General features: G+C 68.5%; 52 protein-coding genes (1 of these 52 running past the window's edge). 27 read left to right on the plus strand and 25 right to left on the minus strand.

The features are described from left to right. Positions 1–110: 110 nt before the first annotated feature. Positions 111–947: an exodeoxyribonuclease III gene (locus E3T61_RS17265; protein ID WP_134642099.1), complete on the minus strand. Its 837-nt coding sequence runs from the start codon at positions 945–947 to the stop codon at positions 111–113. Between the two features lie 69 nt (positions 948–1,016). Between E3T61_RS17265 and E3T61_RS17270 the strand changes: the two genes are divergently transcribed. The 5 genes from E3T61_RS17270 to E3T61_RS17290 all read left to right on the plus strand — a co-directional run bounded on the left by E3T61_RS17270 (position 1,017) and on the right by E3T61_RS17290 (position 4,874). Beyond that, positions 1,017–2,018: a TIGR03557 family F420-dependent LLM class oxidoreductase gene (locus E3T61_RS17270; protein ID WP_134642100.1), complete on the plus strand. Its 1,002-nt coding sequence runs from the start codon at positions 1,017–1,019 to the stop codon at positions 2,016–2,018. Between the two features lie 2 nt (positions 2,019–2,020). Then, complete coding sequence (locus E3T61_RS17275; RefSeq protein ID WP_134642101.1) at positions 2,021–3,037, plus strand: coenzyme F420-0:L-glutamate ligase; 1,017 nt, start codon at positions 2,021–2,023, stop codon at positions 3,035–3,037. An 11-nt stretch (positions 3,038–3,048) separates the two neighbouring features. After that, positions 3,049–3,750 (plus strand): 2-phospho-L-lactate guanylyltransferase, encoded by a 702-nt coding sequence (gene cofC / locus E3T61_RS17280; RefSeq protein WP_241992650.1) that lies wholly within the window; start codon positions 3,049–3,051, stop codon positions 3,748–3,750. 251 nt (positions 3,751–4,001) lie between these two features. Beyond that, the gene (locus E3T61_RS17285) at positions 4,002–4,601 is read left to right on the plus strand and encodes a hypothetical protein (RefSeq protein ID WP_134642103.1); all 600 of its coding nucleotides are present in this window, start codon (positions 4,002–4,004) and stop codon (positions 4,599–4,601) included. Between the two features lie 21 nt (positions 4,602–4,622). Then, positions 4,623–4,874: a hypothetical protein gene (locus tag E3T61_RS17290; protein ID WP_134642104.1), complete on the plus strand. Its 252-nt coding sequence runs from the start codon at positions 4,623–4,625 to the stop codon at positions 4,872–4,874. On the opposite strand, the gene E3T61_RS17295 is transcribed toward E3T61_RS17290, so the two are convergent. The 5 genes from E3T61_RS17295 to E3T61_RS17315 all read right to left on the minus strand — a co-directional run bounded on the left by E3T61_RS17295 (position 4,871) and on the right by E3T61_RS17315 (position 12,018). Further along, the gene (locus E3T61_RS17295; RefSeq protein ID WP_134642105.1) at positions 4,871–5,539 is read right to left on the minus strand and encodes a chymotrypsin family serine protease; all 669 of its coding nucleotides are present in this window, start codon (positions 5,537–5,539) and stop codon (positions 4,871–4,873) included. The two genes, E3T61_RS17290 and E3T61_RS17295, sit on opposite strands and share 4 nt — an antisense overlap. A gap of 117 nt (positions 5,540–5,656) precedes the next feature. After that, positions 5,657–6,379, minus strand: a complete 723-nt coding sequence (locus tag E3T61_RS17300; RefSeq protein WP_134642106.1) for a PTS sugar transporter subunit IIA — start codon at positions 6,377–6,379, stop codon at positions 5,657–5,659. 175 nt (positions 6,380–6,554) lie between these two features. Beyond that, positions 6,555–8,909 (minus strand): arylsulfatase, encoded by a 2,355-nt coding sequence (locus tag E3T61_RS17305; protein WP_134642107.1) that lies wholly within the window; start codon positions 8,907–8,909, stop codon positions 6,555–6,557. Between the two features lie 133 nt (positions 8,910–9,042). After that, positions 9,043–10,116, minus strand: coding sequence for a formylglycine-generating enzyme family protein (locus tag E3T61_RS17310; protein ID WP_255455705.1), 1,074 nt, complete (start codon positions 10,114–10,116; stop codon positions 9,043–9,045). Between the two features lie 108 nt (positions 10,117–10,224). Continuing rightward, on the minus strand, positions 10,225–12,018 hold the full coding sequence (locus E3T61_RS17315) for an HNH endonuclease signature motif containing protein (RefSeq protein ID WP_134642108.1): 1,794 nt from the start codon (positions 12,016–12,018) through the stop codon (positions 10,225–10,227). Positions 12,019–12,329: 311 nt separating this feature from the next. On the opposite strand from E3T61_RS17315, the gene moaA reads away from it, so the two are divergent. Next, complete coding sequence (gene moaA, locus E3T61_RS17320; RefSeq protein ID WP_134642109.1) at positions 12,330–13,445, plus strand: GTP 3',8-cyclase MoaA; 1,116 nt, start codon at positions 12,330–12,332, stop codon at positions 13,443–13,445. Positions 13,446–13,489: 44 nt separating this feature from the next. Continuing rightward, a complete protein-coding gene (locus tag E3T61_RS17325) occupies positions 13,490–14,170 on the plus strand; it encodes a helix-turn-helix transcriptional regulator (RefSeq protein ID WP_166793291.1) in 681 nt (226 codons plus the stop codon). 54 nt (positions 14,171–14,224) lie between these two features. On the opposite strand, the gene E3T61_RS17330 is transcribed toward E3T61_RS17325, so the two are convergent. Then, on the minus strand, positions 14,225–14,596 hold the full coding sequence (locus E3T61_RS17330; RefSeq protein WP_134642111.1) for a non-heme iron oxygenase ferredoxin subunit: 372 nt from the start codon (positions 14,594–14,596) through the stop codon (positions 14,225–14,227). Between the two features lie 82 nt (positions 14,597–14,678). On the opposite strand from E3T61_RS17330, the gene E3T61_RS17335 reads away from it, so the two are divergent. Genes E3T61_RS17335 through E3T61_RS17345 form a run of 3 tightly spaced genes read left to right on the plus strand, consistent with a single transcriptional unit; the run spans position 14,679 to position 18,979 of the window. After that, the gene (locus tag E3T61_RS17335; protein WP_241992651.1) at positions 14,679–15,008 is read left to right on the plus strand and encodes a DUF2249 domain-containing protein; all 330 of its coding nucleotides are present in this window, start codon (positions 14,679–14,681) and stop codon (positions 15,006–15,008) included. 39 nt (positions 15,009–15,047) lie between these two features. After that, a complete protein-coding gene (locus E3T61_RS17340) occupies positions 15,048–16,301 on the plus strand; it encodes a hypothetical protein (protein ID WP_198418724.1) in 1,254 nt (417 codons plus the stop codon). After that, complete coding sequence (locus tag E3T61_RS17345) at positions 16,298–18,979, plus strand: multicopper oxidase domain-containing protein (RefSeq protein ID WP_134642112.1); 2,682 nt, start codon at positions 16,298–16,300, stop codon at positions 18,977–18,979. The genes E3T61_RS17340 and E3T61_RS17345 overlap by 4 nt, the downstream gene beginning before the upstream one ends. Here E3T61_RS17345 and E3T61_RS17350 read toward each other — a convergent pair. From E3T61_RS17350 to E3T61_RS17380, 7 genes are all read right to left on the minus strand, one after another. Continuing rightward, positions 18,976–19,683 (minus strand): lysoplasmalogenase, encoded by a 708-nt coding sequence (locus tag E3T61_RS17350; protein WP_134642113.1) that lies wholly within the window; start codon positions 19,681–19,683, stop codon positions 18,976–18,978. The genes E3T61_RS17345 and E3T61_RS17350 overlap by 4 nt on opposite strands. Before the next feature lie 26 nt (positions 19,684–19,709). After that, complete coding sequence (locus E3T61_RS17355) at positions 19,710–20,483, minus strand: DUF4386 family protein (RefSeq protein ID WP_166793292.1); 774 nt, start codon at positions 20,481–20,483, stop codon at positions 19,710–19,712. After that, positions 20,467–21,348, minus strand: a complete 882-nt coding sequence (locus tag E3T61_RS17360) for an alpha/beta fold hydrolase (protein ID WP_198418725.1) — start codon at positions 21,346–21,348, stop codon at positions 20,467–20,469. Before E3T61_RS17360 ends, E3T61_RS17355 begins: the two co-directional genes overlap by 17 nt. A 103-nt stretch (positions 21,349–21,451) precedes the next feature. Then, positions 21,452–22,966 (minus strand): 2-phospho-L-lactate transferase, encoded by a 1,515-nt coding sequence (cofD, locus tag E3T61_RS17365; RefSeq protein WP_134642115.1) that lies wholly within the window; start codon positions 22,964–22,966, stop codon positions 21,452–21,454. After that, positions 22,963–24,060, minus strand: a complete 1,098-nt coding sequence (locus tag E3T61_RS17370) for an ABC transporter ATP-binding protein (RefSeq protein WP_134642116.1) — start codon at positions 24,058–24,060, stop codon at positions 22,963–22,965. The genes cofD and E3T61_RS17370 overlap by 4 nt, the downstream gene beginning before the upstream one ends. Continuing rightward, complete coding sequence (locus tag E3T61_RS17375) at positions 24,057–25,166, minus strand: putative F420-0 ABC transporter permease subunit (protein WP_134642117.1); 1,110 nt, start codon at positions 25,164–25,166, stop codon at positions 24,057–24,059. The genes E3T61_RS17370 and E3T61_RS17375 overlap by 4 nt, the downstream gene beginning before the upstream one ends. A 45-nt stretch (positions 25,167–25,211) precedes the next feature. After that, positions 25,212–26,204, minus strand: coding sequence for a putative F420-0 ABC transporter substrate-binding protein (locus E3T61_RS17380; RefSeq protein WP_134642118.1), 993 nt, complete (start codon positions 26,202–26,204; stop codon positions 25,212–25,214). A 508-nt stretch (positions 26,205–26,712) separates the two neighbouring features. Between E3T61_RS17380 and E3T61_RS17385 the strand changes: the two genes are divergently transcribed. The 5 genes from E3T61_RS17385 to E3T61_RS17405 all read left to right on the plus strand — a co-directional run bounded on the left by E3T61_RS17385 (position 26,713) and on the right by E3T61_RS17405 (position 32,752). Then, positions 26,713–27,693 carry a LacI family DNA-binding transcriptional regulator gene (locus E3T61_RS17385; RefSeq protein WP_134642119.1) on the plus strand — a complete coding sequence of 327 codons (981 nt, stop codon included), beginning with the start codon at positions 26,713–26,715 and terminating at the stop codon, positions 27,691–27,693. 136 nt (positions 27,694–27,829) lie between these two features. Further along, positions 27,830–29,143, plus strand: coding sequence for an ABC transporter substrate-binding protein (locus tag E3T61_RS17390; RefSeq protein ID WP_134642120.1), 1,314 nt, complete (start codon positions 27,830–27,832; stop codon positions 29,141–29,143). 77 nt (positions 29,144–29,220) lie between these two features. Further along, complete coding sequence (locus tag E3T61_RS17395; protein ID WP_134642121.1) at positions 29,221–30,261, plus strand: carbohydrate ABC transporter permease; 1,041 nt, start codon at positions 29,221–29,223, stop codon at positions 30,259–30,261. After that, positions 30,258–31,166, plus strand: coding sequence for a carbohydrate ABC transporter permease (locus tag E3T61_RS17400; protein WP_134642122.1), 909 nt, complete (start codon positions 30,258–30,260; stop codon positions 31,164–31,166). Before E3T61_RS17395 ends, E3T61_RS17400 begins: the two co-directional genes overlap by 4 nt. Further along, positions 31,163–32,752, plus strand: a complete 1,590-nt coding sequence (locus E3T61_RS17405; RefSeq protein ID WP_134642123.1) for an alpha-amylase family glycosyl hydrolase — start codon at positions 31,163–31,165, stop codon at positions 32,750–32,752. The genes E3T61_RS17400 and E3T61_RS17405 overlap by 4 nt, the downstream gene beginning before the upstream one ends. Before the next feature lie 120 nt (positions 32,753–32,872). Here E3T61_RS17405 and E3T61_RS17410 read toward each other — a convergent pair whose 3' ends face one another. The 3 genes from E3T61_RS17410 to E3T61_RS17420 form a co-directional block, all read right to left on the minus strand. Next, a complete protein-coding gene (locus E3T61_RS17410) occupies positions 32,873–34,174 on the minus strand; it encodes an FAD-binding oxidoreductase (protein WP_166793293.1) in 1,302 nt (433 codons plus the stop codon). Positions 34,175–34,369: 195 nt separating this feature from the next. Next, positions 34,370–34,846 (minus strand): DUF2231 domain-containing protein, encoded by a 477-nt coding sequence (locus E3T61_RS17415; RefSeq protein ID WP_134642125.1) that lies wholly within the window; start codon positions 34,844–34,846, stop codon positions 34,370–34,372. Positions 34,847–35,075: 229 nt separating this feature from the next. Next, positions 35,076–36,413, minus strand: coding sequence for an aminotransferase-like domain-containing protein (locus E3T61_RS17420; protein ID WP_134642126.1), 1,338 nt, complete (start codon positions 36,411–36,413; stop codon positions 35,076–35,078). A gap of 241 nt (positions 36,414–36,654) precedes the next feature. Between E3T61_RS17420 and E3T61_RS17425 the strand changes: the two genes are divergently transcribed. From E3T61_RS17425 to E3T61_RS17465, 9 genes are all read left to right on the plus strand, one after another. Then, on the plus strand, positions 36,655–37,533 hold the full coding sequence (locus E3T61_RS17425) for a nitrilase-related carbon-nitrogen hydrolase (protein ID WP_134642127.1): 879 nt from the start codon (positions 36,655–36,657) through the stop codon (positions 37,531–37,533). 89 nt (positions 37,534–37,622) lie between these two features. Next, positions 37,623–39,056, plus strand: a complete 1,434-nt coding sequence (gene hydA / locus E3T61_RS17430) for a dihydropyrimidinase (protein WP_134642128.1) — start codon at positions 37,623–37,625, stop codon at positions 39,054–39,056. Positions 39,057–39,064: 8 nt separating this feature from the next. After that, a complete protein-coding gene (locus E3T61_RS17435; RefSeq protein ID WP_134642129.1) occupies positions 39,065–40,081 on the plus strand; it encodes a TIGR03842 family LLM class F420-dependent oxidoreductase in 1,017 nt (338 codons plus the stop codon). Continuing rightward, entirely contained in the window at positions 40,078–41,022 is a 945-nt protein-coding gene (locus tag E3T61_RS17440; RefSeq protein WP_198418726.1) for an ABC transporter permease subunit, read from the plus strand. The genes E3T61_RS17435 and E3T61_RS17440 overlap by 4 nt, the downstream gene beginning before the upstream one ends. Beyond that, the gene (locus E3T61_RS17445) at positions 41,019–41,846 is read left to right on the plus strand and encodes an ABC transporter ATP-binding protein (protein WP_134642130.1); all 828 of its coding nucleotides are present in this window, start codon (positions 41,019–41,021) and stop codon (positions 41,844–41,846) included. Before E3T61_RS17440 ends, E3T61_RS17445 begins: the two co-directional genes overlap by 4 nt. Then, a complete protein-coding gene (locus E3T61_RS17450) occupies positions 41,843–42,664 on the plus strand; it encodes an ABC transporter permease (protein ID WP_134642131.1) in 822 nt (273 codons plus the stop codon). Before E3T61_RS17445 ends, E3T61_RS17450 begins: the two co-directional genes overlap by 4 nt. Positions 42,665–42,723: 59 nt before the next feature. Next, positions 42,724–43,875 carry an ABC transporter substrate-binding protein gene (locus tag E3T61_RS17455; RefSeq protein ID WP_134642132.1) on the plus strand — a complete coding sequence of 384 codons (1,152 nt, stop codon included), beginning with the start codon at positions 42,724–42,726 and terminating at the stop codon, positions 43,873–43,875. Between the two features lie 131 nt (positions 43,876–44,006). Beyond that, positions 44,007–45,308, plus strand: a complete 1,302-nt coding sequence (locus tag E3T61_RS17460) for an aspartate aminotransferase family protein (RefSeq protein WP_241992657.1) — start codon at positions 44,007–44,009, stop codon at positions 45,306–45,308. 115 nt (positions 45,309–45,423) lie between these two features. After that, on the plus strand, positions 45,424–46,923 hold the full coding sequence (locus tag E3T61_RS17465; protein WP_134642134.1) for a CoA-acylating methylmalonate-semialdehyde dehydrogenase: 1,500 nt from the start codon (positions 45,424–45,426) through the stop codon (positions 46,921–46,923). A 61-nt stretch (positions 46,924–46,984) separates the two neighbouring features. Here the strand turns inward: E3T61_RS17465 and E3T61_RS17470 are convergent, their stop codons facing one another. Further along, complete coding sequence (locus E3T61_RS17470) at positions 46,985–47,263, minus strand: GlsB/YeaQ/YmgE family stress response membrane protein (RefSeq protein WP_134642135.1); 279 nt, start codon at positions 47,261–47,263, stop codon at positions 46,985–46,987. 145 nt (positions 47,264–47,408) lie between these two features. On the opposite strand from E3T61_RS17470, the gene E3T61_RS17475 reads away from it, so the two are divergent. Together E3T61_RS17475 and E3T61_RS17480 are read left to right on the plus strand one after the other, a co-directional pair. Next, positions 47,409–48,071, plus strand: coding sequence for a LuxR C-terminal-related transcriptional regulator (locus tag E3T61_RS17475; protein WP_134642136.1), 663 nt, complete (start codon positions 47,409–47,411; stop codon positions 48,069–48,071). Between the two features lie 125 nt (positions 48,072–48,196). Further along, positions 48,197–48,613, plus strand: a complete 417-nt coding sequence (locus tag E3T61_RS17480) for a hypothetical protein (RefSeq protein ID WP_134642137.1) — start codon at positions 48,197–48,199, stop codon at positions 48,611–48,613. Here the strand turns inward: E3T61_RS17480 and E3T61_RS17485 are convergent. From E3T61_RS17485 to E3T61_RS17510, 6 genes are read right to left on the minus strand one after another with little or no spacing between them, the layout of a single operon-like run. After that, on the minus strand, positions 48,610–49,572 hold the full coding sequence (locus E3T61_RS17485; RefSeq protein WP_134642138.1) for a 1-phosphofructokinase family hexose kinase: 963 nt from the start codon (positions 49,570–49,572) through the stop codon (positions 48,610–48,612). The genes E3T61_RS17480 and E3T61_RS17485 overlap by 4 nt on opposite strands. Beyond that, on the minus strand, positions 49,569–50,522 hold the full coding sequence (locus E3T61_RS17490; protein ID WP_134642139.1) for a carbohydrate kinase family protein: 954 nt from the start codon (positions 50,520–50,522) through the stop codon (positions 49,569–49,571). The genes E3T61_RS17485 and E3T61_RS17490 overlap by 4 nt, the downstream gene beginning before the upstream one ends. Beyond that, entirely contained in the window at positions 50,519–51,412 is an 894-nt protein-coding gene (locus E3T61_RS17495; RefSeq protein WP_134642140.1) for a carbohydrate ABC transporter permease, read from the minus strand. Before E3T61_RS17495 ends, E3T61_RS17490 begins: the two co-directional genes overlap by 4 nt. Then, positions 51,412–52,380, minus strand: coding sequence for a carbohydrate ABC transporter permease (locus E3T61_RS17500; protein WP_134642141.1), 969 nt, complete (start codon positions 52,378–52,380; stop codon positions 51,412–51,414). The genes E3T61_RS17495 and E3T61_RS17500 overlap by 1 nt, the downstream gene beginning before the upstream one ends. A gap of 9 nt (positions 52,381–52,389) precedes the next feature. Beyond that, positions 52,390–53,712: an ABC transporter substrate-binding protein gene (locus E3T61_RS17505; RefSeq protein ID WP_241992652.1), complete on the minus strand. Its 1,323-nt coding sequence runs from the start codon at positions 53,710–53,712 to the stop codon at positions 52,390–52,392. Between the two features lie 47 nt (positions 53,713–53,759). Beyond that, on the minus strand, positions 53,760–54,638 hold the full coding sequence (locus tag E3T61_RS17510) for an SIS domain-containing protein (RefSeq protein ID WP_134642142.1): 879 nt from the start codon (positions 54,636–54,638) through the stop codon (positions 53,760–53,762). 164 nt (positions 54,639–54,802) lie between these two features. Between E3T61_RS17510 and E3T61_RS17515 the strand changes: the two genes are divergently transcribed. After that, positions 54,803–55,840, plus strand: a complete 1,038-nt coding sequence (locus E3T61_RS17515) for an amidohydrolase family protein (RefSeq protein WP_134642143.1) — start codon at positions 54,803–54,805, stop codon at positions 55,838–55,840. A gap of 2 nt (positions 55,841–55,842) precedes the next feature. Here E3T61_RS17515 and E3T61_RS17520 read toward each other — a convergent pair whose 3' ends face one another. Next, on the minus strand, positions 55,843–56,183 hold the 3' end of the coding sequence (locus E3T61_RS17520) for a class II fructose-bisphosphate aldolase (RefSeq protein WP_134642144.1). The gene runs 520 nt beyond the window's last position; the window shows 341 of its 861 coding nt (coding positions 521–861); its start codon lies off the right edge, out of view — the gene reads right to left on this strand; it ends in the stop codon at positions 55,843–55,845.

Below are 56,183 nucleotides of genomic sequence, written 5' to 3' on the forward strand. Positions count from 1 at the left end.
ACACGAAGACCTCCGGGTTGAGGAATGGGACCTAGACAGCTCCACCCTCCACCGGAGGTCTTCATCATTTCAAGGGATCACACATCAACCAACGTCCCTGGGCAGTACAGCTAGAAGATCATCGGGCGGTCGTCGTCCTCGTCATCGGACTGGACGTCCACGAGAACGGGCACGTGGTCGCTCGGGGCGTCTCCCTTGCGCTCGTCGCGATGGATGCTCGCATCCGTCACCAGCTCGCCGAATGCGGGGGAGCCGAGGATGAAGTCGATGCGCAAGCCCTCGTTGCGCGGGAACTTGAGCGCCTTGTAGTCCCAGTAGGTGAAGCCCTCCGGCACGATCGGGCGCACCACGTCGGTGAAGCCCGCCGCCTCGAACGCCTCGAAAGCGCTGCGCTCTGCCGGCGAGATGTGGGTGGAGACGCCCGGCACCAGGCTGGGGTCGCCCACATCGGAGTCCAGCGGGGCCACGTTCCAGTCGCCCATCAGCGCCATTGCCAGCTTCGGGTTCCTGGCCAGCTCGTCGACGGCGTGGGTCTTCAGCCGGGCCAGCCAGTCCAGCTTGTAGACGTAGTGCGGGTCGTCGAGTGAACGTCCGTTGGGCACATAGAGGCTCCACAGCCGCATGTCGTTCACCGTGACGCCGAGCGCGCGGGCCTCCAGCGGCAGGCCGGGGCCCTCTTCGCCCTTGAGGAAACCGGGCATCTCGGGGAACGCGGTCGCCACATCCGTCATCTCGTGGCGGCTGGCGAACGCGACGCCGTTCCACTGGCTGAGGCCGTGGACGGCCAACTCGTAGCCGGCGTCCTCGAACGCCTGCGCCGGGAACTGCTCGGGCTTGCACTTGATCTCCTGCATGGCGAGCACGTCGATGTCCTCCCGCACCATCCAGTCGACCACCCGGTCGACGCGGGCACGGATGGAGTTGACGTTCCAGGTGGCAATGCGCATGCCCCCCAGCCTATTTGGCGCGGGCGCGCGAGAAACCTCGCCGACACACGTGAGTGGCAGGATGGTTGCATGTCGGAATTGCAGATCGGTTACGCGGCCATGTTGGAGCAGTTCGCCCCCGCCGAGGCGGTGGCCCTGTCGGCGTATGCGGAGGAGCACGGCTTCTCCGGCGTCATGGCGGCGGACCACTTCCAACCATGGGTGCCCGCCCAGGGAGAATCCTCGTTCGTGTGGAGCGTGCTCGCCGCGATCGGTGAGCGCACCAAGGGCGACATGGGCCCGGGCGTCACCGCGCCCACCTTCCGCTGGCACCCCGCAATGGTGGCGCAGGCCTCCGCCACGCTCGCGTCGATGTACCCGGGCCGGCACTGGCTGGGCCTCGGCTCAGGCGAGGCGCTGAACGAGCACATCGTCGGCGGCTACTGGCCCGAGGCGCCCGAGCGGATCAACCGCATGTTCGAGGCCATCGAGATCATCTCGAAGCTGTTCACAGCCTCCATCGCCGGCAAGGACGTCAAGCACTCCGGCCAGTTCTTCAAGCTCGAATCCACCCGGCTGTGGACCATGCCGGAGGTCGCGCCCGAGATCCTCGTCGCCACCGCCGGCCCGGTCACCGCCAAGCGCGCCGGCCGGCACGCCGACGGTCTCATCACCGTGGGCGCCCCGCTCGAGAAGATCTCCATGCTGTTCGGCAAGTTCGACGACGGCGCCCGCGAGGCCGGCAAGGACCCGTCGACCATGCCCAAGGTGCTGCAGCTGCACATGAGCTGGGCCGAGACCGACGAAGAGGCCATGCGGAACGCTTTGCACGAGTGGCCCAACGGCGGCATGAAGTTCCCCAAGGGCGACATCCGCTCGCCGTTCGAGTTCGAGCAGATGGCCAAGCTCGTGCGCCCCGAAGACTTCGAGGGCCGGATGATCATCTCCGCCGACCCCGACGACCACCGCGCCTACATCCAGAAGTTCGTCGACCTGGGCTTCGACAAGATCTACCTGCACAACGTGGGCCGCAACCAGCGCCAGTGGATCGACGTGTTCGGCCGCGACGTGCTGCCGAAGCTCGCCCGGTAGCGATGCCGTTCACGGCGGACGGAGCACGCCCCCGGCTGGAGGTGTTCGTGCTGCCCGGGATCGGCGAGATCCGGGCTGGCGACGACCTCGCGGCGATCATCCTGGCTGTGGCCGGGCCGGCGGCGTCCCGCCTGGCCGACGGCGACATTCTCGCCGTGACCAGCAAGATCGTGTCCAAGGCCGAGGGCAGGCAGGTGGCCGCGACCGACCGGGAGCAGGCGATCACCGACGAAACCGTGCGGGTCGTGGCGACCCGCGCTCATCCGGGCGGGGTCACCCGCATCGTGGAGAACCGGCAGGGCCTGGTGATGGCCGCCGCCGGTGTCGACGCCAGCAATGTGGCCGAGGGCACCGTGCTGCTGCTGCCGGCCGACCCGGATGCGTCGGCCCGCGCCCTCTGCGCCGCCCTGCGAGCCGCCACCGGGCTGGAGCTCGGCGTGCTGATCACCGACACCGTGGGCCGCCCGTGGCGCGACGGCCAGACCGACATCGCCATCGGCGCCGCGGGCGTGGCCGTGCTCGACGACCTTCGCGGCACGACGGATGCGCACGGCCGCCGCCTCGACGTCACCGTCGCCGCGGTCGCGGACGAGATCGCCGGCGCAGCGGACCTCATCAAGGGCAAGACCAGCGGCAACCCGGTGGCGGTGATTCGCGGTCTGGGCCACTTGGTCGCCGCGGTCGACGCCGGGGACCGGGGTGCGCGCCGGTTGTTGCGCGACAGTGCGAACGACATGTTCCGGATCGGCAGCGCGGAGGCCTACGCGGAGGGGTATGCGGCGGGGGTGGCTGCTGCCGGAGGTGGGGCATCCGCAGTCGCATCGGCATCCGGCGCGACGCGCGAGCCAACGACAGCTGAAGATGCCGCCGAGTTGCGGGAACGTGCCCCGTCAACGCTCCCCAAGGGGCAGGATGCGGTAACTCGCGAGACGCCCGCGGGTGACTTGCCAGGTGGAGCCCGTTCCGCCGGCGCGAACGGGCCCGAAGTGGCAACTCACTCCGGATCTGCATCCCTGTGAGCTGGGTGTGCGTGGTGCCCGTCAAGGGCAGCGCGAGCGCCAAGAGCCGTCTGGGCGACCTGCCCGAGCCGTTCCCGGCGCGCGGTGCGCTCGCCGAGGCTTTCGCCCTCGACACCGTGGCGGCCCTGCTCGCGGCCGAGACGGTGCAACGGGTGCTCGTGGTGACTGCCGACCCCGCCGCTGCCGGGCCGCTGGCCGCCCTGGGCGCTCAGATCGTGCCCGAGTTGCCGCAAACATCCCTCTCGGATGCCGGGAATGGACGCTTTGCGGCACCTCGTGACCCGCTCAACGCCGCCATCGCCGAGGGCGTGCGGGTGGCTCAGGAGTTGTATCCGCAGAGCAACATCGCCGTGCTCACCGGGGATCTGCCTGCCCTCACTATGGCGGACGTCGAGACGACCCTCGCCGCCGCATCCGCCCACGACCTGGCGATGGTTGCCGACGAAGAGGGGACCGGCACCACAACCCTGCTCGCCCGCGCGGGCCTGCCCGTGGTGCCGAGGTTCGGTCCGGGCTCCCGCGCTGCGCACGAAGCGGCCGGCCACGTGCCGCTCGCCTTGCCCGCAACGGCGTCGATCCGCCGCGACGTCGACACCGTCGCCAACCTCGCCGAGGTGCTGCGCCGAGGGGTCGGAGCGCACACCAGCGCCCTGATCGCCCGATCGCAGCCGATGCCGACGGACGCCCCGGACCGGCCCGGACCGACCGGGTGACCTGCCGCCGGGGTTGCCGCCATCATCCTGATCGCCGTCGGCCTCGTTGCCGTCGAACCTCCCCATCCGCGCGGTCTGCCAACATTCGGCAACATTCGTCTCGGCCTGCTCTCGAGGGGTATCGGGGGTCCTTCACAGCACCCGAGCGCTTCTGGTTGATTGACATTGACGGAGGAGGCTGTGAGGCTCGACATGAATTACGGCTGATCCAGATTTCCGAATTGGTCAGCAAATCTACGGGGGAAATGCATATGAAGCTCGCAACCAAAGTAGTGACAATAGTTGTCGCGATCGTGCTCATGGGCCAGGGCGTACAGGCCGCGTCGGCGTCAGAGAGGGACGTGAGTGACGTCAGTGCCGAGAGCACTCTCGCGGCACAGCCACCCGGCGTAGTCGGACTGATCTCGTCGGATAGCCGGGAGAGGAGCTACGAGCCAGAAGCCGGATTCGTCGCTGGTGGGCTTGCGTTCGATGTGGCGGAGGGGGACCAGTTCGTCGCAGACAGCACGGGCCAATCGGCGACGCTCACCAATGCTGAAGGCGAGATCGTTCTGTCGTTTGGTGTGCCCGAGCTCACGAGCGAAGACGGCCTCGAGTCGCTTCCGGCCAAGTTCAGCGTGATTGACAACGTCTTGCAGGTTCTTCCGCTTGAGGTGGATGCCGGCCGGATGACATTGAACCAGAACAATAGCTGCTTCGAGAGTTGGCTTGCCAGCTTCGTTGTTGGTACGTCTGGATCCCTGCTGGTGTGCCTGCCGCTCGGTCTGGCCAATGTTGTCGCTGGCATCGCTTGTACGGTGGTTCTGAACGCCGGGGCGTCAGCATTGGACTACAGCAAGTCGTGTGGCTAACGGAAGGGAACGGGTTTCACCATGATCAAGAACCGCAAGACGCCACTCGAACGTCTCAACGATCCAAACGTGGTCTTGAGGTTGTTCGCCGCGATCCAAGTCGCGTGCTTGGTCGGAGTTCTGCTCGGGAATTGGATCAAGTCGGCCGCATCGAACACGCCGTACCTGGAGGGACTTGCGCCATACCTGCTGTTCAGCTGGGTGCCGACGGCCATCGTCATCGGCATTGTCGGGATCATCCTCTTCAAGCGCGCAGAACGGAAAAGTCGCTAAGGAGCTGAGCCGATGACCGCCTCGGGCAGGCCCAGGCTGTAGAGCGGGTTCATCCGCGACTGTTCAACAGAATTGCACGGAAGATTCTCATCGAAGCCGGGGGCGTAAGACACGTCCCCGCCTTCGACGCCGACGAGAGTCCCGTTCCACGTGATCGCGGACCCGGAGTCACCTGGAACGGAACAGATATCGATCATCATGACCACAGTGCCATCGACCTCGCCGGGGCCCACCACCGGACCGCAGTCGTTTTTCACGAGGGTTCCGACCTTGCAGGCCTCCACACCTGACGCAGGAAATGCCGCGACGGGGTAGCTGGGGAGCCGAATGGACTCGAGGGGCTGCAGCAGCGCAAGATCGTAAGCGTCAAAGCGCTCGATAACAGGCAGCCGAGCGGAGAGACTAGGTGCATCGACGTAGGCGTTGTCGCCGACACAGTGCAGCGCGGTGACAAGCGCCCGAGCGCCGTTGTACTCGATCTCAGCTGAGACTGTGCACGAGCCGAGGCCGGAGCTTTCGATGGACAACGACTCGAGGTCGTCGACAGTAGCGTCTGACTCGGGTGAACAGCCGGAGGTCAGGAGTACGGAGGCCAGGAGTACGGAGCCCAGGGCGATACCCCACGCCGATTGGCCAACTGTCATCGGTGGATTCCCCTCGCCCATCGGCCCCTGGCTTCGCCGACGGTGCCGATGAGCTGAACCGGCGGGAAACGCACCTGCAGCCTAGCGCGGGAGCTCAGGCATCGCCCAAGGGCATACAGATGTGAGCCGCCCGTGAGGTCAGCGTTCGCTTGTCGGCCGTACCGTTGCGGCCAGCGCGGCGAGCACGTCCGCCGGAGTGGCCGCCATTTCGATGGAGGCGCGGAACGAGGGCTTCATCAAGCTGCGGGACAACTGGGCCAGCACCCTCAGGTGTTCGGAGCCCGCACCCGATTCGGGCACGGCGATCATGAAGATCAGGTGGGCCGGCGCCTCGTCGAGCGAGTTCCAGTCCACGCCGTTGCGGCTTCGGGCGAACGCGAGCACCGGGCAGGTGGCGGCGTCGGTGGTCGCGTGCGGGATGGCGATGCCGTCGCCGATGCCGGTGGTGCTGATGAGCTCGCGCTCGAGCGCGGCGCGCACCACCGCGTCCTCATCGAGTACCCGTCCGGTCGCGGCCATGAGACGGGCGAGGCGGCGGATGACGGCGTCTCGATCGGCGTCGTCGACATCGAGCACGATGGTGCGGCCGTCGATGTAGTCGAGCACGGTCTTGGGCTGCGCCTCTCCAGCAGCCGCGTCGTCCGTGGCCGCACCACCCGCAGCACCGGAAGCGGCGTCCGCAAGCGCCCCGGCCTTCGCCGTGACGGTCCCGCGGGCCTCGGCGGTCGTCGCGGCGACAGCGGCGGCATCCGCCGACCGGCTCTTTCGTGCCCAACGCACGATGAGCACCACCACCACGAGCACCACGGCGAGCACGACGATGACAATCGCGGTGGAGGCGTCAGCCGGGATCGCGGGCATGGTGCGGTGTCCTTCCAGACGTGGCCGGGCGGCGGGTGGCCCGAGGGCCGTGGCGCTCCTGCCATCCGGGCGACGGATGCGGCAGCCTGCCCAGCGTACAGTCTGCCCCGGGCCGGGCCGAGTGACTTTCGACCCTGCCCGGGGCAGAGCGCCCGCGCGGGAACCCGCGGCCGGGCTACTCCCGCATCAGCATCGCCTGGGCCTCCCGCTCGAGGTCCACATACGGTTCGCCGCTCACGTCAACGGCCACCCGGTGGATCGTTCCGCCCGTGAAGCTCCACGGCGCGGTACCGCTGTACTCGGTGACGGCCTCGCCGCTGTCCCGGCCGATGCTGAGCCCCTCGCCGGCGATCGAGAACTTGCCCGGCTGGGTCTTGATGCGGCCCTCACCCACCTTGGTCTCGCCGTAGTACAGGCTCAGGATGCCGGTGGAGACGTGCTGCGGATCCTCGCCGTCCTTGTCGAACGAAGCAGAGAGGATGAGGTTCTCGCCCGCCGGCAGGTCGGTGTCGGCGTCGACCTTCTGCTCGAACAGCCCCACGAAGTTATTCACGTAGTGCAGCCGGTTGTCCTGCAGGTAGAGCGCGTGCCCGCCGAACCTGGAGCCCTGCGCGAAGAGCACTCCCTCGGCGCCGGGCGCGGGGAGGTCGACCAGCGCCCCGATCACGAACGACCGGTTGCGCAGGTTCACCGCCTGTGACTCGGGCACCTCGGAGGTGTGCGGGTAGTAGACGTAGCGGTTCCGCGGCGGCGACAGCACCGGCCGGGGGGTGACGAAGATCTCGAACGCCGACCTGTCGTCCAGCGGGAACGCCTGGTTCGCGCCGGCCTCGGCGAACCACAGGTTCACCAGTTCGCGCACCTTCTCCGGATGCTCCGCCGCCAGGTTGCGCAGCTCGCCCCGGTCCACATCGGTGTGGTACAGCTCCCAGTCGTCGTCGTTGAAGTGGCTCCAGCCGCTCAGGGTGGGGTGCGTGGTGATGGCCTTCCAGCCGTCGTGCCAGATCGCCCGGGAGCCCAGCATCGAGTAGAACTGGGTGCGCCGGGTGGTCGGCGCGTCGGCATCCGCGAAGCCGTACCGCATGCTGACCCCGTCGAAACGACTCTGCACGTGCCCCTTGATACGCTCGGGCGCTTGCACGTCAAGCACGTCGAGGATGGTCGGGACGATGTCGACCGCGTGATGGTACTGCTCACGCAACTCCCCGTGGGCACTCATCCCGGCCGGCCAGGACATGATGCAGGGGTCGCAGGTGCCGCCGTTGAACTCGTAGCGCTTCCACATCTTGAACGGGGTGTTGAACGCCATGGCCCAACCGTTCGGGTAGTGGTTGTAGGTGGACGGGCCGCCGAGTTCGTCGAGCATCTTGAGGTTGTCGGCCATCTCGTCTGGCACGCCGTTGACGAATTTCATCTCGTTGACCGACCCGTTCGGGCCGCCCTCGCCGCTGGCGCCGTTGTCGGACACCACCACGACCAGGGTGTTCTCGCGTTCGCCGAGCTCGTCGAGATAGTCCAGCAGTCGTCCGATCTGGTGATCGGCGTGCGAGAGGAACCCCGCGTAGACCTCGGCCATACGGCTGAACAGGTGCTGCTCGTCCGCCGAGAGCGACGCCCAGGGCCGGGTCAGGTCCATCAGCGGGAAGGGCTGGCCGTCGGGACCCGAGCGGGTCTCCGGGGTGCCCAGCGGGTTCAGCGGCGGCAGCTCGGTGCCGGCCGGCACGATGCCCATCTGCTTCTGCCTGGCCAGCGTCTCCTCCCGGATCGCCTCGTAGCCCTGGTCGAATTGGCCCGCGTACCTGTCGGCCCACTCCTTCGGAGCGTGATGCGGGGCGTGCGCGGCGCCGGGCGCGTAGTACAGGAAGAACGGCTTCTCCGGGGCGATCACCTTGGCGTCCTTGATGAACTCAATGGCCTTATCGGTGATGTCCACCGAGAAGTGGTAGCCGTCCTCCGGCAGGGCGGGCTGGTCCACCGGGTGGTTGTCGTAGACCAGCTCGGGGTACCACTGGTTGGTCTCGGCGCCCAGGAAGCCGTACCAGCGTTCGAAGCCGCGGCCGGAGGGCCAGTTGCGCCGGGTGGAGGCCACGTTCATCTCGTCGTCGGGGCAGAGGTGCCACTTGCCCACCATGTAGGTGTTCCAGCCGAGTTCGCCCAGGATCTCGGGCAGCATCCCGTTCTCCGGCGGGATGGTGCCGCTCGCGTTGGGGAACCCGATCGCGGCCTCGGTGATGCAGGCCATGCTGTTGCGGGTGTGGTTGCGCCCGGTGAGCAGGCAGGAGCGGGTCGGGGAGCAGAGCGCCGTCGTGTGCCACTGGGTGTAGCGCACCCCGGCATCCGCGACTCTGTCGATGTTGGGGGTCTGGATCGGCCCGCCGTAGCTGGACATGGCCGAGAAGCCCACGTCGTCGAGCACTATGTACACCACATTGGGCGACCCGGCGGGGGCCTTGGGTGGTTCGAACGGTGCCCAGTCCGGCTCCGAATCGCGGATGTCGACGTTGACGGTGCCTTTGAACGGTGCGGGCATGGGGTTCTCCGTTTCACAGCGGATGTTCATGATTGAGGGAGCCGCCCCACGAAGGGCTCACACGCCGGCGGATGCCGACGCGAGTGACTGTATATCGGCTCCCGCCCCTCTTCAAGGCGCGGGCGGCAGATGCTCAGGCCAGCGCGACGGTGCGGAAGCCCACGTTGCCCGCGGCGGAGTCGGGCGTGTTGGAGGCCCTGGCCGAGTTGCGGTACCGGTTGCAGTACGAGTCGTGACAGAGGTACGAGCCGCCCCGCATCGAGCGTTGCTCCCCGGTCGCGGGTCCGGCGGGGTTCCGGGTGGGCGAGGCGGCGTAGTAGCCCTCGGCCCACCAGTCGGCGCACCACTCCCAGACGTTGCCGACGCTCTGCCAGAGACCGTATCCGTTCGGCTGGAACTCGCGTACGGGAGCCGTGGTGAGCCAGCCGTCGGCCAGGGTGTTCACCGCGGGAAACCGGCCCTGCCAGATGTTGCAGCGCAGCCCCTCCTGCCACTCGTCGCCCCACGGATACCGGGCGCCGGCCAGGCCGCCCCGGGCCGCGCACTCCCATTCGGCCTCGGTGGGCAGCCGCCGGCCCGCCCAGGCGCAGTAGGCCAGCGCATCGTTCCAGCTCACCTGCACCACGGGATGCTCGGCCAGTCCGGTCAGTGACGAGCGCGGGCCCGCCGGATGCGCCCAGTCGGCGCCGCGCACCCCCAACCACCACGGCGTCTGCGGTGGCTGCCCGACCACGTCGTCGAGGTCAGCCTCGAGCGCGAGGTGGAACACCGCGGAGTAGCCGAACAGCTCAGACTCGGTGTGGTAGCCGGTCTCCGCCACGAACCGGGCGAACGCGGCGTTGGTGACGGTTGTCGCATCGATCGAGAAGGCATCCAGCCACACCTCGTGCACGGGCGTCTCGCCGTCGCCGGGATTGCCCGCGCCGTCGGCGTCGCCCATCCGGAACAGCTGGCCGGGCACCGTCGCCTGCTCGATGCCGTGCCGGCCGGCAGGGCGGGTGGTCGGGGCACCGCCATCGTTCTCACCGGACTCACGGGACGAACCGGTCGGGGACGCCGGCGTGTGTGCGCGGCTGTGGCCCTGCGCCGGGCGCTCCACCGGGCCCTCCGGCGGGCGCTCTGCCGGGCCCGGCGCGGGTTCGGGCCGTTGGGCGCCGGCCATCATCCCGTGCCCGGGTGTGCAGCAACTGTGTTCGTCTGACGTCACGCGCAGACTGTACCGCGTGGGGCAACGGGTGACGACCCTGCGTTGGTCGAGTTTGTCGACGTCGGGCTGAGCTTGCCGAAGTAGACCCGCTCGATCAGCGGATGGGGCTTAGTCGAGCCGTGGCAGGGTGTGGCTGGGCATCTCGATCAGGCGTTGGCCGGGGTCGATGGTGGCGGGTGGCCTGAGCCAGTACCGGCCGGTGTTTTCGAAGATTTGCCAGCGTTGGTTGTGCAGCAGTAGGTGGTGGGCGCGGCAGAGCAGGATGCCCTGGTCGATGTCGGTGCGGCCGTTGTCTCGTTGCCAGTGTTTGATGTGGTGGGCTTCGGTGAAGGCCGGTGGCCGGTCGCAGCCGGGCCAGCGGCAGCCACCGTCGCGGGCGGCGAGGGCGCGGCGTTGGGCGCGGGTGAACAGGCGTTGTTCGTGGCCGACGTCGAGGGGCCGGTTGAGCTGGTCGAAGGTGATCTGGATGGTTCCGGAGTCGCAGATGAGGCGTTCGATGGTTTCGGGGGAGAGCGGGGCACTGTTGCCCTCGATGTAGCCGTGGCCGGGTTGTCCGGGCAGGCAGATCAGGATGTCGTCGGCCTCGCTGAGGAACCCGGGCTGCAACGGCCCGGCCATCGGGCACGGGTCACGTTCGGGAGGTCCCGATGCGGTGCCGGCTGTTCCGGTGATGTCGGTCGTGTTGGCGGGGTGGCCTTTGTTGTCTAGTCCCTGTGGCCAGTCTGGCTCGCCGGGCTGGGTGGCCTGGGTGGGCTTGTTGAGAGCGCCGGCGGTGGTGGTGAGGATCTGCACGGCGGGGCGGCGGCCGCCGAGCATCTCGTTGGGGTTGACGGTGGTGCCGGCGGTGAGCAGGTCGATGAAGCCGTCGCAGGTGATCTGGGTGGTGGTGCGGGGGTCGTCCTTGACTCGCTTGGCCCAGGCGGCGCGTTCGGTGTCGACGAAGCGCACGCCGCCGCGGCGGGGGTTGGTGAGGCTGTCGAAGGTGGCTTTGATGAACTCGCCCTGCTCAGGCGGAAAGAGCCCGTCGATGCGCACCTGCCCGGTGTTCAGGGTCCAGATGCGCAGGTAGCGGTCGTCCCAGGCTTTCTGTTCCCGCACCCGGATGCCGGCTTCATCCAAGGAGTCCCGGGTCTGCCGGGCGCGTTTGAGGAGCTGGTCCACGTTCATCGGCCCGGCGTCGGCGAGCAACTGGTGCAGGGCGTCGGCCAGGGCCGGTCCGGTGACGACGGTGTCGACGTCGCCCAGCCCGGTGCGCAGGGCGTGGGCGGCATCGATGGAGAGGGTGCCGGCGTTCACCGCGCGGGAGATCGGCGCGTGCCACGGCACCGGCAGCAGGGGATCGGACGGTTGGAGCGTGTCCACGGCTGGATCGAGCGGACCGGTGAGGGCCTCGTCGACGAGCCGGCGGGCGGCCTCCGCCTCGGCTTGGGCGGCTTGCAGGTCGGCGGCCTCGACCTCGGCGAGCATCTGGCCCACGCCGACGAGTTTGCGCGACTCGACCTTGCTCGCGCCGGTCAGCTCCTGGATCAACGCCTCGGGCGACAGGAACCCCTGCTTCTTCGCCAGGCCCGCCTGGCCCAACTCCCACCGCGATCGCTGCGCGAGGGTCTTCGCCATCCACGCCTTGCGGGTATCGAGCTCCCGCTGGGCCCGGGCGAGGGTCTGCTGCCCGGCCAGCACCTCGGCATCCGAGAGGGCGTCGTAGTCGGCACTCGTGCAGCCCAACCGGGCCACACTCGTCGCCGCGGCCACGAGGCCGTCACCACCGTCAGCAGCACGACCAGCAACCCCGGCAGCAGACCTCTCAGCTAAACCTTCTGCAGCGCCCGCGTCGGCACGAACAGCACCGTCGGGAGGGTTCCCGACGGTGAACATGTCTGCGAAGCTCGACTCGATTGCCATGCCCCGAATCTAGCCCGATATCGCATCCTTGTGTGAGTAAAACTCACCTTGTGGATAAGTTTCTTGGGCCCAGATCCCAGTGCTCGTCTGGCGAACGCTCCCGCCCTGTTGCGACCCCGTCCTCGACCCGACGGCGTGTGCACAAATCCTGCAAGTCCCCTCCGCCGAGAAAGCCTCCCGCGGTATTCCGTGAGGCTGATCCGGCGGCCTGTCGGGAATTGCACGACTTACCCAGCCCGCCGCGGAGAGGTCGAGCCGATACCGAGGTTGGGGCGCGGGAAATCACGAGGATTCGGGGTTAGGGTCAATAGATGTCCGGTGCACCGCTTCCCGTGCCCTTCGTCAGGCGTCAGGCCGATGAGGTGCCCGTCGCTCCTGCCGCGCACACGGATGCCCCGCTCGTCGACACCCTCAACCGCCCGCTGCACGACCTGCGCCTGTCGGTCACCGACCGGTGCAACTTTCGCTGCGTGTACTGCATGCCCAAGGAGGTCTTCGGCAAGGACTTCGCGTTCATGCCGCGCGCCGAGATGCTCTCCTTCGAGGAGATGACCCGTCTGGCCCGCATCTCGGTGGCGCACGGCGTGGAGAAGATCCGGCTCACCGGCGGCGAACCGCTGCTGCGGAAAGGCCTGGAAGAGCTCATCGCGATGCTCGCCGAGCTGCGCACCCCGGCCGGCAAGCCGGTCGACATCGCGCTCACCACCAACGGTTCGGCCCTCGCGATGAAGGCCCAGGCCCTCAAGGATGCCGGCCTCAAGCGCGTCACCGTCTCGCTCGACTCCCTCGACGACACCACCTTCCGCGCCATGAACGACGTCAACTTCCCGGTCGCCCGCATCCTGGCCGGCCTCGACGCCGCGCACGCCGTGGGCCTGGGCCCGATCAAGATCAACATGGTGGTCAAGCGCGGCCAGAACGACCACGACATCGTCAACATGGCCCGCTACTTCAAGGGCACCCCCTACATCCTGCGGTTCATCGAGTTCATGGACGTGGGCACGAGCAACGGCTGGGACATGGCCGCCGTGCTGCCGTCCAGCGAGGTGCGCGACCGCATCCACGCCGAACTGCCGCTGGAAGAAGTGGCCCCCAACTACACCGGCGAGACCAGCCGGCGCTGGCGCTACCTCGACGGAGAGGGCGAGATCGGCCTGATCTCCAGCGTCACCCAGTCGTTCTGCCACACCTGCTCACGCGCCCGGGTCTCCACCGACGGCAAGCTCTTCACCTGCCTGTTCGCCAGCGAGGGCCACGACCTGCGCGCGCTGCTCCGAGACGGCAGCAGCGATGAGCAACTCTCCGCCGCAATGGGCGCCATCTGGCGGCAGCGCACCGACCGCGCCTCCCAGCTGCGCAGCGCCCAGACCGGCGCGGTGCGCTCGTCGGGCGGCAAGAAGATTGAGATGTCCTACATCGGCGGATGACCGCCGCCCGCGAGGGTTTAACCGCACGCTGCTACTCTAAAATCATGGTCCCGACCACGCAGACCGATGCCAGGCATGCCGCCCTGGCCAGTGAGCCGCGCCGCCGCGCGCTGGCCCTGCTCACCGAGTCCACTGTGCCGTTGGGAGTGGGCGCCGTGGCAGAAGCGCTCGGCCTGCACGTCACCACGGCACGCTTCCACCTCGAGCACCTCGAAGCGGCCGGGCTTATCGAGCGCCAGGTCGCCCGGGCCGGCCAGCGCGGCCGGCCACAGGTGCTGTTCTGCGCGATAGCGGCGCCGCTGCCCGCCGAGACGGCCCAGCAACATCTCACCCAGGCCCTCGCTGCGGTGATCGGCGAGGATCCCGACGGCGGCCGAGCCCGCTCGGAGCGCGCCGGCGAGCGCTGGTCGGCGCAGTACGCATCCGCGGTCCACGTGATGGCAGTCGACGCCCCCACCGTCGCCCTGGTGCCCCCGCTGCTGCGCGTGCTCACTGAGATCGGCTTCGAGCCCGAACTTCGCCCCGAGGAGCCAGCGATCGCCCTCACCGCCTGCCCGTTCCGGGCCGAGGCGCGGGCCAATCCCGACGTGGTCTGCTCGGTGCACCTGGGCCTCATGAGGGGCCTCGCGCGCACCCTCGGTCACGACGGCGAGGGCATCCGCCTCGAGCCCTTCGTACAACCGCAGCTCTGCCTCGTGCACCTGCCCGCCCCCCTCGCGAACTGAGAGAAAAGCCCCAGATTCGGGCGAAATCTGGGGCTTAACTCACAGTTCGCGAGACTACGCGTACGTCGAGACGTCCACTTGCGTGGTGACGTCTACGTAGACGTCGCCTTCGACGATGGTGAGGGGGTAGACGGGGACCGGCTCGGAGGCCGGCAGAGTGCGGGCCCGCCCGGTGGCCAGCTCGAACCGACCGCCGTGCGCCCAGCACTCCAGGTCGTCGCCCTCGACGAAGCCGTCCGAGAGCGAGATGTCGGCGTGGGAGCACATGTCGCCCAACGCGAAGCACCTGCCGGCGCTGTCCTTCACCAGGGCCACGGCCACGCCGTCGACCATCACCTTGATCGCTTCGCCGAGCTCGAGCTCCGATTCCGCGCACACCCTGGTTGCCACCTGCTCCTCATTCCTGCCGATGCTGGATCGGCTCATGGGACGAACGTCCCGATTAAAAGGATAGGCATCCTCTAAAGTAACTCACCAGGGCCATTCGACCCGGCGAAGGAGAAATCTTGTGAGTATCGAACCGATCGTCCTGTCATCCAGCCGCCCCGGTGCCGCCGAGCACGAGGCACCCGCCGAAGCGCACGCCTGCGCCTGTGGCCACGAAGACGAAGAGAAGATCGTCCTGGACTCCCGCACCATCCCGCACGCCATCCGTCACGCCACGATCTTCGGAGCCCTCGGTGCCATCAAGCCCGGCTTCGCCCTCGACCTGATCGCCTCGCACAACCCGCTGCCCCTGCTCGGCCAGCTCGAGAGCAGCCGCCCAGGCGAGTTCCTCATCTCCTACCTCGAGAACGGACCCGAAACCTGGACCATCCGCCTCACCCGCGCCAACTGACCCGGCGCCAGCCTGACCTTGACCTGACAGCAGCCTCCGTTGACCACCCTGAGCCCGCTTCGCCGCACCGGCAGCGCCGCGCGCGGTACCGGCCCGGCCGCGCGGCCCAGAGTGACCGGGCGGCTGGTCTTCCTGCTCTGCGGCGGTATCGCACTGCTCGCCGGCCTCGACGGCGCCCTGCTGCTGCTCGGCCTGGCGGCGCCCGTCGACAGCACCCGGCTCAGCGCGGTGCACGGCCCGCTGATGGTGTTCGGTTTTGTCGGCACCGTGGTCGTGCTCGAGCGGGCCGTGGCCGTGCGCCGTGGCTGGGCCTACCTCGCTCCAGGCCTCCTCGGCGCCGGCGGTCTTGCCCTCATCTCGCCGCTGCCGGTGGTCGTGGGCCAGGCGGCCCTGGTCGCCGGCAGCATCATGCTGCTGGCCGTCTACGCCGAGATCTGGCAGAAGCAGGGCTCGGTCTCCACCGCGGTGCAGGTGCTTGGCGCGCTCGCCGGCCTGATGGCCACCATCTTCTGGCTGCGCGGCATCGGCATCCCGCAACTCGCCCCGCTGCTCATCCTGTACCTGGTGCTCACCATCGCCGGCGAGCGCCTCGAGCTGTCCCGCATCTCGCCCACCGTCAACCGTCGGGCCGAGGGGTGGATGCTGGGCATCAGCCTGGCCCTCAGCTTCGGTTCGGTCGTGGCCCTGGTCTGGCCGGTGGCCGGCTACCCCCTGCTCGGTACGGGGATGCTGGCCCTGGTGGCCTGGCTGTTCAGGCACGACATCGCCACCCGCATGGTGCGCTCCACCGGGCTGCCCCGCTACATGGCGTGCTGCCTGTTGGCCGGCTACGGCTGGCTCGTCGTGGTCGGCGGCATCTGGCTGCTGCAGGGCCCGGTGTACTCCGGCCCCGGCTACGACGCGATGATGCACGCCGTGTTCCTCGGCTTCGTGATGTCGATGATCATGGCGCACGCGCCCACCATCCTGCCCGCCGTGCTGCGCCGGCCGCTGCCCTACCGGCCGGTCATGTACCTGCCGGCGGCGCTGCTGCACGTCTCGTTGCTGGCCCGGGTGCTGTTCGGCGACGCCTACGGTTGGCCGGTGCTGGTGCAGTGGGGTGGGGTGTTCAACATCGTGGCTGTGCTGCTGTTCGTGGCGATCGCCGTCATCTCCGTCGTGCGCGGAACCACCGCGCTGCCGGCCCGAACGGTGCCGCGCGGAACGCCGAAGCAGAGCGGGGCCCAATCGCCCGCCGCCGCGGCGCAGAAGATCACCGGGACGCGACCGGCATCGCGAGGGTCGCTGCTGTGAAAGACAAGCTCTGGCACATCGTCTCGGGCAGCTTGGTGCCCGCCTGGCTGGCCGCCGCGGTGGTCCTCACTGTGCTGCACCGCCAGCTGCCGTCCTCGGGATGGCTGCTGGTGCACCTGCTGCTGCTCGGCGCCGTGAGCACGGCCATCCTGATCTGGAGCCAGCACTTCGCCGACACCCTGCTGCGCCGCAAGGCCCTCGGCCACCGCCTCTCGCTCGGCCTGCGACTGACGGCACATACCGTCGGCGCCGTCGCCGTCATGACGGGGATGGTCGTCGGCTGGTTCTCGCTCGTGCTGGTCGGCGGCGTCCTGGTGGGGCTGAACGCTCTGGCCCACGCCGCCGTGATCGCGGGCCAGACCCGTGGCGCTATGCCGGGCCGGTTCGCCCCGTTGGTGCGCTACTACGTGGCCAGCGCCGTGATGCTGGCGGCCGGCGTGACCCTGGGTATCCTGATGGCCCGCCTCGACGGCGGCGGCGAGGACTACGAGCGCCTGTTCATCGGCCACCTGGCGCTCAACCTGCTCGGCTGGGTGGGCCTCACCGTGATCGGCACCATCGCGCTGCTCTGGCCCACAGTGTTGCACACCCGTATCGAGGGTGGCACCGTCGCGGACGGCAGCACCCTGGCGGTGCTGGCGGGCGGCCTCGGCCTCGTCGCGCTCGGCTGCCTCGCCGACCTACGCCTGATCGTCGCGCTCGGCGTTCTGGTCTACCTGGCGGCCCTGGGCCGGGTGCTCTGGGAGGGTGTCGGGCACCTGCGCCGGGCGCCCGCCGTCACCTTCGCCGCCTGGAGCCTGGGCGCCGCGCAGGTCTGGTTCGCGCTCTGCACCCTCGGGTTCGGCCTGCAGGTGGCGCTCGCCCCGAACTGGACGGCCGCCGCCGCCGGCGTCGAGACCCTGGTGCCGTACTTCGCGATCGGCTTCGCCGCGCAGATCCTGCTTGGGGCGCTCAGCCACCTTGTGCCCGTGGTGCTCGGCGGCGGCCCGGCCGCCCTCAAGGCCACCGCCGCTGAACTCGACCGCGGCGGCCTGTTCAGGGTCGTGGTCGTCAACGGCGGCCTGGCCCTGTTGCTGCTGCCCGTCTCGAGCACCGTCACGGTGGTGTTGTCGATGCTGGTCGTGGCCACCATGGCCGGCTTCCTGGTGCTGTTCACCCGGGCCCTCCGCGCCAACCGTCGGGCGCGCGCCCTGCCGCTCGTGCGCGTGGCGCCGGGCGAACGACCCCCGCACGGCGAGCGGCCGCGTATGACCGGGCGGATGCTCGCGGCCGCGAGCGTGCTGCTGCTCACGGTGACCGTGGGCATCGTGGTCGACCCGGCCTCGGTGGGCCTGTCGACGGTGTCGACCCAGGCCGCCGGCTCCGCTGCCGTCGCCGGGGCGACCGGGCACACCACCACGGTGGCCGTCGACATGGTCGGCACCCGCTTCGTACCCGACCGCATCGAGGTGCCGGTCGGCGACGAACTGGTGATCACGCTCACCAACAGCGACGAGATGGTGCACAACCTGGTGCTTGAATCCGGCCTGGTGTCGGGATCGCTCGACCCGGGCGCGTCCGAGACCGTGCGGGTGGGTGTGATCGGCGCGAGCGTGGACGGCTGGTGCTCGATCGCCGGCCATCGGCTGCTGGGCATGGAGATCAGCATCGTGGCCGTGGGCGCCGACGCCTCGGTGGGCGACGCATCCGAGGGCAGCGACAACACGACGATGGACGGCAGGGACGGTATGGCGGGTATGGCCGCCGATGGCAGCCACACCGGCCACGACTCCGCCGCAACCGCCGCATCCGCAGTCGACGACCTCGACCCGATGGCTGAACCCGACGCCGACTTCGCGGCACGGGACGCCACTCTGCCGCCAGCCACGGCCGCCACAGTGCACCGGCGCACCCTGATCGTGCGCAATGTGGAGACCGAGGTGGCCCCAGGGGTGACCCAGATGCTGTGGACCTTCAACGGGTCCGCGCCCGGTCCCACCCTGCGGGGCACGGTGGGCGACGTGTTCGAGATCACCCTGGTGAACAAGGGCACGGTTGGGCACTCCATCGACTTCCACGCCGGCGACGTCGCCCCCGACGCAGTGATGCGCACCATCCAGCCCGGTGAGAGCCTGGTCTACACGTTCACCGCCACCCGGTCGGGCATCTGGCTCTACCACTGCTCCACCATGCCCATGTCGGTGCACATCGCCAACGGCATGTTCGGCGCCGTCATCATCGACCCGCCGGGCCTGGCCGCGGTGGACCACGAGTACCTCGTGGTGCAGTCCGAGCTCTACCTCGGCGCGCAGGGCGGCGAGGTCGACGCCGTCAGGGTGGCGGCGCAGACCCCCGACCTCGTCGTCTTCAACGGCTACGCCAACCAGTACGCGGCCCGGCCGCTCACGGCCAGGGTCGGCGAGACCGTGCGGGTCTGGGTGCTGGATGCCGGCCCGAATATCGGCAGCGCCTTCCACGTCGTCGGCGGCCAGTTCCACACCGTCTACACAGAGGGCGACTACTCACTCAAGGACGGCGGCAGCACCGGCACCGGCGGTTCCCAGGTGCTCGACCTCGCCGCCGCGCAGGGCGGCTTCGTGGAGCTCACCTTCGGCCAGGCGGGGCACTACCCCTTCGTGAGCCACATTATGTCGGATGCCGAGAAGGGCGCCCGCGGCATCCTCGAGGTGCTGCCCTAGCCAACCGGCCGAGCAGCCACCGGCGCCGCTGCCACCCGAGACCGCTCGTGCACCAGCAACCCCCACACGATGAGCGTCTGGGCCGCGATGTAGGTGACCATGATCACAAAGTCCGCCAGGGGGATGCCGGCCTCCGGCAGAAACTTATTGATGGCCAGGACCGAGTCGGAGACGACGAAGAGCGCCCCGCCCCAGGCGACCCAGCGGTTGCACCGGGAGGCGAAGGCGGCCATCGCAGAGAGAACGACACCGTAGGCGATGACCGGGATCAGCAGCGCGCCGGTACTGGCGCCCAGAATCGTGAGCAACACGACGAGCCAGACCACGTAGACGCTGGCCCACCATTGCACCCGCCGCTCGGCGAGTCGGGTGATGAAGAGCACCAGGTAGGCGATGTGCGCGAGCAGGAAGAAGACCAGCCCCACAACGAACCACCGGAGCGTGACGTCGCCCACCCAGGACAGCAGAAGCGCGAGAACGCCGAGCACAACGGTGGGCGAGCGACGTTCGGGTGCGCCCCAGATCAGACCGACCACCAACGCCGGCATGAGCAACGGCTTCGTCCACTCCACGACGCCGGGCAGCGACAACAGGATGGCGGCCAGGTGGACCAGGCCCACCACGATTATCGGGAGCAGCACGACGACGGATGCTGCCGGCTGACCTGCATGGCGCTGCTGAACTGTACTGCGGGATTCGCGCACTTGCTCACCTCGATGGGGGACGGATGTCACCCACTGTACGCAGACGCACCCGCCGCACGCCCGCTTCCGGCCCCGGACTCGCCGCGTGAGCCGAGCCGGAGCAGCACGATTCCCGTCCAGACCACCCACACCCACTGCAGCAGCGCAGCCAGGTAGAGGCCGGGCAGAACGAACCGCAGCACTTCCGCGGCCAGCCCGAGCACGCCCACGGCCACGCCGAGCCAGCCGAGCAGACGCGGGAATACCCCACGGGTCATCACCAGCGCGGTCACCAGCAGCCCGATCATCGAGAGCGGTCCGGTGAAGGTCACCGTGGTGTTCTCCGCGATCACGGCCTCGGCGGCGGCCACGATGCCCGGCTGCTCCGCGGACGGCGCGCTCGCGTACCGGTCGCTCAGGGTCACCAGAATCAGCGAGCCGCGGGTGGAGACCGGGATCGCCAGCGACAGCGCAGGGGGCAGGGCGCCGAGCAGACCGGCCAGCAGCGCCCAACTGCGGCCGACCGGCGCCAGGGCGATACCTATGGTGACGTAGACCAGCACCGCCAGGTAGCCGGGCAGAATCCACAGAATCTGCCCGGCGGTGTAGAGCACCCGATGGTCGGCGATGAACACCAGCGTGTCCAGACTTCCCGTCACCGGTGGTGGCGCCAGGGTATCGAGCACCACCGCGGTGAGCAGCACCACCACGTAGAGCAGCGCGGCCACGCCGCCCACTCGGTAGAGCGGATGCCACGAGTCGTGCCAAGCCGCCGCCGCCCGTGCCGCAGTTGGCGACGCCTGCTCAGCGCGTGACGTCATCACGGTCGGCGCCCGGCTCGAGGCGTCCGGCCGGCGAGCCGGCGCTGTCGGGCGGGTCGAGGAAAGAAAGCACATCGGGCAGGAACCGGGGATCCAACGCGGTGCCCAGGTGCCCGCGCCCGGGGTAGAGGGCCAACTCGCCGCGGGAGATACCGTCCGCCGTCTGGCGGAAGAGGTCGGCCGAATAGAACGCATCCCGGTCCCCTCCGATCACCAGGGTGGGGGAGACGATGTCAGCCAGCCGGGTCTGCAGGTCGAAGGCATCCTCGGCCCGGATGGTCGTCATCAGATCGGCCGTGGCGCGGGCGAAGTAGACGGTGCCGAACAGCCAGCCCAGCACCGCCAGCAGGCGTTTCGACCCGGCACCTGCGCCGGTCATCCGCATCAGCTCTGCCCCGGCGGCACGCGGGCGGCCGTCGAGCACGTCGTCGGCGACGTTCAGCTGGCTCTCCCGGCCCTCCTCGCCGAGCCGGTATGCCGCCGACACGATCACGAGCCGCTTCACCACGGCCGGATGGTCGGCGGCGAGCTGCAGCGCCACGCTGCCGCCGGTGGACTCCCCGACAACGTCGACGGGTTCGTCGAAGCGGCGCAGCATCGCGTTGGCGTAGTCGGCGGCGATGTCGGCCATCGTGGCGTCGGGGTCGAGGCCCGGCCGACGGTTTACCCACCAGACCCGGCGCGACCCGGCATACGGCAGCAGCTGCCGGGTCTGCAGCCGCCGGTCGGCGCCGGTGGGCAGCTCGTGGTTGGGCGTGATGCCGGGCAAGAACACCAGCGGTGGACCGGAGCCGACCGCCAGGAACGGCATCCCGCCCGGCCAGGTGCCGTAGACGCGGGGAGGCGGCGGGGCAGCTGGAGACATGAGAATGGCCCTTCGCTCGGGGGCAGATCGGCGCGCGGCGCTCGGAACGTAGCCGAGAGTAGCGCGGCCGGGTCTTTCCCGGCAGTGCCGGCGCTGCTCCCGGTCAGGCGGTGGGCAGCACCGCGATCAGCCGCAGTCGCTCGAGCACGACCTCGGTGTCGTCGGTGACGGTGAAGCCAGGGTCGCCGAGGAAGTCGCGGGTCTCGGCGCCGTGCCAGAACCCTTCGTGACCGGCCCGCCAGGCCGCCACCGACTCGAAACCCTCACCCTCGTCGCGGGCATGGTCGAGATCGACGGCGCCGAGGCGCACCACCCGCACGTCGGTGGTCTCGATGATCGCCACCGGACGCCCGGCCGAGTCGATCAACACCTGCCGGCTGCCCGCCGTGGGCAATGGTTCGTTCTCGACCCCGTACTCGACGAGCAAGGAGGTGGTCGAGGTCTTCGACCCGGCCAGGATGGCGGCGACCAGGCGGTCGCGCAGCGGACCGGGGTAGCCGAACTCCGCGACCGGAAGGTCGGGGGACGGCGCCGCGGCCGCCGTCGACGGGGTCGACTCGACCTCTCCGGCACCGATCTTCAAGGCCTCGGCCGCGATCCGGGCCGTGGCGCCCACGTCGGTCATCCAGAGCGGCACGGCGGCGGCGCGGATGCCGGCGGCCGCGAGAGCGGGCAGGGCCGCGGCATCCGTCTCGTCGACCAGCCAGGCGTCGAGCACGCCGCCCTGCCGGCGGGAGCCGTAGTGCAGCCCCACCGCAAGCGCGGTGGTCTCCACGCCGATCGTGCTCAGGCAGGCGTCGGCCATGCCGCGCACGGCGGCGCCGGCGATGATCGGCGCGATCCCCACCACCCGGGCCGGGGTGGCGCGCAGGGCCTCGCGGATGCCCGGGATCGACAGGATCGTCCCGACCGACACGACGGGGTTCGACGGCGGCAGGATCACCAGGTCGGCGGTGAGGATGGCGTCGATCACGCCGGGCGCCGCGACGGCGTCGGCCAGGCCCAGCTGCACGAACTCGGTGACCGGCAGGGTGGCGCGGTAGCGCACCCACCACTCCTCGAAGTGGATGAGGTCGCCGGCGCGGTGCTCGTCGGCGTCGGCGGCCAGCCGCACGTGGGTCTCCACGAACTGGTCGCTCATCGGCAGCAACCGGGCGCCGGGCTGCCAGCGGCGGCAGAGGAACTCGGTGGCGGCGCTGAGCGTGGCGCCGTTCCTCAGCAGGTCGGTGCGCACGATGTGGGTGGCCAGGTCGAGGTCGCCCAGGGTGAACCACGACCAGCCGCGGCCGTACGCGGCGATCTCGGTGGAGGTGCGCCGGGACTCGTCGGGCCGCCCCCAGCCCTGCTCCTCGCTGATGCCGCCGCCGAGGGTGTACATCACGGTGTCGAGGTCGGGGCAGATGCGCAGCCCGTCCAGCCACATGTCGTCGCCGGTGTTGACGATCACGGTGACCTCGCTGGCCTGGACCGTCGCCGAGTTGCCGGAAAGTACCCCTTCCGCGCCGCCGAAGGGGACATTCGCAGCCAGTCGTGCGTCCTCGGACGCCAGGTGCTGCAACAACCCGCGGGTGAAGCGGGCGCCGCCGACGCCGCCGGCGAGAACTGTGACGCGGGTCATGGGGTTCCTTCAATCGTGCGGTGCCGTGAGTTGCCAGTTGGGGCCGTATGCCGGATGTCCACGGGGCCCGAAGTGGCATCTCGCGAGGCCGGCGGGGCGGATACGGAGTGTGTGCGCGGGCCGGGCTGCTCGTCGGGCCCGGAGAAGACGATCACCGGGCGACCGGTGCGGGGGTGCGGCACGATGTCGCAGTCGACGCCGTAGACCGCCTGGATGATCTCGGGGCGCAGCACGTCGGCAGGGGTACCGAACGCGGCCACGCGACCATCCTGCAGCAGCACGACGCGGTCGCAGTACGCGGCCGCGAGGTTGAGGTCGTGCAGCGCGAGCACAGAGGTGAGGCCAAGGCCGCGCACCTGGTGCAGCAGCGACAGTTGGGCGCTCACGTCGAGGTGGTTGGTCGGTTCGTCCAGCAACAGCAGGCTCGGCCGCTGGGCCAGTGCGCGGGCGATCTGCACCCGCTGCTGCTGCCCGCCGCTGAGGGTGTGCCAGCGCCGGTCGATCAGGTCGCCGGCACCCACCATCGCCAGGGCCTCGGTGGCCACACCCAGGTCGTCCTCGCTGCCGAAGCTGCCCAGCAGCCGGCTGCGATGCGGGATGCGGCCGAGCAGGACGACCTCACGCACCGACAGGTCCACGCTGGGGGCGACGTTCTGCTCGAGCAGGGCGATGCGCCGCGCGGCCTCGCGCCGGCGCAGCTGCCCCACGACCGCGCCGTCCAGGGTGACGCTGCCGGCATCCGCGCGGTCGATGCCCGCGATGATGCGCAACAGGCTGGACTTGCCCGCGCCGTTGGGCCCGAGCAGCCCGGTGACGGTGCCCGGCGGCAGGGTCGCCGAGACTTCCCGAAGGATGCTGGTGCCCTCGATGCTGAGCGACACCCCGTCGAGCACAACCCCCGCCGCGCTCGCCGCGGGTGCGTCGCCTTGCGCCGTCGAGAGGGCAGTTGGGGCCAGTAGATCGCCGCCGGACTGGCCCGATGTGTCTTCTCGCGCGCTGGAGTTCGGCGAGAGGGCAGTTGGGGCCAGTGAGGCGCTGCGGGACTGGCCCGAAGTGTCCTCTCGCGAGCTCGGGGCCCCAGCGGGGGCGCTCATGCCCAGGCCGCGCTTCGCTTGCGCTTGATCAGCAGGATGAACACGGGCACTCCGATGAACGCCGTGATGATGCCCACCGGCAGTTCGCGCGGGTCGAAGACGGTGCGGGCGAGGGTGTCGGCCAGCACCAGGAACAGCGCCCCGACCACCGCGACGAGCGGCAGCAGCCGGCGGTGCCCCGGGCCGCTGAGCCCGCGCACCAGGTGCGGCAGGATCAGCCCGACGAAGCCGATCGCCCCGCTCACCGCCACCATCGCGCCGGTGAGCAGCGCCACCGCCACCAGGAAGCCCCACCGGGTGGCGTTCACGTTGATGCCCAACGACGCGGCGTTGGTGTCGCCGAAGGTGAACGCATCCAGCCGGCTGGCGGTGAGCAGGATGCCGCTGCCCACCAGCACCAGCGCAACCGACGAGATCAGCACGGTGCTCCACGAGCTGCCGGCCAGAGAGCCGAGCAGCCAGTTGAGGATCTCCCGGTAGGAGTCGCCCTTGGCGGCCCAGAAGATGATGAACGAGGTGCCGGCCGAGCCCAGCTGGGCGATCGCCAGCCCGGCCAGCACGGCCCTGCCTGGGGTGATGCTGCCGCCGACGCGGGCGATGTTGAGGGTGGCGAGCAGGGCGATCAGGGCCCCGGCGAACGCGGCCGCCGGGAGGGCGAAGCCGATGCCGAGGATGACCACGCACACCGCGCCGAGCGACGCGCCGGAGGACAGGCCGAGCAGGTAGGGGTCGGCGAGCGGGTTGCGGGTGACGCTCTGCATCACCGCGCCGCTGAGCGCGAGGCCGGCTCCCACGGCGGCGGCGGTGAGCACCCGCGGCATCCGCAACTGCCAGACGATCGCGTCGGTGAGCGGCGGCACCACGGTGTCGCCGGCGAGTGCGGGCAGGCCGAGGTGGCCGACCACGCTTGCCCAGACCTGCGCCAGGCTCACGTCGGCCGGACCGATCGTCACGGCCACAGCGCTACCGAGCACCAGGGCAGCCACCGCCGCGACCAGCCAGAGCAGGTACCGCCCCGGCCCGCCCCGCCGCGCGGATGGCACGACCGCTGCCGTCGCACCGGGCGCGTCGGTGCCGCGGCCCTGCGTGCTCGTGGTGACGGTCATCGGTGGTCCTTCGGGTCGGTTCTGCTGCCGGTGGGGCGTCCTGGTCTACTCAGCGTCGAGGGCGGCGAGCTGGTCGATGATCGACCCGGCGGCCTCCACGTTGCGGATTCCCGCCTCGCCGGCCGCGAACGGCACGGTGATGTAGCGGTGGTTCACCACGGCGTCGAGTCCGGCGGTGGCGGGGTTGCCCTCGAGCAGCGCGATCTTGGACTCCGCGGTGTTCCAGGTCGCATCCACGAGCACGATCACGCTCGGGTTCGCCTCCACCACGGACTCCCAGCCGGCCGACGTCCAGGTGTCCTTCACGTCGGCGAAGATGTTCGTCAGTCCCGCGGCATCCATGATCATCTGCGGTGCGCCGATGCCGGCGCCCACATACGGGGTGTCGGTGCCGCTGGAGTACCAGAGCGCGGTGGTGTCGCCGGTGGCGGGCTCGAGCGCCGACAGAGCCGCCTCCTGCTCGGCGACGAGCGCGTCGGCGGCATCCGGCACGCCGAACACCAGGCCGGCCTCATCGATCTCGGCGAACACGGTGTCGAAGGTGAGCGGGTCGGGCATCGCGTCGCCCTTGCACGCCGCCGGCGACACGTAGCTGCCGATGCCCAGGCCGGCCAGCGCGCTTCTCTCGCCCACGCCCTCTGCCGAGAAGTTGGACTCCCAGCCGCCGTAGACGAAGTCGGGGGCGAGCGCCAGCACGGCCTCCTGGCCGGGCACGAAGTCGCTGATCACGGTGAGATCAGCGCCGGCGTCGGCCAGGGATGCCGGCAGCGGGCCGTCGAGGAACGCGGAGCCGACGATGCGCTCGCCGAGCCCGAGCGCCAGCAGCAGCTCGGTGGTGGTCGACTTGATCGTGACGATCCGCTCCGGAGCTTCCGTGAGGGTGAACGTGGTGTCGCAGTTCTCGAACGAGACCGGGAAAGCGTTCGACATGCCGGCCGACGGCGTGGGGGCCGGAACGGCGGCGGGTGTGCCGGAGGCGCAGCCGGCCAGGAGCAGCACGGCCGCCGTGGCGGCTACGGAGAGGTAGCGAGTCTTCATGGGACCAATCTGAGGCGGGAGCCGGGCATCCGTCGGTGAGGTCGCGGGTGGCCAACCGAGAAGTACGGTGTCGCTGGCGACACCGGCGCCGGCCGGCACCGTGGGCGAACACGTCGGAGCAGGGCTCGAACGAAGTGGGGGTCGTACTCAAGGCAAAGCCCCGACCTGCCGCCCAAATCCGGGCCAGCGCAACCGGTCAGATCGAACCGGGGGTCACATCCAGCCTAAACCCATCGTGTTCGGGGCGGATGCGCCACCGGCGCTTACCCCGCACAGCGCCCTACTTCGCCGATCCGCGGGCTACGCGCCGCTATGCGGTAGGCGCGCCACCCGCGCAACGGCGCCTACCCCGCACGCCTCCTGAGCCCGCGACCCGCGATGTTTCGTAAACGTTTGCGCTGCCCACCTCCCCTTGCCTAGCCTCGATCTCAGCAACAACGCAAACGATTACGGCGGCGGGAGTGCCCCGCTCAGCGAGAACCGAACGCAGGACCCAACGGAGGGCTGGATGGTGACGATCAGAGACGTGGCGCGCTACGCCGGCGTTTCGCCGGCGACGGTGTCACGCGTGGTGAACGGCCTGACCGGCTATTCCACGTCCACCCAGCTTCGGGTGGAGGAGGCCGTGCTGGCTCTCAACTACGAGCCGGACTCGCTCGCCCGGGGACTGAAGACCAAGCAGTCCGCGGTCATCGGCGTGCTGGCGCCGCTCGTGTCCGACGCGCTGGCCTCCGAGATCATGAGCGGCGTCGAGAGCGCGGCGCGCTCGCGTGGCTACTCGGTCATGCTCGGACGCACCGGGCTCGGCTCCGAGCACGCCGCCGGCTACCTGCGCACCCTCCGCACCTATCGGGCGGCGGGCGTCATCCTGATCTCCGCGGCCATCACCGCCGACATGCGCCGCGCCCTCGGGTCGGCCATCCCGCTGGTCTCGGTCGCGATCCGCGACGGGCTGCGGTTTCCCAGCCTGGCCATCGATGACGAACGAGCGGCCTACGACGGAACCCGGTACCTGATCGGCCTGGGTCACCGGCATATCGGCCTGCTTGCCGGCGACCCCCAGTCGGTGCTCGTGAACACTGTGCGGGAACGTGGTTACCTGCGTGCCATGGCCGAGGCCGGGCTGCCCGCCGTGCTCGAACAGGGCAACTCTCTCTACGACAGCGCGCCGCCGGCGCTCGGCCGGCTGCTCCGCCGCGACCCGCTCCTGACCGCGGTCTTCGCGCTGAGCGACGAGATGGCTGCGGCCGTGGTGAACGACCTGCAACGCCTGGGCCGGCGGGTACCCGAAGACGTATCGGTGCTCGGATTCGACAACACCCGCACCGCTCGGCACGTGCACCCGGCGCTCAGCACCATCGCGCAACCTCTCGAGAAAATGGGTGAACTGGCCGTGGAGAGGTTGCTCGCCGGAACCGACCTGCGCCCGCGCATCCTGCCCCATCGCCTGGTCGAACGCGGCTCGACCACCCAGGTGCCGCCCGGCTGATAATCGGCGGCCCTGCCGCAGCGCACAGCATCCACAAACGAACACCCGGCCACCGGCCCACCCTGTCCTTCCTCCATGCCCATTTCACCCCGGCGACACAGCCACCCTGCAACCCACCCCACTAGAAGGAGACATCATGAAGCAACGAAGCCATGATCGGCGCGGAGTCCTCAGCGCCGCACTGGTAACCGTCGGCGTCCTCGCGCTCACGTCCTGCGCGAGCGGCACGAGCGCCCCGGCTGCATCGAGCGACGCGGCCGAGCTCACCGGACGCGGCCCGATCACCTATGTCAGCAGCCCGGACGCATCCGGCGCCGCCCAGCAGAGCATCGATGCCTGGAACGCCGAGCATCCCGACGAGCTCGTCGACTGGATCGAACTGCCGCTGGACGCCGACCAGCAGCGCCAGCAGATGGTGCAGAACGCCCAGGTCAAGGGCGAGGCGTACACCGTGCTCAACCTCGACGTCGTGTGGACGTCGGAGTTCGCCGCCAACCGGTGGATCACCGCCCTGCCCGAAGACGCCCTGCCGCTCGACGCGGAGATCCCCGCCACGGTCGAGGCCGCACGGTACCGCGACACCCTCTACGCTGCCCCGTACTACACGGATGCCGCGCTGCTGTACTCGCGCACCGACCTGATGCAGGCCGCCGGCGTCACCGCGCCGCCCCAGACCTGGGCCGAGCTGCAGAAGGCCTGCGACGCCGTCCTGGCCCTGCCCGAGGCCGCCGACATGTCGTGCTACGCCGGCCAGTTCGACAAGAACGAGGGCCTCACGGTCAACTTCAGTGAGGCGGTGAACTCCGCAGGCGGTTCCCTCTTCAACGCCGACGGTGAACCCACCGTCGACACCCCGGAGGCCCTGACCGCCCTGAACTTCCTCGTCGACGGCTTCGAGAGCGGCATGATCCCCGAGGCGGCCATCACCTTCCAGGAGGAGCAGGGCCGGCAGTCCTTCCTCGACGGCAACCTCGTGTTCCTGCGCAACTGGCCGTACGTCTACGCCTCCTTCAGCGCCACGGATGGCTCCAGCGCCGTGCAGGACAAGTTCGGCACCAGCCCCATCCCCGGCGAGACCGGCCCGGGCGTCTCCACGCTGGGCGGCCGCAACATCGCCATCTCCAGCTACGCCGAGAACAAGGCAACGGCGCTGGACTTCATCGCCTTCTTCACCGGCCAAGAGCAGCAGGGCGACCGTCTTGCTGTGAGCTCCCGGGCGCCGGTGTTCTCGGAATTCTTCGCCGATGACGCCGTCACCGAACGCCTGCCGTACCTGCCCGACCTCCTCACCTCGCTCGAGAAGGCCCAGCCGCGACCCAAGGTCGTGCAGTACGGCGCCACGACAGCCGCGATCCAGGATGCGATCTACCCGGCACTGACCGGCGACACGAGCCCGGAGGAGGCCCTGGCCGATCTGCAGAAGGCTCTCGTCGGCATCGCCGCCGAGTAGTCGCCACCCACCCGTTTCACCGGCGGTCGCCGGGCACCTACCGGCGACCGCCCCTTCCCACCGACCAGAAGGACCCCATGTCGACAACCACGACACAGCGCCCCGAGCAGCGCACGACGCCCGCGGGCAAGACCGGCCGACTCGACCTGGGCGAGGGGCGGAGGGCCGCCTTGCTGCTCTCGCCGACCTTCCTCGTTCTCGCCCTGGTGGTGCTCTACCCGCTGCTGTCGGCCTTCCACCAGTCCCTGTTCGGCTCGCAGTCCGGGCTGGACGCCGACGGCTTCGTGGTCGAGGGTGACGTCTTCGTGGGCCTGGGCAACTACGTGCAGATCTTCGCCGGCACCGACGCCGCGCGGTTCTACAACGCACTCTGGAACACCACCTTCTTCACCTTCACCACGGTCACCCTCGAGGTCATCATCGGCATCGCGATGGCCGTGGCCATGAACCGTGCCTTCCGCGGCCGTGCGCTGCTGCGCGCCAGCATCCTGGTGCCGTGGGCCATCCCCACCGCGGTCTCCGGACTGCTCTGGCGCTGGATGTTCCAGGCCGACGGGATCGTGAACACCCTGACCAATCAACAGGTGCTTTGGACGGCCGAAGGGTTCGCCGCCCAGGCGGCCGTCATCGTCGCCGAAGTCTGGAAGACCGCGCCGTTCATCGGCCTGCTCGTGCTGGCGGGCATGCAGATCATCCCCGAGGAGGTCTACGAGGCGGCCAAGCTCGACGGCGCGAACGCCTGGCGACAGTTCATCGCGATCACGCTGCCGCTCGTGCGGCCCGCCCTGCTCGTGGCCGTGCTGTTCCGGCTGCTCGACTCGCTGCGCATGTTCGACCTGCCCTTCGTGCTGATCGGCCCGCGCAAGAGCTCGGTGGAGACGCTGTCCATCCTGGCCTGGGACGAATCCAACCAGCTCCAGTACGGCACCGCCTCCGCGTTTTCGATCATCCTGCTGCTCTACGTGGCGGTGATCGCCTACGTCTTCATCACCATCCTGGGCGCCGACGTGGTGGGGGAGAAGAAGCCCAAGGTCGTGCGCGCCCGTCGGCGGGCCCAGGACCCGCCAGCCCACGACGCGCCCAGCTCCGAACCGACCCAGACGAAGGTGACCCGATGACGACAACGGCCACGCGCCCCCGCACCGACCGGCCGGCCGCGGCGCGTCCCGACACCCGGACCGCCCCCACCCCAGGCTGGATCCGCGGCATCGGCCCGCTCGGGCGCACCGTCGCGATCATCCTGATCGCGGTCTACTGCCTGGCCCCGTTCTACTGGATGATCGTGTCGAGTTTTCGGCGCTCCACCGACATCTTCCAGAACACCCTGCTGCCCACGACGTGGTCGCTGGAGAGCTACCGGCAGGTCTTCGACGGGTCGACGATGTTCGGCCAGGCGATGCTCAACAGCCTGATCGTGGCGAGCACCACGACCGCGTTCGCCCTGGTGCTCGGCATCTTCGCCGCCTATGCCATCGCCAGGCTCAACTTCAGGTTCAAAACCGTGGTGCTCGCCGTGATCATCGGCACGTCCATGTTCCCGGGCATCTCGGTGGTGGTCCCGCTCCTGCGGCTCTTCTCGGACATCGGCTGGATCAACACCTACCAGGCCATGATCGTGCCGAGCCTCTCGTTCGCCATCCCGTTGGCGGTTTGGAACCTCACCACCTTCATGAAGCAACTACCGTACGAACTGGAGCAGGCCGCCATGATCGACGGCTGCACCAAGTGGCAGGCGTTCCGGCTGGTGCTGCTGCCGCTCGCCGCCCCCGGCATCTTCACCACCGCCATCCTCACCTTCATCCACAGCTGGAACGAGTTCATCATCGCCCTGTCCATGGTCAACGACCCCGCCATCCAGACCGCCACCGTCGCAATCTCCAAGTTCACCGGCGCCAGCGACTTCCAGGCACCCTACGGCGCCCAGATGGCGGCGGGTGTGCTCGTGACGATCCCGCTGGTGATCGTGGTGCTGATCTTCCAGCGCCGAATCGTGGAAGGCCTCACCTCGGGGGCGAACAAGTGACCGGCACCGCCTGGTGGCAGACCGCGGTCATCTACGAGGTCTACCCGCGTTCGTTCGCGGATGCCGACGGCGACGGCGTCGGCGACCTGGCCGGGCTCCGGCAGCGGCTGCCGTACATCGCCTCCCTCGGGGTCCAGGGAATCTGGCTCACCCCGTTCCAGACATCTCCCCAGGTCGACCAGGGCTACGACATCAGCGACTACTGCGACGTCGACCCGCTGTTCGGCACCCTGGCCGGCTTCGACGCGCTGCTGGCGGATGCGCACGCCCTCGGCATCCGCCTGCTCGTCGACCTCGTGCCCAACCACACCAGCACCCAGAATGTACTCTTCCAGGCGGCGCTCGCGTCCGCGCCCGGCTCAGAGGCCCGGGCGATGTTCCACTTCGCCGACGGTCCGGATGCCGCGGGGCTCACCCCGCCCAACAACTGGATAAGCGTCTTCGGCGGCAGCGTCTGGGACCGGGCGCACCCCGGCTCCGCCGACGATCGGCAGTGGTACCTGCACCTGTTCTCGTCAGCGCAACCCGACTGGAACTGGCAGAACCCCAAGGTGGCCGACTACTTCGACGATGTGCTGCGGTTCTGGTTCGACCGCGGGGTGGACGGCATCCGCGTGGACGTGGCGCATGGCCTGTTCAAGGCCGACGGGCTGCCGGACGCGGCGACGGTGCCGACGGTGATCGACGGCCTGCGCTCCAACCCGATGGCCATGGACCAGGAGCCCGTGCACGAGGTGTACCGCCGGTGGCGCCTGATCGCCGACGAGTACGACCCGCCGCGGCTGCTCGTGGGTGAGGTCAACCTCGAGCCCGATCGCGCGGGCCGGTACACCCGGCCCGACGAGTTGCACCAGACCTTCGCGTTCGCGTTCGCCCGCCTCGGCTGGCAGCCTGCGGAGTGGGTGGCGGTGGGCCGGCAGCTCGAGGAGGCCCGTCGTGAGCACGGCGGCGACCCCAGCTGGGCGTTGGAGAACCATGACCTGGTGCGCACCGTGACCCGGTTCGGTGGCGGTGAGCGCGGTGCCGCCCGGGCCAGGGCGGCGCTGTTGGCGCTGCTCGGCCTGCCAGGGGCGATGTATGTCTACCAGGGCCAGGAACTCGGCCTGCCCGAGGTGGATGTGCCCGTTGAGACCCGGCTGGACCCGATGTGGAGCCGGGGCGGGGTCAGCCGGGACGGTGCGCGCATCCCGCTGCCCTGGACCTCCGAGGCGGCAGGCAGCCACGGCTTCTCACCCGCTGGTGCGCAGCCGGCCTGGCTGCCTGCGCCGGAGGGCTGGGGAGCCTGGAGCATCGACGCCCAGCAGGCCGACGGGGGGTCGGCGTATTCGGCATTCACCGCCGCCATCGAGCTGCGGGCCGAACTCCTGGCCTCGGGGGTGTTCCAGGCCAGCGAATCGACGCGCTGGCGTCTGGAGGGTGACGGCCTGGTGCTCTGCGAACGCGAGGGCGGCGCCACCGTTGCGGTGGCGATGGGCGACACCCCGGTGCGGCTGCCGGCGGGCCGGATGCTGTGCAGTTCGGCACCCCTGCTGCCGGACGGCAGGCTCCCGGCCGACGCCGCCGCGTGGGTCCTCCGCGACGCCTGACGCGCCACGCGGGTCAGGCGCCGCTATGCGGGTGGCGCGCCACGCGCCCAGCGGCGCCTACCCCGCCCACCGCCCATGCCGACCCGCCGGGCACTACCCGGGTCACCGTCGCCACCGGGCTCAGGGCGTGATGTTGAGGTTGTGGGCCAGCACGTTGTCGGGGTCGTAACGACGTTTGGCCGCCCGCAGTCGTTCCATGGTGGCCGGCGGATACATCAGGTCGAGCACGTCGGAATACGCGCGCAGATTGAAGTTGCCGTAGGTACCCGTCAATCCCTCGGCCACGGGCGACCAGCTGTCCATGATGCGCCGCTCGGCCTCGTCGGGGGCATCCGGCGGCAGGAACGCCGCCGACATCAGGAAGGCCTCCACATCGCGGTGTGGAAAAGCCGTCGCGTCGGCGGGCACCCGGTTCATCGCCCCGCGCAGGTAGCGCACCATCAGCACCGCCGAGTCGAGCGCGGCATTCGCGGTGCTGACGCGGTCGATGAGCGTGTCGTCGAGGTCGCGGGCGAAGCCGTTGCGGTCGACGATCCGGATCGACCCGGGCGGCGCGGATGGTTCGTCGAAGACCTCCACGAAGAGCTTGAGTTCCACGTCGTTGCCGGTCACTCCCGGCAGGGCGAGCAGGGGCCGGATGGCCGCCATGGCCGCGTCCTGATCCGCGCCGCCGTAACAGACCAGCACCTTCGTCGCCGCGGGCATCTCGAGGCCGAACTCGGGCGTCGAATACAGCGTCGAATTGAGCTTCTCCGGCGCGGCGCGCATCACGTCCCGCCAGCCGCGCAGGGTCTCGGCCAGCGACCCCGGCTGCACGTCGATGGTGCCGAAAACCACCCCCCGCAGCGGGTGCGCCTGGAAGGTGAACGTCGTCACGACGCCGAAGTTGCCGCCGCCGCCGCGCAGCGCCCAGAACAGCTCCGGCTCACTGGTCTCGTTGGCGGTCACGATGGCGCCGCTGGGCAGCACCACCTCGGCCTCGAGCAGGCTGTCGATCGCTAGGCCGTGCTGTCGCACCAGCCAGCCGATTCCGCCGCCCAGGGTGAGACCGCCGACGCCCACCGTGTAGGTGTCGCCGCTGGAGACCGCCAGGTCGTACTCGAGCAGCCCCTGGGCCACACCGCCCCAGGTTGCGCCGCTGCCCAGGCGGACCCGGTTGCCGCCCTGCACCTCGACGTCACGGATGCGGGACAGGTCGAGCACCATTCCGCCGTCGTTGATGTTCAGCGGGCTGTGCCCGCCGCTTCGCACAGACAGCTCCAGGCCCTGGGCCCGTGCGTAGGCGATCGCTGCCACGACATCGGCCGCACCGGTCGGTCGGGCCGCCAGCGCCGGCCGGCCGACTCTCCCGTAGGCGGTGGCCGCCATCAGGTATTCGTCCGAATCGGGCAGCAGAATCGTGCCCGCAAAGCCGTCGATCATGCTTCCTCCGCACCTGTCGTGTGCGGCGTCGATCGTTCCCGGGTCGCATCCGCCGGACCGCACTGGTGAGTCGTTGTCTCTGCCCAGCATGGCCCAGGGGCGCGGGGGCCGCGACCCTGGCCACGCGCCCTGGCCTGGGTCAGCGCCTAGCGTTATCGCGATCGCCCGCGCGAAGGATTTCGAGGCTGTCCTGGGCTATTTCGCCGGGGTGCCCATGTCCTCGCTCCACACTGCCGTCGCGCCGCTGTGCCCGATCCGAACAGCCTGAACGACGGTGCCGGTGGACGCCAGCGCCGTGGCGGCGATGAGTGCGACAGCCACCCACTTCATCGGCTTCCGGGGGGAGCGATCTTTCCAGTTCCACCACAGCAGCACGGCGGCCACCACGACCAGGCCGATCACCCAGGGCAGCAGGCCCTCGGCGAGGTCGGCGTGGGTCTCGATCAGGGCTGATTCGGAGACCCGCTCCTCCAAGGCCTCGCCGGATTCGGTCGACAACGGTACAAGCACCAGGGCGGCCAGCGCCAGACCGAGCGGCACGAACCTGGCCCAGCGGCGAAAGCGCGGCCAGGCGGCCGCGAGCAGCACCACGAGTGCTGCCGTGGGAACGACCACCTCGGTGGCGTGCACAATGAGTGGGTGCATGGGCAGGCCGAAGAAGGTATCGAACATGAGTCTCCTCGTAACGCGTCTGGCGGCCTGACCGGCTAGAAAATCAGAGACCGGTGCCGCTGTGCCTGTAATGCTAAGCATCCGCCCCGGGCCGCGCCAGGAAGGAGAGGCTCGGCTAACGGGCGCCCGCCCGGCGTGCAGCAAAGACGGAGATATTCGCCACACGCCGTGAATACCGGCCGCCCGACACGGCGTTTCGCGAGAATCTCCGCCTTTACGTATGGAGGCCTCAGGGCGCGAGAGACCCGGCGGCGGCCGCAATCGCGCGGGCGATCGGCAGCACGTCATCGGGCAGCGCCCCGGCGGTCACCCGGATGAAGGACTCCGGCCGGTCCACCGCGAGAAACGGGCTGCCGCCTGCCACGCGGATGCCCGATGCCGCCAGCCGCACGATGGCGTCGCGTTCGTCCGCCACCGGCACCCACGCGTTGATGCCGTCGGCGCGGGCCAGGGGCAGGCCGAACCCGGTGAGGGCATCCGCCAGCGCCTTCTGTCGGGCGAAGTACACGTGCCGGGCCTCGAACACCAGCGCCATGCTGGCCCCGTCGGTGAGCAGCTCGTGCAGGATGGTCTGCAGCATCCGGCTGGTCCAGCCCGGGCCGAGCATCCGCCGGGCCACGATCCGGTCCACTAGCGCGGCCGGCCCGCCGAGCGCGGCGATGCGCAGGTCAGGTCCGTGGGACTTCGAGTAGCTGCGCACGTGCAGCACCCGCTCGGGCAGCCAGCGGCCGAGCGACACGTCGGGGGAGGTGCTGATCGCCCCGGAGTGGTCGTCCTCGATCACCACAGTGTGCGCGGCCCGGCTGCTGGCGCCCAGGAGCCGGGCCAGCAGGGCGGCGCGATCTGTCGACATCGACGCCCCGGTGGGGTTGTGGGCGCGCGGCTGCAGGATGACCGCGGCCGGTGACAGGGACAGCGCGGCCTGGAACGCCTCGGGCACGATGCCCTCGGCATCCACGGCCACGGGCAGCCGCTCGATACCCATCTGGTCGAGAAGGTCGAAGAACGGTGGAAAACCGGGGTCCTCGACGATGACCCGGTCACCGAACCTGGCCACCTGCTCGAGGCTGCGGGAGACAGCATCGAGCGCGCCATCGACGACGGTGATCGACTCGCACCGGTACGGCCAGGACTCAGTGAGCACCGTGAGCAGCTCGGGGATCACCGGCAACGCCTGGTAGCTGGGTGTCATCGCCCGTTGCGAGACCCTGGACAGCGCCGGTCCGAGCGCCGGCAGCAGGAGCGGGTCGGGGGTGCCTCGGGACAGGTCGATGCGGGCATCGCTGACGTGTCCGGCCAGCGATTGGGCCCTGGCCGGCAGCCAGTGCCGGGCCGGTTCCCGCACGAACGTGCCGCTGCGGCCCCGGGAGACGATCAGGCCCGCCGCTGACAGCGCCTGCCAGGCGTGGCTGACCGTGGCGGGGCTCACCCCGAGGAGGCCGGCGAGGTCCCGCACGGTGGGCAGGCGCTCGCCGGGGGCGAGCCGGCCCGAACTGATCAGGCGCCCCAGTGCCGCAGCGATCCCAGCAGGAGTACTGTGCTCGATCTCGTCGAGGTAAAGCTGCATCGTTCACGCCTTCCTGGCTGAATGCTTGCCAGCGGGCCTTCCGGCCGACAGGATGATGATTTACGCATGCGTCATATGAAGAAACAGAACAGAAATGTTTACGTCGAATAATAACAAAACCGGACACCGTAATGTGGCTCGATCTCGACAGGCTTTTCCCCCTATGACTCGCAGATGATGCGATGTCTTGCTCTTCCTGCTGACGAGGTTCCACCGTGTGAGACCCAGTGGAGGCAAGAGTATGAGCACCGACCCATCCAGCACCGGCACAGCCAACATCGTGCGAGCGGCGATCACCCAGACCACGTGGACGGGGGATATCGACTCGATGCTCGACAAGCACGAGAAGTTCGCCCGAGACGCGGCGGCGGCCGGCGCCCAGGTGATCTGCTTCCAGGAGCTGTTCTACGGCCCGTACTTCGGCATCACCGAAGATGCCAAGTACTACGACTACGCGGAGCCCGCCGACGGCCCCATCGTGCAGCGCTTCGCCAAGCTGGCGAAGGAACTGAACCTGGTCATGGTGCTCCCCATCTATGAGGAGGAGCAGCCCGGCGTGTACTACAACACCGCCGTGGTGGTGGATGCCGATGGCACCATCCTCGGCAAGTACCGCAAGCACCACATCCCCCACCTCGACAAGTTCTGGGAGAAGTTCTACTTCCGCCCCGGCAACCTCGGCTACCCCGTCTTCAACACCGCCGTCGGCCCGATCGGCGTGTACATCTGCTACGACCGGCACTTCCCCGAGGGCTGGCGCGAGCTCGGCCTCAACGGCGCGCAGATCGTCTTCAACCCCAACGCCACCAAGCCGGGGCTCTCGAACCGGCTGTGGGAGATCGAGCAGCCGGCCGCCGCCGCCGCCAACGGATACTTCGTGGCCGCACCCAACCGGGTGGGCCGGGAGGACAACGAGTACGGCGACCTCGCCGTCACGTTCTACGGCACCAGCCAGTTCGTCGACCCGCAGGGCAACTATGTGGGCGAGCTGGGCAGCGGCGTCGACGAGGAGGTCGTGATCCGCGACCTCGACCTCGGCATGATCCGCCAGGTACGCAACAACTGGCAGTTCTACCGGGACCGCCGCCCGGAGTCCTACACCTCGATCCCCAAGCCGTAGCCACTGTCCGTTGGTCGAGCTTGTCGAGACCAGGCAACGAGGTCTCGACAAGCTCGACCGACGATACCGAACGAACAGGAGAACCACTCATGAAGACCCTGATCAAGAACGGCACCGTGGTCAATTCCACGGGCACGGCCACAGCGGATGTGCTGATCGACGGCGACACCATCGCCGCGGTGCTCGCCCCCGGCTCCACCCTGCTCGGCTTCGACATCGAGCGGAACGTCGACACCGTGATCGACGCCGCCGGCAAGTACGTGATCCCCGGCGGCATCGACGCGCACACCCACATGCAGATGCCGTTCGGTGGCACAGAGGCCAGCGACACCTTCGAGACCGGCACCCGCGCAGCCGCCTGGGGCGGCACCACGAGCATCGTCGACTTCGTGGTGCAGTATGCCGGCGAGAACGTGCTCGACCAGTACGCCGCCTGGCAGGACAAGGCCCGCGGCGAGTGCGCCATCGACTACGGCTTCCACCAGATCCTCTCCGACGTGCAGGACTCCTCCCTCGTCGCGATGGACGAGCTCGTCAAGGAGGGCGTATCCAGCTTCAAGCTGTTCATGGCCTACAAGGGTGTGTTCCTTTCCGACGACGGCCAGATCGTCAAAGCCATGCAGAAGGCATCCAGCAACGGCAGCATGATCATGATGCACGCCGAGAACGGCAGCGTCATCGACCTGCTCGTGCAGCAGGCCATCGCCGCCGGCAACACCTCCCCCTACAATCACGGCCTCACCCGGCCGTGGCAGGCCGAGGAGGAAGCCACCCACCGGGCGATCATGCTCGCCAACCTCACCGGGGCTCCGCTCTACGTGGTGCATGTGTCCGCCAAACAGGCGGTAGAGCAGATCGCCGTGGCCCGTGACCGCGGCCAGAACGTCTTCGGCGAGACCTGCCCGCAGTACCTCTATCTCTCCCTGGAGGACCAGCTCGGCGCCCAGAGCGACGAGTGGGGCAGCTTCGAGGGCGCGAAGTGGGTCTGCTCCACCCCCTTGCGCTCCAAGGCCGAGGGCCACCAGCATCACATGTGGCAGAGCCTGCGCACGAACGACATCCAGATGGTCTCCACCGACCACTGCCCGTTCTGCATGAAGGGCCAGAAAGACATGGGGCTGACGGACTTCTCCAAGATCCCCAACGGCATCGGCTCGGTCGAACACCGGATGGACCTCCTGTACCAGGGCGTGGTCGACAAGCAGATCTCCCTCGAACGCTGGGTGGAGGTCACCTCCACCACCCCGGCGCGCATGTTCGGCATGTACGGCCAGAAGGGCGTCATCCAGCCCGGCGCCGACGGCGACGTGGTGATCTACGACCCCAACGGGCACACCTCCATCGGAGTGGGAAAGACCCACCACATGAACATGGACTACTCCGCCTACGAGGGCTTCGAAATCGACGGCCACGTCGACACCGTGCTCTCCCGCGGCAAGGTCGTCATCGATGACAACCAGTACCTCGGCGCCAAGGGTGATGGCAAGTACATCAAACGCGGCCTCAGCCAGTACCTGATCTAGGGAACACCATGGACTTCGGCGCAGTACTCCAGACCAACCCGCCCTCGGCGCGCACCGTGCAGCTGGCCGTGTTGGCCGAGAACCACGGCTTCAGCCACGTGTGGACCTTCGACTCGCACCTGCTGTGGCAGGAACCCTATGTGATCTACTCCAAGATCCTGGCCGAGACCCGCAAGGTGATCGTGGGGCCCATGGTCACCAACCCGGCCACCCGGGACTGGACGGTCACGGCCTCCACCTACGCCACCCTCAACGAGATGTACGGCAACCGCACGATCTGCGGTATCGGCCGCGGCGACTCCGCGGTGCGGGTCACCAACGGCCGCCCCAGCACGCTGAAGACCCTGCGGGAATCGATCCACGTCATCCGCGAGCTCGCCAACTCCCGGTCGGTCGAGTACAACGGCGCCACCCTGCGATTCCCGTGGAGCCAGGGCTCGACCCTCGACGTATGGGTGGCCGCCTACGGCCCGCTCGCGCTCAAGCTCACCGGCGAGGTCGGTGACGGCTTCATCCTGCAGATGGCCGACCTCGACGTGGCCGAGTGGATGATCAAGACCGTGCGCACCGCCGCCACCAACGCGGGCCGCGACCCCGAGGCGATCAAGTTCTGCGTCGCAGCGCCCATGCACATCGGCGACGACTGGCAGCACCTGCGCGACCAGAACCGCTGGTTCGGCGGCATGGTCGGCAACCACGTGGCCGACATCGTCGCCAAGTACGGAGAAGGCTCCGCGGTGCCGAAGGCCCTCACCGACTACATCAAGGGCCGCGAGGGCTACGACTACAACGAACACGGCCGGGCCGGCAACACCCACACCGACTTCGTGCCCGACGAGATCGTCGACAGGTTCTGCTTGCTCGGCCCCGCCGAGGCCCACATCGAGAAGCTCACGGCGCTCAAGGAACTCGGCGTCGACCAGTTCGCCGGTTACTTGCAGCACGACAACAAAGAGGAGACGCTGCGGGTCTACGGCGAGACCGTGATCCCCGCCCTCGCCGACCGCATCACGGCCAAGGCATGACCCAGACCGGCTCCGTCAGCACCGCCCCGGCACGGGCGACTACTGCGGCGCGCGGCCGGTCCTGGCTCGGCCAGGGGATGCCGCGGCGCATCCTGGTGGGCGCGCTCGGTGTACTTGCGCTCGCGCTGCTCTGGGAGCTGTACATCGTCGTTGGGCCCGCCGACGGCGTGATCGTCGGCGGACTGACCGTGCTGCCGCGGGCCAGCGAGATGGCCATGCCGCACCTCTGGGTGATGCTCGAACGCATCCTCGAGCCCGTCACCGGCAGCTCAAGTGCTGTGCCGATGTGGCAGGCGGTGCTCGAGGCATCCCTGTTCACCCTCGGCATCGCCGCGGTCGGTTGGCTCGTGGGCGTCACCGTGGGCCTCGCCCTCGCCCTGCTCATGCAGCGCTTCAAGCTCGCCGAATCGGCCATCCTGCCCTGGATCATCCTCAGCCAGACCGTGCCGCTGATCGCCCTCGCCCCGCTCGTTAGACGCTGGGGCGCGCAGATCGAGTTTGGGGTCTTCAGCTGGGAGAACTGGATGTCGGTGGCGCTGATCGCCTCCTATCTCGCCTTCTTCCCGGTCTCGATCGGCGCCCTCAAGGGCCTCGGCTCACCCGACGCCAACCACGTGGACCTCATGCACTGCTACGCGGTGGGCTGGTGGAAGACGCTGTGGCGACTGCGGTTGCCGGCGAGCGTGGGCTACCTGCTGCCCGCCCTCCGCCTCGCCGCGGCCAGCGCCGTGATCGGCAGCGTCGTCGCCGAGGTGTCCATCGGGCTGCGCGGAGGCATCGGTCGGCTCATCGTCGAATACGCCGGCGCCGCCGGCAGCGACCCGGGCAAGCCCTGGGCCCCCATCTTCGGGTCGGTGCTGGTGGGCCTCGTGGCCGCCGGCTTCGTCGGCCTGATCTCACTGTTCCTACGTCGATTCCGCAGGGGAGAGGTGGCCGCATGACCACGGCAGCACTACCGGTACAGCACGCCGTTCAGGTGAACGCGGTCAGCCGCGTCTTCGCCGGCCGCAAGGGCGCATCCGTCACGGCCCTGGATGCGGTGAGCCTGACCGTCGCCCCCGGCGAATTCGTGTCGCTGATCGGGCCTTCCGGCTGCGGCAAGAGCACCCTGCTGCGGCTCATCGCAGACCTCGACACCCCCACCGACGGCTCGATCGAGGTGTTCGGCAAGAGCGCCAGGCAGGCCCGCATCGACCAGGACTACGGCATCGCGTTCCAGCAGGCGGGCCTGCTGCCCTGGCGCACGGTGACCGGCAACATCGAGCTGCCCCTCGAACTGCACGGCACCGGCAAGGCCGCCCGCCGCGAGCGCGCCGCGGAACTGATCGAGCTCGTGGGACTGACCGACTTCGCCGGTCACTACCCCGACCAGCTCTCCGGCGGCATGCAGCAGCGGGTGGCGATCGCCCGGTCGCTGGCCGAGAGCCCGAGCCTGCTCTTGATGGACGAACCGTTCGGCGCCCTCGACGAGATGACCAGGGAGCGCATGCAGAACGAACTCGTGCGCATTTGCGCCGAGACCAGCGCCGCCGTGGTCTTTGTCACCCACTCCATTCCGGAGGCCGTGTTCCTCTCCAACCGGGTGGTGGTGATGTCGCCTAGGCCTGGCCGCATCCGCGACGTGCTCAGCGTCAACCTCGGCCGGGTGAGCGACCGCGGCGAGAACCTGCGCGAAGACGAGGGCTTCTTCCACTCGGTCTCGCAGGTGCGCGAGCTGCTGCACGGCAGCGCCTCCACCGGCGCGCGCGGGGTCGAGACGCGATGAGCGCCGGCGCGAGCACGCGGGTGGCGGCCCCGGCGCCCGCAGGGCCGGCCCGTTCGGGTTCCGGCCTGGTTCGCACCGCGCTGCCGCCGGTGCTGCTTGGCCTCGTCGCGATCCTGCTCTGGCAGGGCGCCGTCACCGTTCTGGCGATCAAGCCGTTCATCCTGCCGGGTCCGTTCGCGATCGGCGAGCAGTTCACCGCCAACCTGCAGAACGTGCTGAATGGCATGGCCGTCACGGGCCGCAACGCTCTGATCGGCCTGGTGCTCGGCGCGATCGTCGGCGTGCTTCTGGCCATCCTCTCGGCCCTGGTGCGGGTGTTCGACGAGATGGCCGCGCCCGTCGTGGCGGCCTTCGCGGTGGTGCCCATCGTGGCGCTGGCGCCCGTGCTCTACACGATGTTCGGCGCCAACGCCGAGACCGCCCGGCAACTCGTGGCCGCCCTGGCCGTGTTCGTGCCGGTTTACTTCAACACCCTCAAGGGCCTGCGTATGGTGCGTCCGGTGCACCGCGACCTGATGCGCTCCTACGCCGCCTCGAACTGGCAGGCCACCAAGACCGTCACCCTGCCGACCGCCGTGCCGTTCGTGTTCACGGGCCTCCGCATAGCGTCATCGCTCGCCGTGATCTCAGCCCTCATCGCCGAATACTTCGGCGGACCGGTCGGCGGCCTGGGCAAGTCGATCACCTCGGCCGCGTCCAGCAGCAACTACGGGCTGGCCTGGGCCTACGTGCTCGGCTCCATCATTCTCGGACTCCTCCTCTATTGCGCGGCACTCGGCCTGGAAAAGCTGGTCAGCCGCCGCGCCCCCACTGCCTGAACCCATCCCGCACCGCAGCATCCCGCAGCACCCCGCAGCAGTACCCAAAGGAGGAACACATGAAACACAGCACTCGATGGCTCACCGCGGCCGGAGCCGTCGCGGCGGCCGGCGCTCTCGTCCTCACCGGATGCACCGCCGCCGGCGACACCGCCTCGACCGATGACTCCTCCAGCGGAGATCTCACCCCCGTCACCCTGCAGTTGCAGTGGGTGGCCCAGGCCCAGTTCGCCGGCTACTACGCGGCCGTCGACCAGGGCTACTACGAAGACGAAGGCCTCGACGTCACCATCGAGGAGGGTGGCGCCGACATCGTGCCGCAAGACGTCCTCGCCTCCGGCGATGTGGACTACGCCATCTCCTGGGTGCCCAAGGTGCTCGGCTCCATCGAGCAGGGCGCCAACATCACCGACGTCGCGCAGATCTTCGAACGCAGCGCCACCACCCAGATCTCGTTCAAGGACAAGAACATCACCAGCCCGGCCGACCTGGCCGGCAAGAACGTCGGCAGCTGGGGCTACGGCAACGAGTGGGAGCTCTTCGCCGGCATGCAGAAGGACGGCGTCGAGGTGGGCGACATCAGCCTCGTGCAGCAGGCCTTCGACATGAACGCGTTCCTCGCCGGTGACATCGACGCGGCCCAGGCCATGACCTACAACGAATACGCCCAGGTGCTCGAGACCATCAACCCCGACACCGGTGAGCTCTACCAGCCCGAGGACCTCAACGTCATCGACTGGAACGAGGAGGGCACCGCGATGCTCCAGGACGCCATCTGGGCCAACACCGACAAGCTCGCCGACGACGAGGCCTACGCCGACCAGACGGTGAAGTTCATCAAGGCCTCCATCAAGGGCTGGATCTACGCCGCCGAGAACCCCGAAGACGCCGCGACCATCGTGGCCGACGCCGGATCCGCGCTGCCCGCCGGACACCAGCTGTGGATGACCAACGAAGTCAGCAAGCTGATCTTCCCGTCCACGAACGGAGTCGGCCTGATCGACGAGGCCGCCTGGGCCAACACCGTCGACATCGCCATGAACACGAAAAACGAAACCGGTGGCACCATCATCACCACAGACCCGCCCGAAACCGCCTACTCCAACGAGTACGTGCAGAAGGCTCTGGATGAACTGACCGCGGAGGGAGTCGACGTCCTGGGCACCGACTGGGCTCCGATCGACGTCACCCTCACGGAGGGCGGCGAGTAGAACAACCCAGACCGGGCGGCGGCGCACGCCGCCGCCCGGTCACCACCGCCCCGCCCCTGCGGGGCAGAAGCGAAGGAACAAGCATCGTGACCGACATCGATACCGGCACCGGCACATCCACCGACACCGAGCTGGGGCTGAACGACCTCACCACTCAGCTCGACAAGGCCCACGTCTTCCACTCCTGGTCCGCCCAAGGGGCCTTGAAGCCCCTCGTCATCGCCGGCGGCCTGGGCTGCCGGGTCTGGGACCACGACGGCCGCACCTACCTCGACTTCTCCAGCCAGCTGGTCAACGTCAACATCGGCCATCAGCATCCGGCCGTGATCAAGGGCATCATCGACCAGGCCCAGCTGCTCACCACCATCGCCCCGTCCACGGCCAACCTGGCCCGCGGCGAGGCCGCCAAACGTATTGTCGACCGGGCCCCCGACGGCTTCAACAAGGTCTTCTTCACCAACGGCGGTGCGGATGCCAACGAGAACGCCATCCGGATGGCCCGCCTGCACACCGGGCGCGACACCGTGCTCTCCACCTACCGTTCGTACCACGGCAACACCGGTGCGGCCATCGTCGCCACCGGCGACTGGCGGCGCATTCCCAACGAGTTCGCCCGCGGCCACGTGCACTTCTTCGGCCCCTATCTCTACCGATCCGAGTTCTGGGCGACGACGCCCGAGCAGGAAACCGAGCGGGCGTTGCGCCACCTCGAGCGGGTCATCCAGAGTGAGGGTGCCAGCTCGATCGCGGCCGTGCTGCTCGAGTCGATCCCCGGCACCGCGGGGGTGCTGATGCCCCCGCCCGGCTACCTCGCCGGGGTGCGCGAGCTCTGCGACCGCTATGGCATCATGCTGATCCTCGACGAGGTGATGGTGGGCTTCGGCCGCACCGGCCGCTGGTTCGCGTTCGACGGCACCGGGGTCGTCCCCGACCTGATCACCTTCGCCAAGGGTGTCAACTCCGGCTACGTGCCGGTGGGCGGTGTGATCATCTCGGATGCGATCGCCGCCGACTTCGACACGACAGTCTTCCCCGGCGGGCTCACCTACAGCGGGCATCCGCTGGCGATGGCCTCGATCGTGGCGGCGTTGGACGCCATGGCTGCCGAGGGCATCGTGGACAACGCCGCGCGGATCGGCACCGACGCGATCGGTCCGGGGCTGGCCGCACTGAAGGCCAAGCACCCGATCATCGGGGAGGTGCGCGGCGAGGGCGTCTTCTGGGCGATCGAGCTCGTCGCCGACCGGGAGACCCGGGAACCCGTGCCGCCGGCCGTGATGGCCCGCATCAAGACCGAACTGCTGGCCCGCAACCTGCTCCCGTTCATCATGGACAATCGCATCCACGTGGTCCCGCCCTGCGTCGTCACCGAGTCCGAGGTGGCCGAGGCCCTCGCCATCTACGACGAGGTCCTCTCCCTCGACCTTCTCTAGCCCCATGCGCTGGTCGAGCTTGTCGAGACCCCGTGACCCGACCTTGCGAACGTAGACACGGTCACCAGATCTCGACAAGCTCGATCAACGGACAACTCCAACAGAATCGACTGACATGACCGACCTTCCCGTCCTCACCCATTGGATCGACGGCGCCGCCGGCGCCGGCGCATCCACCCGCACCGCCCCCGTCTACAACCCGGCCACCGGCGCAGTGCAGCGCCTCGTGTCCCTGGCCTCCGCCGCCGATGTCGACACCGTTGTCGCCTCGGCCCAGGCCGCCTACCCCTCCTGGCGCGATGCCTCCATCGCCAAACGCCAGGGCGTCATGTTCACCTTCCGCGAGCTGCTCAACGCCCGCAAGGGTGAGCTCGCCGACATCCTCACCAACGAACACGGCAAGGTCACCTCCGACGCCCTGGGCGAGATCGCCCGCGGCCTCGAGGTGGTCGAGTTCGCGCTCGGCCTGCCGCATCTGTCCAAGGGCGAGTTCTCCGAGAACGTCTCCACCGGTGTCGACGTCTACACGCTGCGGCAGCCGCTCGGCGTGGTCGGCATCATCAGCCCGTTCAACTTCCCGGCCATGGTGCCCCTCTGGTTCTTACCCCTAGCCATCGCTGCCGGCAACTGTGTCGTGCTGAAGCCCAGCGAGAAAGACCCGTCCGCCGCCAACTGGCTCGCCGCCCTCCTCACCGAGGCCGGCCTGCCCGACGGCGTCTTCAACGTCGTGCACGGCGACAAGGAGGCCGTCGACGCCCTGCTGGTCAACCCCGACGTGCAAGCCATCTCCTTCGTCGGGTCCACCCCGATCGCCAAGTACATCTACGAGACCGCCGCGCACCACGGCAAGCGGGTGCAGGCCCTCGGCGGCGCCAAGAACCACATGCTGGTGCTGCCGGATGCCGACCTCGACCTGGCCGCGGACGCCGCCGTCAACGCCGGCTTCGGTTCGGCGGGGGAGCGCTGCATGGCCATCAGCGTGATCGTGGCCGTGGAGCCCGTCGCCGACGAGCTCATCGCCAAGATCGCCGAGCGGGTGAAGGGGCTGAAGGTCGGCGACGGCATGCGCGGCTGCGACATGGGCCCGCTGATCACCGAGGCGCACCGCGACAAGGTCGCCGGGTACATCGACATCGCCCACGCGGATGGCGCGGAGGTCGTGATCGACGGGCGCGGCATCGAGGTCGACGGTGAGGCATCCGGTTTCTGGCTCGGCCCCACCCTGTTCGACAAGGTCAGCCTGGACTCCGCCGTCTACACAGACGAGATCTTCGGCCCGGTGCTGAGCGTCGTGCGGGTGGCCAGCTACACCGACGGTGTGGCCGTGATCAACGCCAGCAAGTACGGCAACGGCACCGCGATCTTCACCAACGACGGCGGTGCGGCCAGGCGCTTCCAGCACGAGGTGCAGGTGGGCATGGTCGGCATCAACGTGCCCATCCCGGTGCCCGTGGCGTACCACTCGTTCGGCGGGTGGAAGGACTCCCTCTTCGGTGACGCGAAGGCCTACGGCCCCGCCGGCATCAGCTTCTACACCCGGGAGAAGGCCGTCACCGCCCGCTGGCTCGACCCCAGCCACGGCGGCATCAACCTGGGCTTCCCGCAGAACACCTGACGCTGCTCGCAGCGGGCGTTCGGCCCGGTGGCCGGCCGGATGGCGGCCACCGGGAAACCCACTAGTTCCGGACGCTACGACGGCCGCTGACACGGATGTAGACCAGCAGCACGATGATCGCACCGATGATGGATCCGATGATGCCGGCCGGCTGGAAGAAGCCGTCCATCGGGTCGTGCTGGAAGATCAGGAAACCGAGGAATCCGCCGACGAAGGACCCGATGATCCCCAGCACGATGGTCATCGGGATGCTGATGTTCTGCCGGCCGGGCACGACGAGACGGGCGACGGCGCCGGCGATGATGCCGACGACGATGAGGCTGATGATGAGACCAAGCATTGTGGTCTCCTTCCTGTTTGATGAGGCTGAGCGTTCGGTACGGCCGGTGGTTACCGACCGGAGAACAGCCAAACACCCGCACAGAGGCGGCGGTACACCCCTAGGGGTGTAGTCGGTCGATCAGCTCTGGCAGTATCGTCCTACTATGTCCCCGCCACAGCCCGTTACCGTTGCCTTGGTCGATGACTATGACATCGTGCTCAAGGGCCTGGCGCACATGTTCGATCACTACCGGGATCGTGTGGTCGTTGCGGAGATCGACGCGAATGCGGGCCTCTCCGACCGCACCGACATCGTGATGTACGACTCTTTCGCCCAGCCCGAATCCGACCTGTCGGAGCTCTCGGCTCTCGTGCGCAACCCACGCGCCGGTCGCGTGGTCATGTACACCTGGAACTTCCAGCCCGACCTGATCAGCGCGGCGCTTGACCAGGGAGTCAGCGGTTACCTGTCCAAGACGTTGCCGGCGCGCGACCTTGTAGCGGCCCTGGAGTCGGTGCACGCCGGCGAGATCGTGGTGAGTGATCCGCCGAAGCGGGCGGGCAGTGCTCCGGGACTGGACTGGCCCGGCCGTCGCGAAGGAATCACGGATCGCGAGTCCGAGATCCTGGCCCTGATCACGCAGGGCAAGAGCAACGCCGAGGTGGCGGCGCTCACCTACCTCAGTCCCAACACCGTCAAGTCCTATATCCGCAGCGTGTACGGCAAGATCGGGGCCGAGAGTCGAACCCAGGCCGTGCTCTGGGGTGTCGGCCACGGATTCACCCCCGATCACCACCGGATCGACAGCTGGCTCGGCGGACCCTGAATCAACCACACCGGCTACGCCGGTGCCGGATCCAGGGCGCGCGAAAAGGGATCGAAGACGCGCGCTGCCCGGTTTCCTTTTACAGTGGGGCCAGAGTCACAACCAGGATCAGTGAGGACCGGATCATGAGTACAGCGTTCAACAAAGAGGAAAAGGCCGCGATGCGGGCGGCGGTGGCGGAAGCGAAGGCCGCCAAACTCGGCGCCGACCTGGAAGCCGCGTGCCTGGCAGCGATCGACGAGATGACGGGCACCGACCAGGAGCTTGCCCAGATCCTGCACCGGCTGGTGAAGGAGAACACCGACCTGGGTGCCAAGACCTGGTACGGCATGCCGGCGTATGCCAACGCCGACGGCAGGGTGGTGGTGTTCTTCCAGAGCGCCGCCAAGTTCAAGGTGCGCTACGCCACCATCGGCTTCCAGCCTGACGCCGACCTCGACGACGGCAACCTCTGGCCGACGTCGTTCGCCGTCGTCAAACTCACTGCAGCCGATCAGGAGCGACTGGTCGAGCTGCTGAAGAGGGCCGTCGGTTCGGCTTAGGCCCGTGCGTCCCACCCACTCGGCATGTCGGGTTCAACGGTCACTGCGGCCCGCGCGCGTGTGAGCGCTCCGCGGGTGAACGTCGCCGCTCCTGGTGCTTCTGCGTTGGCGGCGGCGCAGGCCGCCGCCCCGTACATGGCGTCACGAAGCGGCCGGTCGGCGGCGAGGGCCTCGACGAGCCCCGCAAGGAAGCTGTCTCCGCTGCCGACCGAGTAGATGTCGGGTGGGGCCGCCGATCGGGCACGCCACAGCGAACCGGCCTGATCCCGGGCAAGAGATCCGTGCACACCGTCGGTGATGACGACCAGCTCAGCCCCGAGCTGGTGCACGCTCGTGGCAAGCCCGGCTAGAGGCGCGTCCGCTGCCCGGCTGGCCTCCATGCCGAGGAGTTCGGCCGCTTCGCTGCGATTGATCTTCACCAGGTGGGGACGGGCCAGAGTGAGAAGCACGGCAAGAGCAGCACCGTGCACGTCTACGGCCACACGAACGCCGCGATCCGCGGCATCACGCAATGCTCCTGCCAGGTCGTCGAGCGGAATTCCCCGCGGCACACTGCCGGAAAGCACCAGCCAGCCGTCGTCGATGTCCTTGACGGCGGCGTCCACCTCCATCCACGTCCCCGCCCCGAGGTCGTCGCCGTGTTCGTAGAACTCGGTGAGCGACGCCGCGGTGGTGTCGGCGACGGTGACGCAGAAACGGGTCTGCGTATCGGTGTTGACGGCAGTCAGCCGGATAGGGCTTGCCGCCAGCTGCTCGATGATCATCGACCCGATACTGCCGCCGAGCGGTGCGATGGCGTGCACAGGCTGGCCGAGGGCGGCGAGGGCGCGCGCAACGTTGAGCGACTTGCCGCCCGCCAGTTTGATGACCACTCCGGGGCGGTGGATGCCGCCGGGCACCAGCGCAGGCACCGTGTACGTGACGTCCAGCGCCGGGCTGAGGCCGAGACAATGGATCATTCCGACGCCTCCAGCAGCTCGCCGAGTGTGGCTTGCGCATCGGTGCCACCGGCGGCCCTGGTGGAGAGCGAGCCCGCGACGGCGGCCCAACGCAAACGTTCCGGTTCCGACGGGACGCCACTGAGGAAGGCGGTGATGTAACCGGCATCGAAGCTGTCGCCGGCGCCGGTGGTGTCAACGACGTCGAGCACCAGCCCAGCAGCCCTGTGCACCTCCTGATCTGAGTCGACGGAGAATCCGCCTTCGGCTCCGGCCTTCACAACAACACGCGGGTTCAGCGCGGCAAGTGCCGACGCGGCGGCGAGGTCGTCGGCGATTGTCTCGCCGGTGACCGCCCGCGCGATTGCGATCACTTCCTCCCGGTTCGGTAGGAAGACATCGACGTGGGGCAGCACCTCGGCCAGGCCGTCCCAGAGCTCGGCCGGATCCCAGTTGGTGTCAAGGCTCGTCGTGATACCCCGCCCGCTCAGCCAGAGGAGTAACGCAGGCAGTTCCGCCGCCAAGTCGGGTTGCAGGAAGTACGACGCGATGTGCACGTGCCGAGGCTCGAGGAGGTGCACGGCGGCGCGCACGTCTGACGCCCGCAGCGCGGGAATCGTTCCCGGGAGCGTGAGGATGGCCCGATCGGCGGACTTCGCAAGAATGATGGACAGCCCGGTCGGCAGGTCAGCTCGGACGACGAATGGCGCGGTGTTGACGCCGCGTTCATCGAGTCGAGCCCGCACCAGACGGCCGAAGTCGTCGTCACCGACGGCAGCGATCATGGCGGTAGCGACCCCGAGCCTGGCAAGTCCGGCCGCGACGATAGCCGCGCTGCCGCCGAGCACCAGGTCGGCACTGTCGAGGAGTTGCTCGGCCTGGCCGAAGCGGGGCACGACATCGCCGCTGATGATGAGATCCGGGTTGGCGTCACCGACGACCAAGACCGTGCACGAGGCGTCGCCGCTCATCCTTTGATCCCGGAGAAGGTCATGGTCGCCATGAACTGACGCTGCGCGAACAGGAAGAACAGGATGAGCGGCAGCGTAGCGACCACGTTGCCGGCCATGAGCAGGTCCCACTGGGTGCGTCGGGTGGACTGGAAGTTCGCGATGCCGAGCTGGAGGGTGAACGCCTGGTCGTTGTTGATCGCGATGAGTGGCCACACCAGGTCGTTCCACGACCCGAGGAGAGTGAAGATGGCCAGCGTAGCGATGGCCGGTCGTGCGAGAGGCAGCACAATGCGGAAGAAAACCTGCAACCGGGTGCAGCCGTCGATCATCCCGGCTTCCTCGAGTTCAGCGGGCAGAGAGAGGAAGAACTGACGCATGAGGAAGATGCCGAACGCTGTTGCCAGCCACGGCACGATCGCGGCGCCCAACCCGTCAAGTAGGCCGAGGGTGGCGAACAGGATGTAAGTCGGGATCATCAGCAGTTGGGTGGGGATCATGATCGTGGCGAGAATCAGGAAGAACCCGACGCTGCGACCCGCGAACTTCAGCCGCGCGAAGCCATATCCGGCCAGGGAGCACAACACAATGTTCGACAGGATCGCGGTGCCCGACACGATCACCGTGTTTCCGAGCCAACGCACCACATCCGTCTGCGTGAAGAGCTTGACGTAGCCGTCGAATGTGAGGTGCGATGGCACGAACGGCGGCGGGAAGGTGACAAGCTCCTTCTCTGGCGAGACCGAAGCGAGCATCATCTGCACGAACGGCAGCAGGAACAGGATGGCGATCGGGATGAGCACGACGTGCCACCAGCTGAACCGTCGCTTGGGGCGCCGCGGGATGTCTACGGGGCGCGTCGCGACGTATTCGGAGGAGGTCAGGACCTCGCTGAGGACGGTGGTCGACATCAGAATGCCTCCAGATTGCGTTTGCGGGAGTAGACAACGACGATGATCGTGATCAGCAGGGTCGCGGCGAACAACACGTAGGCTGCCGCCGATCCGTAGCCGAACTGCAGGGTTTTGAACGCTTTCTCGTAGAGGAAGTACACGATGGTCTTTGTGGCGTCGAGCGGTCCGCCGCGGGTGGTCGTGTAGACGAGGTCGAAGAGTTGGATGGCACCGATCGTCTGCCAGATTGCGACGAAGATCGTGACCGGTGACAGCTGTGGCCACACGACCCGCCAGAAGGTCTGCCAGTGGTTCGCCCCGTCGATCCGAGCAGCTTCGAGCAGCTCGCCGGGAATGTCCTGCAGGGCAGCGAGGTAGATGACGGTCGTGAAGGCGGCCTGACCCCACAGCGACATGATGGCGATCACCACCATCGCCTGCGACTGATCCTCCAGCCATCCTTGCTGCGGCAGACCGAACACACGCAACACATTGTTCACGACGCCATACTGCGGGCTGAACAGATAGGTGGTGAGTACACCGGTCGAGGCGGCCGACACCACGAAGGGCACAAAGATCGCCGTGCGGTAGATGCCGATGAAGCGGATGCTTCGATTCAGCGCTACCGCGAGAAACAGGCCGAGAAGCACGGATGCCGGCACGAAGAGGAGGGTGAAGCCGAGGGTGTTGACGACGGCCTTGCCGAATTCGTCATCGCTGACCAGCCCGGCGTAGTTCGCTCCGCCCACGAACTGGGCTTCGCTGAAGCCGTCCCAGTTCTGCAGGGAGAGGACGAACGCCCACAAGGCCGGGAAGATCGACAAGCCGAGGATGATGAGCGTGGCCGGGCCGACGAACCCCCACCCGGTCAGACTCGCTCGCCAGGGTCGGCGCCCGCGACGGTCGCTTTCGCGGCCTCGCGGCTTCCCCCCGGGTGCCGCGGTGGTGACCGACTCCAAGACGGGTGCCCGTCGCGCATTCAGCATGACCAGGTCCTAGTCGTTCAGAGCTTTGTCGGCTATCGTGGCGGCCTTCTCGAGGGCGGACTTCGGATCGCCCTGCCCCTGCAACACATTGGAGATCGCTGATCCGATCGCCTCGGAGAGGCCGACGTATCCGGGGATCGTCGGGCGCGGCTGTTCGGCATTGACCATGTTCTCGGCCATCACGTCAAGTCCGGGGTAGGTCACGACCTGCTCCTTGAACGCGTCGGAGTCCACCTCGGAACTGCGCAGCGGCAGGTTGCCCACCTTGACGTTCCATCGTTCGTCCTGCGCTGCATCCGTGAGCCATTTGGTGAACTCGAAGGCCCAGTACTCACGGTTCTTGTCTTTGTGGTCGAACAGCGCCCAGATGTCGGCGCCGGATACTGTCTGGTGGTCACCGTCAGTTCCCGGCAGCTGCACGACGCCGTAGTCCGTGCCTGCGGTCTTGAAGTCGACAAGCTGCCACGGCCCTGACGTGATCATGCCGATTCGGTCGCTGGCGAACAGCTGCGCGAACTTGGTGTCGGTCTGATCGAGGTAGATGCTCTTGTCGTCGATGGCCATGTCGCGCAGGTTTGTGAGCGCGTCGACACCGGCCGTCGAGGCGATTTCGGACTTCGTGGAGTCGTCGCTCAGAATCGTGCCGCCGTTCTGCCAGAAGTGCGGCCAGAACTGCCAGGTGGTCTCCTCCGATCCCGACACCGAGTAGGCGTAGCCGTAGGTCTCGGTCGACGCATCCGTCAGCTGCTTCGCGGCGCTCCGGAAATCTTCCCAGCTCCAGTCGGAAGTCGGGTAGTCCACACCGGCGCCGTCGAACACGGTCTTGTTATAGATGAGGGAAAGATTGTCGACGATTGCCGGGAAGCCGATGGTCTTGGTCCCGGTAGGTTGCGCCGTGGCGCGTGCGGACGCGGAGAACTCGTCCCACTTCACGTCGGCTTCTGCGACCTGGTCGGTGATGTCAAGGGTGCGCCCCGAGGATTCCAGTTGCCCCGCCCACGACCCGAACGCATACGAGATGTCCGGGTATTTGTTGCCGGCGAATCCCGCGGAGAGTTTCTGCAACAGGTCCTCCGTGGAGGACGCTCCGGCCGAGACCTCGATTGTCACGTTGGGGTGGTCCGCCTCGTACTCCGCCACGAGTTCCTCGAGGACCTTCTGGGCTTGGTCGGTTTGGCCCGTCCACATCTCCAGCCGGACCTGCGCGTCGGGGTCGAGTTCCGTGGCGCCCTGGGCGGCGCCGCAGCCCGTGAGTGACACGATGAGGGCTGCCCCGAGCACCAGGCCGGACACCCGCCTCAGTGCGGTGCGGGGAAGGGTGCGCTTCATCATTGGATCCTCTTTCAGTTCGGGAGACAGTAGCGAATCGCGTGTCGGATCTAGCCGAGAACGATGGAGCGGGTGAGGTGTCGCGGGGTGTCCGGGTTCAGGCCGCGCAGTTCTGCGACGGCCACGGCGAGGCGCTGGGCCTGCGCGAGTTCGATGAGCGGGTCGTGGGAGCCGGTCACGACCTGCGCACCGACGGCCTCGATTTGTTCGACGAGGGTGTCATCGCTGCGTCCGATCGTCCAGACGAGTGACCCAGGTCCAGCGACGGCGAGCGGTCCGTGGCGGTAGTCGAGCAGCGGGTAGGACTCCGACCAGGCCTGTGCGGCCTCGCGAATCTTGAGTGCGGCCTCCTGGGCGAGGCCATAGGTCCACCCGCTGCCGAGGTAGACGAAGTGGCTGAGGAGGGAAACGTCGATCGGGAGCGGCCGTGCCAGCACCGCCTCTGCCTCGGCCGGCAGCGCGGAGACGTCCTCGCCGAACGCCGCACGGGCGAGCAGCAGGAAGGTGGTGGGGAATCGGGTCTGCACGACCGACTGTTCGTCAGCGAAATCCAAAAGGAGCACGTCGTCGGCGCCGGCAACGACGGGAGAATCGGCGACTCCGGTCACCGCTATGGTGCGCACGCCGGCCGGCACGGCACTGAGCGCCTCGAGAACCTCGGTCGTGGTGCCGGAGCGCGTGAGCGCGATGACGGAATCGTACCCGCGCCAGACCCGCGGTTCCGATGCATAGGCCGCATCGGTGATGCCGAGGCCTGCGCTCTCCCGGAGCGCCGCGAACGACTCGGCGACGAATGCGCTGGTACCGCATCCGATCACGAGCACACGCTCCCCTGGCCGCGCGAGGAGGGCGGTGGCGCGCTCGACGTGCGTGAGTGCCTCTCGCCAGATGCGCGGCTGGCTGTCGATTTCGCGGGCGGTAAGTGTCACGGGTGTCCTCCAGTTACGGCCGCCCGGATTGGCCGGAAAGCGTTCTGATGATCATCTCCCAAAATGAGCGAATAACAACTAGAATGTCCATATCGCTCACTCTGAGTGATTATCTACGGTGAGAGGATGCGCCACCTGTGCCTGATTGGGATGGAATCTCTGCCATGAGGCTGGCCGACTGGACCCCGCGCAGTCAACTGCGGGCAGCCGAGACGGTCCTGAACCGACCTGCATACGCGGCGATCGACATCCACAATCATTTGGGGCGTTGGCTCAGCGAGGGGGAGTGGATGGTCCCCGATGTTCAGGACCTCGTCGCGGTGCTGGACGAACACGGCGTCGAGACGATCGTCAATCTCGACGGCATGTGGGGCGATGAAGTGACCGCCAATGTCGAGCGCTATGACCGGGCGCACCCGGGGAGGTTCCTCACCTTCTGTCAGCTGGATTGGGCAGTGCTCGCCGAAACTTACGGTGTCGAGCGGCTGCTGAAGTCACTCGACGACAGCGCGTCGCGTGGCGCCCGCGGACTGAAGGTCTGGAAGAACCTGGGCCTGACCGTGCGGGATGCGGACGGATCGCTCATCCGGCCCGACGATGCCAGGGTTGTCACCGTGCTTCGACATGCCGGCACCCTCGGGCTGCCGGTTTTGATCCACACCGCGGATCCGATCGCCTTCTTCGACCCCGTCGACGCACACAACGAACGCATCGACGAACTCGCGACCGCTCGCGACTGGTGGTTCGGTGACCGGGACAGGCACCCGAGCTTCGACGAGCTGCTCGACGCGCATGCTGCCCTGGTGCTGGCCTGTGGGGGAACGACCTTCATCGGTGCGCATGTAGGCGGGGCGGCGGAGGACCTCGACAGGGTCGAGCGCCTGCTCGCCGCTGCCGACAACTACACAGTCGATATCGCCGGGCGAATCGCGGAGCTCGGCCGCCAGCCGCGACGCTTCGCCCGCTTGGTTGAGGGATTCCCCGATCGTGTCCTGTTCGGTACCGACGCGTATCCCGTGGCCGGGGAGCAGTATGCCCTGCACTACCGCTTCATCGAGACCGACGACGAGGGCTTCAGTTACGACCCCGGCAGCAGCATCCCTGGACAAGGCCGATGGGCCGTCTCCGCGCTCGATCTTCCGCCGCACCGCCTCGAGGCGTTGTACCGAGGCAACGCCAGGCGAGTGCTCGGTCTCGACTGACCTCAGGCTCCCAGTCGGGCGAAGGAGATCACCCGGCACAGCTGGGCCACGAGAGCGACCGTCGCGTCGCGGGCCCCGCGGCTGAATTTGCGAGGGTCGATCACGTCTGGCGCTGCGGCGAGGGAGGCTCGCAGTGCGGCGGTGCTCGCGATGTTCAGAGCGGTGCCGACATTGACCTTGCGGATGCCGGCTTCGACGGCCTGCCTGATCATGTCGTCGGCGATGCCCGACGAGCCGTGCAACACGAGCGGCACGGAGACACTGGTGGCCAGGCGTCCCACCAGGGCAACATCGATGACCGCCGAACGCTCGAGCATGGCGTGAGAGCTTCCCACGGCGACAG

Origin of the sequence: Cryobacterium lactosi (genome assembly GCF_004403945.1) — a bacterium.
GTDB classification, from domain to species: Bacteria; Actinomycetota; Actinomycetes; order Actinomycetales; family Microbacteriaceae; genus Cryobacterium; species Cryobacterium lactosi.

What these genes read in the sequence shown, in the direction of transcription:
- E3T61_RS17450 (WP_134642131.1), top strand. Translation starts at nt 41,843, where the DNA reads ATGAGCGCCGGCGCGAGCACGCGGGTGGCGGCCCCGGCGCCCGCAGGG.
- E3T61_RS17370 (WP_134642116.1), bottom strand. Translation starts at nt 24,060, where the DNA reads ATGAGCGCCCCCGCTGGGGCCCCGAGCTCGCGAGAGGACACTTCGGGC.
- E3T61_RS17290 (WP_134642104.1), top strand. Translation starts at nt 4,623, where the DNA reads ATGATCAAGAACCGCAAGACGCCACTCGAACGTCTCAACGATCCAAAC.
- E3T61_RS17325 (WP_166793291.1), top strand. Translation starts at nt 13,490, where the DNA reads ATGGTCCCGACCACGCAGACCGATGCCAGGCATGCCGCCCTGGCCAGT.
- E3T61_RS17485 (WP_134642138.1), bottom strand. Translation starts at nt 49,572, where the DNA reads ATGATCCATTGTCTCGGCCTCAGCCCGGCGCTGGACGTCACGTACACG.
- E3T61_RS17420 (WP_134642126.1), bottom strand. Translation starts at nt 36,413, where the DNA reads ATGCAGCTTTACCTCGACGAGATCGAGCACAGTACTCCTGCTGGGATC.
- E3T61_RS17360 (WP_198418725.1), bottom strand. Translation starts at nt 21,348, where the DNA reads ATGTCTCCAGCTGCCCCGCCGCCTCCCCGCGTCTACGGCACCTGGCCG.
- E3T61_RS17285 (WP_134642103.1), top strand. Translation starts at nt 4,002, where the DNA reads ATGAAGCTCGCAACCAAAGTAGTGACAATAGTTGTCGCGATCGTGCTC.
- E3T61_RS17490 (WP_134642139.1), bottom strand. Translation starts at nt 50,522, where the DNA reads ATGAGCGGCGACGCCTCGTGCACGGTCTTGGTCGTCGGTGACGCCAAC.
- E3T61_RS17500 (WP_134642141.1), bottom strand. Translation starts at nt 52,380, where the DNA reads ATGCTGAATGCGCGACGGGCACCCGTCTTGGAGTCGGTCACCACCGCG.
- hydA (WP_134642128.1), top strand. Translation starts at nt 37,623, where the DNA reads ATGAAGACCCTGATCAAGAACGGCACCGTGGTCAATTCCACGGGCACG.
- E3T61_RS17415 (WP_134642125.1), bottom strand. Translation starts at nt 34,846, where the DNA reads ATGTTCGATACCTTCTTCGGCCTGCCCATGCACCCACTCATTGTGCAC.
- E3T61_RS17440 (WP_198418726.1), top strand. Translation starts at nt 40,078, where the DNA reads ATGACCCAGACCGGCTCCGTCAGCACCGCCCCGGCACGGGCGACTACT.
- E3T61_RS17410 (WP_166793293.1), bottom strand. Translation starts at nt 34,174, where the DNA reads ATGATCGACGGCTTTGCGGGCACGATTCTGCTGCCCGATTCGGACGAA.
- E3T61_RS17265 (WP_134642099.1), bottom strand. Translation starts at nt 947, where the DNA reads ATGCGCATTGCCACCTGGAACGTCAACTCCATCCGTGCCCGCGTCGAC.
- E3T61_RS17380 (WP_134642118.1), bottom strand. Translation starts at nt 26,204, where the DNA reads ATGAAGACTCGCTACCTCTCCGTAGCCGCCACGGCGGCCGTGCTGCTC.
- E3T61_RS17425 (WP_134642127.1), top strand. Translation starts at nt 36,655, where the DNA reads ATGAGCACCGACCCATCCAGCACCGGCACAGCCAACATCGTGCGAGCG.
- E3T61_RS17375 (WP_134642117.1), bottom strand. Translation starts at nt 25,166, where the DNA reads ATGACCGTCACCACGAGCACGCAGGGCCGCGGCACCGACGCGCCCGGT.
- E3T61_RS17475 (WP_134642136.1), top strand. Translation starts at nt 47,409, where the DNA reads ATGTCCCCGCCACAGCCCGTTACCGTTGCCTTGGTCGATGACTATGAC.
- E3T61_RS17275 (WP_134642101.1), top strand. Translation starts at nt 2,021, where the DNA reads ATGCCGTTCACGGCGGACGGAGCACGCCCCCGGCTGGAGGTGTTCGTG.
- E3T61_RS17355 (WP_166793292.1), bottom strand. Translation starts at nt 20,483, where the DNA reads ATGACGTCACGCGCTGAGCAGGCGTCGCCAACTGCGGCACGGGCGGCG.
- E3T61_RS17385 (WP_134642119.1), top strand. Translation starts at nt 26,713, where the DNA reads ATGGTGACGATCAGAGACGTGGCGCGCTACGCCGGCGTTTCGCCGGCG.
- E3T61_RS17395 (WP_134642121.1), top strand. Translation starts at nt 29,221, where the DNA reads ATGTCGACAACCACGACACAGCGCCCCGAGCAGCGCACGACGCCCGCG.
- E3T61_RS17495 (WP_134642140.1), bottom strand. Translation starts at nt 51,412, where the DNA reads ATGTCGACCACCGTCCTCAGCGAGGTCCTGACCTCCTCCGAATACGTC.
- E3T61_RS17305 (WP_134642107.1), bottom strand. Translation starts at nt 8,909, where the DNA reads ATGCCCGCACCGTTCAAAGGCACCGTCAACGTCGACATCCGCGATTCG.
- E3T61_RS17480 (WP_134642137.1), top strand. Translation starts at nt 48,197, where the DNA reads ATGAGTACAGCGTTCAACAAAGAGGAAAAGGCCGCGATGCGGGCGGCG.
- cofD (WP_134642115.1), bottom strand. Translation starts at nt 22,966, where the DNA reads ATGACCCGCGTCACAGTTCTCGCCGGCGGCGTCGGCGGCGCCCGCTTC.
- E3T61_RS17515 (WP_134642143.1), top strand. Translation starts at nt 54,803, where the DNA reads ATGAGGCTGGCCGACTGGACCCCGCGCAGTCAACTGCGGGCAGCCGAG.
- E3T61_RS17455 (WP_134642132.1), top strand. Translation starts at nt 42,724, where the DNA reads ATGAAACACAGCACTCGATGGCTCACCGCGGCCGGAGCCGTCGCGGCG.
- E3T61_RS17465 (WP_134642134.1), top strand. Translation starts at nt 45,424, where the DNA reads ATGACCGACCTTCCCGTCCTCACCCATTGGATCGACGGCGCCGCCGGC.
- E3T61_RS17270 (WP_134642100.1), top strand. Translation starts at nt 1,017, where the DNA reads ATGTCGGAATTGCAGATCGGTTACGCGGCCATGTTGGAGCAGTTCGCC.
- E3T61_RS17470 (WP_134642135.1), bottom strand. Translation starts at nt 47,263, where the DNA reads ATGCTTGGTCTCATCATCAGCCTCATCGTCGTCGGCATCATCGCCGGC.
- E3T61_RS17435 (WP_134642129.1), top strand. Translation starts at nt 39,065, where the DNA reads ATGGACTTCGGCGCAGTACTCCAGACCAACCCGCCCTCGGCGCGCACC.
- E3T61_RS17300 (WP_134642106.1), bottom strand. Translation starts at nt 6,379, where the DNA reads ATGCCCGCGATCCCGGCTGACGCCTCCACCGCGATTGTCATCGTCGTG.
- E3T61_RS17330 (WP_134642111.1), bottom strand. Translation starts at nt 14,596, where the DNA reads ATGAGCCGATCCAGCATCGGCAGGAATGAGGAGCAGGTGGCAACCAGG.
- E3T61_RS17295 (WP_134642105.1), bottom strand. Translation starts at nt 5,539, where the DNA reads ATGGGCGAGGGGAATCCACCGATGACAGTTGGCCAATCGGCGTGGGGT.
- E3T61_RS17505 (WP_241992652.1), bottom strand. Translation starts at nt 53,712, where the DNA reads ATGATGAAGCGCACCCTTCCCCGCACCGCACTGAGGCGGGTGTCCGGC.
- E3T61_RS17400 (WP_134642122.1), top strand. Translation starts at nt 30,258, where the DNA reads ATGACGACAACGGCCACGCGCCCCCGCACCGACCGGCCGGCCGCGGCG.
- E3T61_RS17390 (WP_134642120.1), top strand. Translation starts at nt 27,830, where the DNA reads ATGAAGCAACGAAGCCATGATCGGCGCGGAGTCCTCAGCGCCGCACTG.
- E3T61_RS17315 (WP_134642108.1), bottom strand. Translation starts at nt 12,018, where the DNA reads ATGGCAATCGAGTCGAGCTTCGCAGACATGTTCACCGTCGGGAACCCT.
- moaA (WP_134642109.1), top strand. Translation starts at nt 12,330, where the DNA reads ATGTCCGGTGCACCGCTTCCCGTGCCCTTCGTCAGGCGTCAGGCCGAT.
- E3T61_RS17445 (WP_134642130.1), top strand. Translation starts at nt 41,019, where the DNA reads ATGACCACGGCAGCACTACCGGTACAGCACGCCGTTCAGGTGAACGCG.